At 54.0% G+C, this 57,671-nt stretch carries 56 protein-coding genes (2 of these 56 running past the window's edge); 40 read left to right on the top strand and 16 right to left on the bottom strand.

The features are described 5' to 3' along the window. The 3 genes in view from tauB to tauD are tightly spaced (each overlapping or abutting the next) and all read left to right on the top strand, a layout consistent with a single transcriptional unit that may run on beyond the window. On the top strand, positions 1 to 490 hold the 3' portion of the coding sequence (gene tauB, locus WB237_RS12410) for a taurine ABC transporter ATP-binding subunit (protein WP_336213336.1). 278 nt of this gene lie to the left of the window's left edge; only the last 490 of its 768 coding nucleotides appear in the window; its start codon lies beyond the left edge, outside the window; its stop codon occupies positions 488 to 490. Continuing rightward, a complete protein-coding gene (tauC, locus tag WB237_RS12405; RefSeq protein ID WP_336213333.1) occupies positions 487 to 1,314 on the top strand; it encodes a taurine ABC transporter permease TauC in 828 nt (275 codons plus the stop codon). The genes tauB and tauC overlap by 4 nt, the downstream gene beginning before the upstream one ends. Further along, entirely contained in the window at positions 1,311 to 2,159 is an 849-nt protein-coding gene (tauD, locus tag WB237_RS12400; RefSeq protein ID WP_336213331.1) for a taurine dioxygenase, read from the top strand. Before tauC ends, tauD begins: the two co-directional genes overlap by 4 nt. 105 nt (positions 2,160 to 2,264) lie before the next feature. Here the strand turns inward: tauD and WB237_RS12395 are convergent, their stop codons facing one another. Then, positions 2,265 to 3,965, bottom strand: coding sequence for a lysophospholipid acyltransferase family protein (locus WB237_RS12395; RefSeq protein ID WP_336213329.1), 1,701 nt, complete (start codon positions 3,963 to 3,965; stop codon positions 2,265 to 2,267). Between the two features lie 72 nt (positions 3,966 to 4,037). Continuing rightward, on the bottom strand, positions 4,038 to 5,012 hold the full coding sequence (hemB, locus tag WB237_RS12390) for a porphobilinogen synthase (RefSeq protein WP_028017695.1): 975 nt from the start codon (positions 5,010 to 5,012) through the stop codon (positions 4,038 to 4,040). A gap of 395 nt (positions 5,013 to 5,407) precedes the next feature. On the opposite strand from hemB, the gene WB237_RS12385 reads away from it, so the two are divergent. Next, on the top strand, positions 5,408 to 8,182 hold the full coding sequence (locus WB237_RS12385) for an autotransporter outer membrane beta-barrel domain-containing protein (RefSeq protein WP_336213327.1): 2,775 nt from the start codon (positions 5,408 to 5,410) through the stop codon (positions 8,180 to 8,182). Positions 8,183 to 8,270: 88 nt separating this feature from the next. Then, a complete protein-coding gene (locus tag WB237_RS12380) occupies positions 8,271 to 8,894 on the top strand; it encodes a helix-turn-helix domain-containing protein (protein WP_336213324.1) in 624 nt (207 codons plus the stop codon). Positions 8,895 to 8,896: 2 nt separating this feature from the next. Here the strand turns inward: WB237_RS12380 and ampH are convergent, their stop codons facing one another. Next, entirely contained in the window at positions 8,897 to 10,057 is a 1,161-nt protein-coding gene (ampH, locus tag WB237_RS12375; protein WP_336213322.1) for a D-alanyl-D-alanine-carboxypeptidase/endopeptidase AmpH, read from the bottom strand. Positions 10,058 to 10,261: 204 nt separating this feature from the next. Between ampH and WB237_RS12370 the strand changes: the two genes are divergently transcribed. The 3 genes from WB237_RS12370 (at position 10,262) to WB237_RS12360 (ending at position 13,243) form a co-directional block, all read left to right on the top strand. Beyond that, complete coding sequence (locus tag WB237_RS12370) at positions 10,262 to 10,795, top strand: isochorismatase family protein (protein WP_336213320.1); 534 nt, start codon at positions 10,262 to 10,264, stop codon at positions 10,793 to 10,795. A gap of 115 nt (positions 10,796 to 10,910) precedes the next feature. Continuing rightward, entirely contained in the window at positions 10,911 to 12,131 is a 1,221-nt protein-coding gene (gene sbmA, locus WB237_RS12365; protein ID WP_336213318.1) for a peptide antibiotic transporter SbmA, read from the top strand. 14 nt (positions 12,132 to 12,145) lie between these two features. After that, the gene (locus tag WB237_RS12360) at positions 12,146 to 13,243 is read left to right on the top strand and encodes a DUF1615 domain-containing protein (RefSeq protein WP_336213317.1); all 1,098 of its coding nucleotides are present in this window, start codon (positions 12,146 to 12,148) and stop codon (positions 13,241 to 13,243) included. Here the strand turns inward: WB237_RS12360 and WB237_RS12355 are convergent. Then, positions 13,240 to 13,539, bottom strand: a complete 300-nt coding sequence (locus tag WB237_RS12355) for a DUF2755 family protein (RefSeq protein WP_114977899.1) — start codon at positions 13,537 to 13,539, stop codon at positions 13,240 to 13,242. The genes WB237_RS12360 and WB237_RS12355 overlap by 4 nt on opposite strands. 249 nt (positions 13,540 to 13,788) lie before the next feature. Here WB237_RS12355 and WB237_RS12350 point away from each other — a divergent pair, with 249 nt between their 5' ends. Further along, a complete protein-coding gene (locus tag WB237_RS12350) occupies positions 13,789 to 14,025 on the top strand; it encodes a DUF2754 family protein (protein ID WP_025756225.1) in 237 nt (78 codons plus the stop codon). Here WB237_RS12350 and ddlA read toward each other — a convergent pair. Continuing rightward, positions 14,022 to 15,122, bottom strand: a complete 1,101-nt coding sequence (gene ddlA, locus WB237_RS12345; protein ID WP_336213314.1) for a D-alanine--D-alanine ligase — start codon at positions 15,120 to 15,122, stop codon at positions 14,022 to 14,024. The two genes, WB237_RS12350 and ddlA, sit on opposite strands and share 4 nt — an antisense overlap. A gap of 293 nt (positions 15,123 to 15,415) precedes the next feature. On the opposite strand from ddlA, the gene WB237_RS12340 reads away from it, so the two are divergent. From WB237_RS12340 to adrA, 5 genes are all read left to right on the top strand, one after another. Further along, positions 15,416 to 16,630 carry a multidrug efflux MFS transporter gene (locus tag WB237_RS12340; protein WP_028017687.1) on the top strand — a complete coding sequence of 405 codons (1,215 nt, stop codon included), beginning with the start codon at positions 15,416 to 15,418 and terminating at the stop codon, positions 16,628 to 16,630. Between the two features lie 210 nt (positions 16,631 to 16,840). Beyond that, complete coding sequence (gene iraP, locus WB237_RS12335; RefSeq protein WP_129996595.1) at positions 16,841 to 17,101, top strand: anti-adapter protein IraP; 261 nt, start codon at positions 16,841 to 16,843, stop codon at positions 17,099 to 17,101. 99 nt (positions 17,102 to 17,200) lie between these two features. Then, positions 17,201 to 18,616, top strand: coding sequence for an alkaline phosphatase (phoA, locus tag WB237_RS12330; protein WP_336213310.1), 1,416 nt, complete (start codon positions 17,201 to 17,203; stop codon positions 18,614 to 18,616). 89 nt (positions 18,617 to 18,705) lie between these two features. After that, complete coding sequence (gene psiF / locus WB237_RS12325; RefSeq protein WP_028017684.1) at positions 18,706 to 19,026, top strand: phosphate starvation-inducible protein PsiF; 321 nt, start codon at positions 18,706 to 18,708, stop codon at positions 19,024 to 19,026. A gap of 102 nt (positions 19,027 to 19,128) precedes the next feature. After that, the gene (gene adrA, locus WB237_RS12320; protein ID WP_336213308.1) at positions 19,129 to 20,232 is read left to right on the top strand and encodes a diguanylate cyclase AdrA; all 1,104 of its coding nucleotides are present in this window, start codon (positions 19,129 to 19,131) and stop codon (positions 20,230 to 20,232) included. 16 nt (positions 20,233 to 20,248) lie between these two features. On the opposite strand, the gene proC is transcribed toward adrA, so the two are convergent. Continuing rightward, a complete protein-coding gene (gene proC, locus WB237_RS12315; RefSeq protein ID WP_028017682.1) occupies positions 20,249 to 21,058 on the bottom strand; it encodes a pyrroline-5-carboxylate reductase in 810 nt (269 codons plus the stop codon). A gap of 97 nt (positions 21,059 to 21,155) precedes the next feature. On the opposite strand from proC, the gene WB237_RS12310 reads away from it, so the two are divergent. The 5 genes from WB237_RS12310 (at position 21,156) to ppnP (ending at position 23,793) form a co-directional block, all read left to right on the top strand. Further along, positions 21,156 to 21,614 (top strand): YaiI/YqxD family protein, encoded by a 459-nt coding sequence (locus tag WB237_RS12310; RefSeq protein WP_014830847.1) that lies wholly within the window; start codon positions 21,156 to 21,158, stop codon positions 21,612 to 21,614. Positions 21,615 to 21,758: 144 nt separating this feature from the next. Further along, positions 21,759 to 22,283 (top strand): shikimate kinase AroL, encoded by a 525-nt coding sequence (gene aroL / locus WB237_RS12305; protein ID WP_336213305.1) that lies wholly within the window; start codon positions 21,759 to 21,761, stop codon positions 22,281 to 22,283. Between the two features lie 44 nt (positions 22,284 to 22,327). Continuing rightward, positions 22,328 to 22,519: a protein YaiA gene (yaiA, locus tag WB237_RS12300; protein ID WP_114977906.1), complete on the top strand. Its 192-nt coding sequence runs from the start codon at positions 22,328 to 22,330 to the stop codon at positions 22,517 to 22,519. Positions 22,520 to 22,756: 237 nt separating this feature from the next. Beyond that, the gene (locus WB237_RS12295; protein WP_336213303.1) at positions 22,757 to 23,434 is read left to right on the top strand and encodes an AroM family protein; all 678 of its coding nucleotides are present in this window, start codon (positions 22,757 to 22,759) and stop codon (positions 23,432 to 23,434) included. Between the two features lie 71 nt (positions 23,435 to 23,505). Beyond that, positions 23,506 to 23,793 carry a pyrimidine/purine nucleoside phosphorylase gene (gene ppnP, locus WB237_RS12290; protein ID WP_008503270.1) on the top strand — a complete coding sequence of 96 codons (288 nt, stop codon included), beginning with the start codon at positions 23,506 to 23,508 and terminating at the stop codon, positions 23,791 to 23,793. Between the two features lie 48 nt (positions 23,794 to 23,841). Here the strand turns inward: ppnP and rdgC are convergent, their stop codons facing one another. Continuing rightward, on the bottom strand, positions 23,842 to 24,756 hold the full coding sequence (rdgC, locus tag WB237_RS12285; protein ID WP_028017678.1) for a recombination-associated protein RdgC: 915 nt from the start codon (positions 24,754 to 24,756) through the stop codon (positions 23,842 to 23,844). Positions 24,757 to 24,879: 123 nt separating this feature from the next. Here rdgC and mak point away from each other — a divergent pair, with 123 nt between their 5' ends. Further along, positions 24,880 to 25,785 carry a fructokinase gene (gene mak / locus WB237_RS12280; RefSeq protein ID WP_336213301.1) on the top strand — a complete coding sequence of 302 codons (906 nt, stop codon included), beginning with the start codon at positions 24,880 to 24,882 and terminating at the stop codon, positions 25,783 to 25,785. Between the two features lie 74 nt (positions 25,786 to 25,859). Here the strand turns inward: mak and sbcC are convergent, their stop codons facing one another. Continuing rightward, a complete protein-coding gene (gene sbcC, locus WB237_RS12275; RefSeq protein WP_336213298.1) occupies positions 25,860 to 28,991 on the bottom strand; it encodes an exonuclease subunit SbcC in 3,132 nt (1,043 codons plus the stop codon). Further along, entirely contained in the window at positions 28,988 to 30,193 is a 1,206-nt protein-coding gene (gene sbcD / locus WB237_RS12270; protein ID WP_336213296.1) for an exonuclease subunit SbcD, read from the bottom strand. Before sbcD ends, sbcC begins: the two co-directional genes overlap by 4 nt. A gap of 187 nt (positions 30,194 to 30,380) precedes the next feature. Between sbcD and phoB the strand changes: the two genes are divergently transcribed. From phoB to WB237_RS12230, 8 genes are all read left to right on the top strand, one after another. After that, complete coding sequence (gene phoB / locus WB237_RS12265) at positions 30,381 to 31,070, top strand: phosphate response regulator transcription factor PhoB (RefSeq protein ID WP_003859122.1); 690 nt, start codon at positions 30,381 to 30,383, stop codon at positions 31,068 to 31,070. Between the two features lie 21 nt (positions 31,071 to 31,091). Then, the gene (phoR, locus tag WB237_RS12260) at positions 31,092 to 32,387 is read left to right on the top strand and encodes a phosphate regulon sensor histidine kinase PhoR (RefSeq protein WP_336213294.1); all 1,296 of its coding nucleotides are present in this window, start codon (positions 31,092 to 31,094) and stop codon (positions 32,385 to 32,387) included. Positions 32,388 to 32,796: 409 nt separating this feature from the next. Continuing rightward, entirely contained in the window at positions 32,797 to 34,116 is a 1,320-nt protein-coding gene (gene brnQ / locus WB237_RS12255) for a branched-chain amino acid transporter carrier protein BrnQ (protein WP_114977912.1), read from the top strand. A gap of 81 nt (positions 34,117 to 34,197) precedes the next feature. After that, positions 34,198 to 35,571, top strand: a complete 1,374-nt coding sequence (proY, locus tag WB237_RS12250; protein ID WP_316942389.1) for a proline-specific permease ProY — start codon at positions 34,198 to 34,200, stop codon at positions 35,569 to 35,571. A 131-nt stretch (positions 35,572 to 35,702) separates the two neighbouring features. Continuing rightward, positions 35,703 to 37,520, top strand: coding sequence for a maltodextrin glucosidase (gene malZ, locus WB237_RS12245; RefSeq protein ID WP_336213289.1), 1,818 nt, complete (start codon positions 35,703 to 35,705; stop codon positions 37,518 to 37,520). 200 nt (positions 37,521 to 37,720) lie between these two features. Next, positions 37,721 to 38,362 carry a hydrolase gene (locus WB237_RS12240; protein ID WP_014069092.1) on the top strand — a complete coding sequence of 214 codons (642 nt, stop codon included), beginning with the start codon at positions 37,721 to 37,723 and terminating at the stop codon, positions 38,360 to 38,362. A gap of 48 nt (positions 38,363 to 38,410) precedes the next feature. Beyond that, entirely contained in the window at positions 38,411 to 38,956 is a 546-nt protein-coding gene (locus WB237_RS12235; protein WP_028017671.1) for an antibiotic biosynthesis monooxygenase, read from the top strand. Between the two features lie 21 nt (positions 38,957 to 38,977). Continuing rightward, entirely contained in the window at positions 38,978 to 40,846 is a 1,869-nt protein-coding gene (locus WB237_RS12230; protein ID WP_336213285.1) for an amidohydrolase, read from the top strand. Between the two features lie 45 nt (positions 40,847 to 40,891). Here WB237_RS12230 and WB237_RS12225 read toward each other — a convergent pair whose 3' ends face one another. Together WB237_RS12225 and acpH are read right to left on the bottom strand one after the other, a co-directional pair. Continuing rightward, positions 40,892 to 41,494 carry a peroxiredoxin gene (locus WB237_RS12225; protein ID WP_008503347.1) on the bottom strand — a complete coding sequence of 201 codons (603 nt, stop codon included), beginning with the start codon at positions 41,492 to 41,494 and terminating at the stop codon, positions 40,892 to 40,894. 127 nt (positions 41,495 to 41,621) lie between these two features. Beyond that, positions 41,622 to 42,203, bottom strand: a complete 582-nt coding sequence (gene acpH, locus WB237_RS12220; protein ID WP_336213283.1) for an ACP phosphodiesterase — start codon at positions 42,201 to 42,203, stop codon at positions 41,622 to 41,624. Positions 42,204 to 42,295: 92 nt separating this feature from the next. Between acpH and queA the strand changes: the two genes are divergently transcribed. From queA to WB237_RS12185, 7 genes are all read left to right on the top strand, one after another. After that, positions 42,296 to 43,366 carry a tRNA preQ1(34) S-adenosylmethionine ribosyltransferase-isomerase QueA gene (gene queA / locus WB237_RS12215; RefSeq protein ID WP_336213281.1) on the top strand — a complete coding sequence of 357 codons (1,071 nt, stop codon included), beginning with the start codon at positions 42,296 to 42,298 and terminating at the stop codon, positions 43,364 to 43,366. A 53-nt stretch (positions 43,367 to 43,419) separates the two neighbouring features. Continuing rightward, positions 43,420 to 44,547, top strand: coding sequence for a tRNA guanosine(34) transglycosylase Tgt (gene tgt / locus WB237_RS12210; protein WP_028017667.1), 1,128 nt, complete (start codon positions 43,420 to 43,422; stop codon positions 44,545 to 44,547). Positions 44,548 to 44,569: 22 nt separating this feature from the next. Next, on the top strand, positions 44,570 to 44,902 hold the full coding sequence (gene yajC, locus WB237_RS12205) for a preprotein translocase subunit YajC (protein WP_000007630.1): 333 nt from the start codon (positions 44,570 to 44,572) through the stop codon (positions 44,900 to 44,902). Positions 44,903 to 44,929: 27 nt separating this feature from the next. Next, positions 44,930 to 46,777 (top strand): protein translocase subunit SecD, encoded by a 1,848-nt coding sequence (gene secD, locus WB237_RS12200; RefSeq protein ID WP_336213278.1) that lies wholly within the window; start codon positions 44,930 to 44,932, stop codon positions 46,775 to 46,777. 10 nt (positions 46,778 to 46,787) lie between these two features. Then, positions 46,788 to 47,759 carry a protein translocase subunit SecF gene (gene secF / locus WB237_RS12195; RefSeq protein WP_336213276.1) on the top strand — a complete coding sequence of 324 codons (972 nt, stop codon included), beginning with the start codon at positions 46,788 to 46,790 and terminating at the stop codon, positions 47,757 to 47,759. A 139-nt stretch (positions 47,760 to 47,898) separates the two neighbouring features. Beyond that, positions 47,899 to 48,264, top strand: coding sequence for a VOC family protein (locus WB237_RS12190; protein WP_108090709.1), 366 nt, complete (start codon positions 47,899 to 47,901; stop codon positions 48,262 to 48,264). Between the two features lie 14 nt (positions 48,265 to 48,278). After that, on the top strand, positions 48,279 to 48,959 hold the full coding sequence (locus WB237_RS12185; protein WP_114977919.1) for a helix-turn-helix transcriptional regulator: 681 nt from the start codon (positions 48,279 to 48,281) through the stop codon (positions 48,957 to 48,959). A 47-nt stretch (positions 48,960 to 49,006) separates the two neighbouring features. On the opposite strand, the gene WB237_RS12180 is transcribed toward WB237_RS12185, so the two are convergent. Together WB237_RS12180 and WB237_RS12175 are read right to left on the bottom strand one after the other, a co-directional pair. Next, on the bottom strand, positions 49,007 to 49,891 hold the full coding sequence (locus WB237_RS12180; protein ID WP_114978091.1) for a nucleoside-specific channel-forming protein Tsx: 885 nt from the start codon (positions 49,889 to 49,891) through the stop codon (positions 49,007 to 49,009). 267 nt (positions 49,892 to 50,158) lie between these two features. Further along, the gene (locus WB237_RS12175) at positions 50,159 to 50,698 is read right to left on the bottom strand and encodes a DUF3251 domain-containing protein (RefSeq protein ID WP_336213273.1); all 540 of its coding nucleotides are present in this window, start codon (positions 50,696 to 50,698) and stop codon (positions 50,159 to 50,161) included. Positions 50,699 to 50,849: 151 nt separating this feature from the next. Here WB237_RS12175 and nrdR point away from each other — a divergent pair, with 151 nt between their 5' ends. The 5 genes from nrdR (at position 50,850) to thiL (ending at position 54,455) form a co-directional block, all read left to right on the top strand. Next, positions 50,850 to 51,299, top strand: coding sequence for a transcriptional regulator NrdR (nrdR, locus tag WB237_RS12170; RefSeq protein ID WP_008503337.1), 450 nt, complete (start codon positions 50,850 to 50,852; stop codon positions 51,297 to 51,299). Between the two features lie 4 nt (positions 51,300 to 51,303). Beyond that, the gene (ribD, locus tag WB237_RS12165; RefSeq protein ID WP_336213270.1) at positions 51,304 to 52,407 is read left to right on the top strand and encodes a bifunctional diaminohydroxyphosphoribosylaminopyrimidine deaminase/5-amino-6-(5-phosphoribosylamino)uracil reductase RibD; all 1,104 of its coding nucleotides are present in this window, start codon (positions 51,304 to 51,306) and stop codon (positions 52,405 to 52,407) included. A gap of 87 nt (positions 52,408 to 52,494) precedes the next feature. After that, positions 52,495 to 52,965: a 6,7-dimethyl-8-ribityllumazine synthase gene (ribH, locus tag WB237_RS12160; protein ID WP_006176874.1), complete on the top strand. Its 471-nt coding sequence runs from the start codon at positions 52,495 to 52,497 to the stop codon at positions 52,963 to 52,965. Positions 52,966 to 52,986: 21 nt separating this feature from the next. Next, positions 52,987 to 53,406, top strand: a complete 420-nt coding sequence (gene nusB / locus WB237_RS12155) for a transcription antitermination factor NusB (RefSeq protein WP_006809908.1) — start codon at positions 52,987 to 52,989, stop codon at positions 53,404 to 53,406. 77 nt (positions 53,407 to 53,483) lie between these two features. After that, on the top strand, positions 53,484 to 54,455 hold the full coding sequence (thiL, locus tag WB237_RS12150) for a thiamine-phosphate kinase (protein ID WP_336213267.1): 972 nt from the start codon (positions 53,484 to 53,486) through the stop codon (positions 54,453 to 54,455). 68 nt (positions 54,456 to 54,523) lie between these two features. Here thiL and WB237_RS12145 read toward each other — a convergent pair whose 3' ends face one another. From WB237_RS12145 to ispA, 3 genes are all read right to left on the bottom strand, one after another. Beyond that, positions 54,524 to 55,498 (bottom strand): aldo/keto reductase, encoded by a 975-nt coding sequence (locus WB237_RS12145; protein WP_336213265.1) that lies wholly within the window; start codon positions 55,496 to 55,498, stop codon positions 54,524 to 54,526. Between the two features lie 62 nt (positions 55,499 to 55,560). Further along, positions 55,561 to 57,423, bottom strand: a complete 1,863-nt coding sequence (gene dxs, locus WB237_RS12140) for a 1-deoxy-D-xylulose-5-phosphate synthase (protein ID WP_336213263.1) — start codon at positions 57,421 to 57,423, stop codon at positions 55,561 to 55,563. A 24-nt stretch (positions 57,424 to 57,447) separates the two neighbouring features. Continuing rightward, positions 57,448 to 57,671 carry the 3' end of a (2E,6E)-farnesyl diphosphate synthase gene (gene ispA / locus WB237_RS12135; protein ID WP_028017656.1) on the bottom strand. 676 nt of this gene lie beyond the right edge of the window, so the window shows 224 of its 900 coding nt (coding positions 677–900); the start codon falls outside the window, past its right edge; its stop codon occupies positions 57,448 to 57,450.

Here is a 57,671-nt window from a genome sequence, read left to right as displayed (position 1 = left end):
TGGGCTACAGCTTGCGGGCATCAGTCGCGAACAGCGGCTGGAAACGGCACGGACGATGTTGAAAAAAGTGGGGCTGGAAGGGGCGGAAAAACGCTTTATCTGGCAGCTTTCCGGCGGTCAGCGGCAGCGCGTAGGTATTGCCCGCGCGTTGGCAGCGAATCCACAGCTATTGCTGCTGGACGAGCCGTTCGGGGCGCTGGATGCCTTCACCCGCGAGCAGATGCAAACTCTGCTACTGCGCCTGTGGCATGAGACGGGCAAGCAGGTGCTGTTGATTACCCACGATATCGAAGAGGCGGTGTTTATGGCGACGGAGCTGGTGCTGCTTTCGCCGGGGCCGGGCCGCGTGCTGGAGCGTTTGCCGCTGGATTTTGCCCGCCGCTACGTCACAGGAGAACCCGTGCGCAGCATTAAATCCGACCCGCTGTTTATCGAACAGCGTGAATACGTCTTAAGCCGCGTGTTTGAACAACGGGAGGCGTTCTCATGAGCATCGTTTTCAGTGAAAAAACGCGCCGCACGCGTCTGGTGCTGCGCTGGCCTTTCTCGCACCAAATCACACTGAGCGTCGGCACGCTACTGGCATTACTGGCGGTGTGGTGGCTGGTGGCCGCCCAGCAGTGGATTAGTCCGCTGTTCCTGCCGCCGCCGGGACAGGTGTTGGCGAAACTCATCACTATCGCCGGGCCACAGGGCTTTATGGATGCCACACTCTGGCAGCATCTTGGGGCAAGTCTGGCCCGTATTCTGGTGGCGCTGCTGGCGGCGGTCATCATTGGTATTCCGGTGGGAATTGCGATGGGGTTGAGCCCGACGGTGCGCGGCATTCTCGACCCGCTGATTGAACTTTACCGCCCGGTGCCGCCGCTGGCGTACCTGCCGCTGATGGTTATCTGGTTTGGTATTGGTGAAACGTCAAAAATTCTACTGATTTATCTGGCGATTTTCGCCCCGGTCGCCATGTCGGCGCTGGCGGGGGTGAAGAGCGCCCAGCAGGTGCGGATCCGCGCGGCGCAGTCGCTGGGGGCAAGCCGCACGCAGGTACTGCTGTTCGTGATTTTACCGGGGGCGTTACCGGAAATTTTAACCGGACTGCGCATCGGCCTCGGCGTGGGCTGGTCAACGCTGGTGGCGGCAGAGCTGATTGCGGCGACGCGCGGTCTTGGATTTATGGTGCAGTCTGCCGGAGAGTTTCTGGCGACTGATGTGGTACTGGCTGGGATTGCGGTGATCGCCGTGATTGCCTTTGGATTAGAACTGGGGCTGCGCGCGTTTCAGCGCCGCCTGACGCCCTGGCATGGAGAAATACAATGAGTGAACGTCTGACCATTACCCCGCTGGGGCCGTATATTGGCGCGCAGGTGTCGGGGCTGGATGTGACCCGTCCTCTGAGCGATAACCAGTTCGAGCAGTTGTACCACGCAGTACTGCGCCATCAGGTGGTGTTCCTGCGCGAACAGGCGATAACCCCGCAGCAGCAGCGCGCCCTGGCGCTGCGTTTTGGTGACCTGCATATCCACCCCGTCTATCCGCATGCGGAAGGCGTGGAGGAGATTATCGTTCTGGATACCCACAACGATAATCCACCGGATAACGACAACTGGCACACTGATGTGACCTTTATCGAGACGCCGCCTGCCGGGGCGATTCTGGCGGCGAAGCTGTTACCGGAAACCGGCGGCGATACGCTGTTGGCTAGCGGTATTGCGGCCTTTGAAGCGTTGTCCGCGCCGTTCCGGACGCTGCTGAGCGGCTTGCGGGCGGAGCATGACTTCAAAAAATCGTTCCAGGAGTATAAGTACCGTAAGAGCGAAGAAGAACATCAGCGCTGGCAGGAAGCGGTTGCAAAGCATCCACCGTTGCTGCATCCGGTCGTGCGTACTCACCCGGTGACGGGTAAGCAGGCGCTGTTCGTCAACGAAGGGTTTACCACGCGCATTGTGGACGTGACGGAAAAAGAGAGCGAGGCGTTGTTGAGTTTCCTGTTTGCGCATATCACTAAACCGGAGTTTCAGGTGCGCTGGCGCTGGCAGGAGAACGATCTGGCGATCTGGGATAACCGCGTGACGCAGCATTATGCCAATGCGGATTACCTGCCGCAGCGCCGGATTATGCAGAGGGCAACGATTTTGGGGGATAAGCCGTTTTACCGTCCTTAACCCGCCGCACCCGTAGGCCGGGTAAGGCGTAGCCGCCACCCGGCAATGGTGCACCGTTCTTGCCGGGTGGCGCTGCGCTTACCCGGCCTACAAAAAAACGCACATTTAAAGGTGCGCCTCAATATACCGCTGATAGCGGTTCGCCTTCAGGTAACACAAATCCACCAGCACCAGCCCGTCGACGCAGTCGTTAAATGTCGGGTCGCTGCCGAAATCAATAAACTGCACGCCGCCGGGCTCGCAAAGCTCGGAATACTGTTTGTAGAGCGGGGGAATGCCGCAACCGAGGTTTCCGAGCAGCGATTTAAGCTTCGTCAGGTCATCCACATAATCCACGCCGCTAAACTGTGCCAGAACATCCGGCAGCGATGCCGGGTACGGCTGACGTGAGGCGGCTAATGGATGTGTCGCCGGGAACCAGAGACGGTAAAATGCCACCAGCAAATCCCGTGCGGCAGGCGGTAAGCCACCGGAAATGGAGACCGGGCCAAACAGGTAGCGATAGTGCGGATAACGGGCAAGGTACGCCCCAATGCCGGACCACAAATAATCCAGTCCACGACGTCCCCAGTAGCGTGGCTGAATAAAGCTGCGCCCCAGCTCAATACCGTGCTCCAGCACATCCTGCATTTTGTCGTCGTAGTGGAACAAGCTATAGCTGTACAACCCTTCCAGACCGCGACGCTCAACCTGTCTGGCGGTAGGTATAAAGCGGTACGCGCCGACGATCTCCAGATCCTCATCATCCCACAAGATCAGGTGCAGATAATCGTCATCGTAACGGTCGGTATCCCGGCGTTTACCGCTCCCTTCTTCCACCGCGCGAAAGGCAATTTCGCGCAGGCGGCCCAGCTCGCGCAACAGCGGGGCATCTTCCTGACCGTTACGTTGCCAAAGATAGATGGTTTTACCGTCGCTGGTTTTGCCCAGACATTCGGCCTGCGCCAGCGCGCGCTTCAGGGTGGCCCGGTCTTCCGGGCGAGCGATAGCGCACTGGGTTTTAAAGACGCCAGGTACTCCCTTGCCAAGACGCATCATGTGCTGTCGGCACTGCTCGGCCATCTCACGCGACGAAAGGGGGGCGCTATGCCAGTGATGCCACGCAATCTGCTGGCCGATTTTAATCGGCAGTTGGCTATGACGGCGGCGGAACATCTGCTGCATCAGCAACAGCATCGACAGCGTCGGGGAGACCAGCGTGCTGGCATAAAAGAGCAGGCTGTTATGTGCCTGAATATGCACCGGCAGCAGCGGGGCGCGCAGTTTACTGGCGAGTTTGATAAAGCCAGAGTGCCATTTTTTATCGCGAATGCCTTTGCGCGTGGGCCGCGAAACTTCTCCCGCCGGGAAGAAAATCAGCACGCCTGCGTTTTGCAGATGCTGTTCCATCTGGACCAGGGACGTTTTCGCCGTCCTGCCACCCATATTGTCCACAGGAATAAACAGCGAACTGAGGGGCTCAAGGTGAGTCAGCATCCGGTTGGTCACGACTTTGACATCGCGTCGTACCCTGGAGACGGCGTACAACAGTGCCAGCCCGTCAAGTGTACCCGTCGGGTGGTTGGCAATAATGACCAGTGGGCCATGTTCGGGGATTTGTTCGAGATCGCGGGCGGAAACGGTGCAGAGAATATCAAGGTGCTCCAGAACTTGCTCCACCATATCCAGTCCTTTCAGGTGGCGGTGTGCTGCGGCAAATTGCTGGAATTCGTCTTCGTAAAACAGTCTTTTTAACAGACTTTTTTGCCAGGGTGCTGGCCTCGCCTGAGGCCAAAGATCGTCGAGAACGCTATCGAGGCTAAACATGATTACTCCTCCTGCCGTCTTGCGAAGACAGTAGAAGGAGCAGATGTCGGTTGTATTGCAGTTTGGTGAAGATTAGCGCAGGATTTTTTTCTCGGCCAAATCCAGGGCAAAGTAGCTGAAGATCAGATCCGCGCCCGCGCGTTTGATCGCGCCGAGGCTTTCGAGAACCACTTTCTCTTCATCAATCGCACCTGCCAGGGCGGCGAATTTGATCATCGCGTACTCACCGCTTACCTGATAAGCGCCCAGTGGCAGCTCGGTACGCTCGCGAATGTCGCGCAGGATATCGAGATAAGCACCGGCCGGTTTCACCATCAGACAATCTGCGCCCTGGGCTTCATCAAGCAGGGATTCACGAATCGCTTCCCGGCGGTTCAGCGGGTTCATCTGATAGGTTTTACGGTCGCCTTTTAGCGCTGTACCCGCTGCTTCACGGAACGGGCCGTAGAACGAGGAGGCAAATTTGGTGGAGTAGGACATGATGGCAGTGTCAGTAAAACCGGCAGCATCCAGAGCCTGACGAATCGCCTGAACCTGCCCGTCCATCGCGGCGGATGGCGCGATGAAATCCGCACCGGCAGCGGCAGCGACGACCGCTTGCTTGCCGAGATTAAGCAAGGTGGCATCGTTGTCCACGCCGTGATCGCACAGCACACCGCAGTGGCCATGAGAGGTGTATTCGCAGAAGCAGGTGTCGGACATCACTACCATTTCCGGCACGGTCTCTTTGCAGATGCGGGACATGCGTGCGACGAGGCCATCTTCTTTCCAGGCATCGCTACCGGTAGCGTCGGTATGGTGAGAGATGCCGAAGGTCATCACCGAGCGGATCCCCGCATTGGCGATACGTTCGATCTCACGTGCCAGATATTTTTCCGGAATGCGCATCACGCCAGGCATGGCTTCGATGGCCTTATAGTCATCAATCTCTTCTTCGACAAAAATCGGCAACACCAGATCGTTTAAGGTCAGTGTTGTCTCTTCAAACATAGCGCGCAGTGCAGGTGACTTGCGCAGGCGGCGGGGGCGTGCAATTAAATCGGTCATGGTATGCCTGATGTTTGTGGAACAAAGAGGGCTAGTGTACATCAAAGTGAAGACGGGTGTTTTACTAAAGTGGGCATTTTGTTTTTTGCGATATTCGCTAATGAAATATTTGTGCTACTTCTATATTAATGGTCATGCATAGTTGAAAGTGATTTATTATTTTTGATTATATATTTCGTATCTGCTGGTAAGTATTTTAACGTTATGTTTTTATAATATTTATCTATTGTGACCCTATTCTTTCCATGTATCTTAAGGTCAATTGTCTGGATACGGACTTAATGGAAACATTCATTGAACCTTTTCGAATTGAAAATGCATAATTCCCTCCGCAATAAATATTGCCAAATGATTGATGGACAAACTTGCTTACGTCCCTGAGGAGGGATGACCCAATGCAAACATGGAAAAAGAAACTGGTTGTATCTCAACTTGCATTAGCCTGCACCCTGGCTATCGCTTCTCAGGCCAATGCGAAGGATATTTCCGGTACGACATATAATACTTTTGGATACGATAATACAGCATCCTCGCCATGGTATTATGGTTATATTGACTGGAATGACTCGGACGTTGCTCACGACGGTGATATTTATCCAGTGATGAATAAATCCACCGTGAATGGTGTTATTTCAACATATTATCTGGATGAGGGTGTTAATGGTCGGGCGAATGCATTGAGCATTTCCAACAGCACCATTAATGGCATGATCACCTCTCAATGTATGACTGCTTCGTGTTCTGATGGCCTGGATACTGACGGTACGATCCATTCTCAGTACGATCGTTTTAGCCTGACCGTCGACAATTCCACCATTAACGACACTTACGAGCACTATGCGTATGATGTTGTTAACGGGGAAAATACGGAAACACATTATCTTGATACTTATGGTCTGGGTAATGCGATTACCCTGGATGTGGAATCGGATATTGTTATCCAGAATAATTCTCACGTTGCCGGTATTACTCTGACGCAGGGTTATCAGGAACTGGATAACACCCCATACGATGGCGTTGAAGGCGTGGCTAACAGCAGCAATGTGTTTACCGACACACTTCTGGTGAAAGATTCTGTACTGACTTCTGGCGCGTATAGCGATTTAGGTACCAGCGGGTTCTATGGTCAAACCGCGAAGCCGAGCGACTATGGTGAAACCAATGCGACAGCTGCAGATGATGCGGCGCTGATTGTGGCAGCCAGCGAATCTGACAATGCGATGCAGACCTCTGCTACGTTCGATCATTCCACCATCACTGGCGATATTCTGTTCTCCAGTACCTTCGATAATAACTTCTATCCGAATGGCGATCCGGCAACCGATGCCACCGAGGATGGCATCTATAACCCCACTACTAATGGTTGGGACGGTACCGATAAGCTGGATGTGACTCTCACTAACGGCAGCAAATGGGTCGGCGCGGCACAGTCCAGTGTCGAGGCTATCGGCACGGCTCAGATGTACGGCCTGGGCTATAGCAACGTAGACTGGAGCACGCTGTCCCCTAACAGCATTTGGCCCGACTCCACCTATGACAGCAACGGACACGTTGCGGGAGAAGAGGTATATCAGAGCGGTCTTTTCAACGTTACGCTGGATAATGGCTCTGAGTGGGATACCCGCAAGATTTCTAACATCGACACGCTGACGGTAAACAATCAGTCGCAGGTCAATGTTGAAAACTCAGGCCTGTTGGCTGATTCCATTACTCTGACTAATGCTTCATCGCTGAATATCGGCGACAGCGGCGGCGTAGCCACCGACCATCTGTATCTGGACAGCGATAGCCGCGCGGCACTGACGGAAGAAACGGCCGATCTCTATGCCAACACCATTACCGTGGATAACGGTGCAGAGCTGGCGCTGGGGCTGGGTCAGGTTGATACGCACAATATGGTGCTGAGCGATGGTGGTGTGCTGAACGTTGCCAGCCGTGACTACGTGCTGAACAGCGATCTGAACAACGCGCGCTATATCACCAACGATAAGCACAATGCCGATTATGACTACGGCGTTGTGGCGATTAACTCTGACGGTCATCTGGCGGTGAACGGTGACGTTGCGGGCAATTACAAAGTACGCATCGACGATGCGACCGGTGCCGGTTCCGTAGCCGATTACAAAAACAAAGAGATCGTTCGCGTCTATGACAATAACGCGGATACTGCCGCCAGCTTTACTGCCGCAAATAAAGCCGATTTAGGTGCTTACACCTATCAGGCGCAGCAGCAGGGTGACTCCGTTATCCTCCAGCAGAAAGCGCTGACCGACTACGCGAATATGGCGCTGAGCATCCCTTCTGCCAATACCAATATCTGGAACCTGCAGCAGGATACCGTAGGAGCACGTCTGACCAACAGCCGTCACGGCCTGGCGGATAACGGCGGAGCGTGGGTGAGCTATTTCGGTGGCAACTTCGACGGTGACAATGGTGTAATCAGCTACGATCAGGACGTGAGCGGTATTATGGTAGGTCTGGATACCCAGATTGACGGTAATGACGCGAAGTGGATCGTCGGCGGAGCGGCGGGTTTCGCGAAGGGGGATATCAGCGATCGTACCGGTCAAGTCGATCAGGACAGCCAGACGGCGATGATCTACGCGTCGGCGAAGTTCATGAGCGATCTGTTCCTCGACAGTTCCCTGAGCTACACCCGCTTCAACAGCGATCTCTCTGCTAACATGAGCAACGGTCAGTATGTTGACGGTAACACCACCAATGACGCAGTGGGTTTTGGGCTGAAACTGGGCTATGACTGGAAGCCAAACCTCTCCGGCTACGTTACGCCATACGCAGCGGTGTCTGGCCTCTTCCAGTCCGGTGATGACTATCGTCTCAGCAATGACATGCGCATGGATGGGCAATCTTACGATAGCCTGCGTTATGAACTCGGTGTTGATGCGGGTTACACCTTCAACTACGGTGGCGATCAGGCTCTGACCCCTTACTTCAAACTGGCCTACGTGTATGATGATGCCGATAACAATACTGATATTAACGGTGACAGCATTGATAACGGCGTGAAAGGCTCAGCTGTGCGGGTAGGGCTGGGCACCCAGTTCAGTTTCACGAAGAACTTCAGTGCTTACACTGATGCCACTTATCTGGGCGGCGGCGACGTTGACCAGAACTGGGGCGCAAATCTGGGTGTGAAATATACCTGGTAATGAATAAAGCGGGGGATATCCCCCCGCTTTTTATATACAGAAATAAAAATAATATTGAACCGACAAATACGGATTCCTTGAGGTCTGCATGAACGTTAATGCGAAACCACTTTCTGAATTACGCCGGCTCGAACAGTGTTTGAAATCAGCCAGTACCCCTTTTAAATGTGCCCCACAACAGTTAATTACCTCTGGCGAGTGTGGTGAGTCCCGAACGATCGTGTTACAAACCGGTATCATCGAAATCTATCGTCATTCTGATGAACTGCTTGTAGGCATCGCAACAGCGCCTTTTATTTTTGGTTTGTCTACAGTGATGATTAATCACTGTCGGGAATATAGAGTACAGGCCAAAACATCCTGCACAGGCTTTTATTTGCCCACTGAAACTACCCGCCAACTGATACAACAGAACTCTTTGTGGCAAGACGCTTTCGGCTGGTTATCCTGGATAAATTACATTCTGGGAAAACGCGATATGCAGCTGGTGGGAAATAACTCCTATCACCAGATCCGCGCCATGCTGCTGAATATGGCGGAGTGGGATGAAACACTGCGATCAAAAATTGGTGTGATGAATCATATTCAACAAAGTACGCGTATTTCGCGCTCGGTTGTTGCCGAGGTTCTCGCTGCTCTACGGCAAGGAAACTATATCAATATGAGCCGGGGCAAACTGGTTAGTATCAACCGCTTGCCCTCGGAATATTAAGGTCAGTTAGACGCAGTGAGCACCTGGGCTTTATTGGCACTCAGTTCAGCCACTAAGTTATTAAGACCGTCACTCATATTGACGAAACGCGTATGTGGAGAGCGGGTGACCACCACAAATGCACCTACGTTAGACTGCGGGATCATCGCCATATACGTAATAAATCCACCGCCGCCGCCAGTTTTCTGAATAATACCTGGACGACCATTTTTCGGTGCCAGATAGACCCAGCCCAGGCCGAGCGCATCGGCTTTACCCGGCACGTCCATCCCGATGACGCGGTGCAGTTGAGTGCGCTGATAAATCAGGGTCTGCATGCGATCGGCCTGGTTGCTGCGAGAATAGAAATCCGATGAAAGGAACTGCTGCATCCAGCGCATCATGTCGCCAGGAGTGGAATACACCCCGCCGCTACCCACGGCCGCCAGCGTGTTATTACAGGGGCTGGCGCCTTTCTCTGCCACCATCAGACGACGGCACTGATCCGGGGAAGGGGTAAATGTGGTGTCTTTCATGCCCAGTGGGCGGGTTATCTGTTCTTCAAACAGCTGCGTGTAGGGTTTTCCAGCCGCCGTCGAGAGAGCATCCGCCAGCAGGTCAAACGCCAGGTTTGAATACGAGGCCTGCGAACCCGGAGCCGCCTTCAGCGTGGCAGTGCTCAGGTAGTTCCAGCGCTGGTCGCGCGTTGGCCAGACAAATACGTCGCGATGCGCTGCCCCACCAGGCTGCTCACGCGGCAGGGCGCTGGTATGGGTGGCAAGGTTCACAAGCCGGATTGGTGTGCCCTGGTAGGTTGGAACACGTGCGCCAGGCGGGGCGTACTTGCTGAGCGGGTCGTCGAGCTTAACCACGCCCTGATCGAGCAGTTTCACCAGCATTTCACTGGTCATCAGCTTGGTTAAGGACGCGATACGGATAACGGAATCCAGTTGCGGGTGAACATTATTTCCTGGGCGTGTTTCGCCAAAGCTGCGGAACACGCGTTGGTTGCCGTCGATCACGACCATCGCCATCCCGGTTGCGCCGCTACCGTAATAGATAAGGTTCGCGTAGCGATCGGCAATATCTGAAGCCAGAACGGGCGCCGTCAGCGGTTGGGCTGCCTGGGCGGTAGAAAAGCTCACCGCACACAGCGCGGCAAAAGAGAGCAGACAACGTTTCAACGAAAAGCATCCATGAAGTGAATGAGGAAAGTAATGGGTATTTATACTACTAATCGGAACCGCGCAATGCCCCGAATTGCATAACGATAGCGAGAAAAACGTAACCATGGGTAAATATGAACAATTTACTTGCAAGCCATCTCCCATTTTGTGACATCGGGCTTATGATAGGCACCTGTGTCACTCAATCTTACGGAGAACGGTATGTCTGAAAAGCGTGTGGTTATGGTTGTCGATATGCAGAACGGGGTATTTGAAACCCCTCGTCATCAGCGTGAAAAATGTGTCTCTCTGATCAACCAGCTTACGCAGGCAGCCGACAAGGTGATTTTTATCCAGCATACCGAGGCCGGGGGTCTCGAAGAGGGAAGTGATGGGTTTGCATTGCTGCCTGAACTGCACCAGCCTGCTGATGCGTTCTATGTTACCAAGACGGCCTGCGATGCGTTTTATAACACCTCGCTTGAGGCGCTATTACGCGAGCAGGGTATTCAAGAGTTTGTCATCTGTGGTTGTGCCACGGATTACTGTGTCGATGCCACGATCAAGAACGGCGTCAGCCGGGGTTATCACATCACCGTGGCGGAAGATGCCCATACTACCGCCAATCGCCCGGCGGCAGAAGCGCAGATCCTGATTAACCACCACAACGACGTCTGGCGTAACTTCATCGCGCCGGCGAATCCTCTCGCAGTGAAACGGACCGAAACAATTCTCGAAAACTGGAAAGCGAACTAATAATTAACCCTCGGGTCTGACCTTTTTGCCTGAGCCTGAAGACGGGCTCAGGCACGATTTTCGTGTGGTGATGTGTTGAGCATAGCAACAGCCATAACAACAAGAAGGAAGCATTATGTTTAAGTCTTTTTTCCCAAAGCCGGGGCCTTTTTTCCTGTCGGCATTTATTTGGGCACTCATCGCTGTCATTTTCTGGCAGGCGGGCGGCGGCGCATGGCTGACGCAAATCACGGGCGCGACAGGCGAGGTGCCGATTAGCGCGGCGCGCTTCTGGTCGCTGAGCTATCTGCTATTTTACGCCTACTACACGGTGTGCGTAGGGGCGTTTGCGCTGTTCTGGTTTGTGTATTCTCCGCACCGTTGGCAGTACTGGTCGATCCTCGGCACATCGCTGATTATCTTTGTGACCTGGTTCCTTGTAGAAGTGGGTGTAGCAGTTAACGCCTGGTATGCACCGTTCTATGATCTGATCCAGACCGCGCTGAGTTCACCGCATAAAGTGACCATTAATCAGTTCTACCATGAGGTAGGTATTTTCCTTGGTATCGCTCTTATTGCTGTGGTCATTGGCGTGATGAACAACTTCTTCGTCAGCCACTATGTTTTCCGCTGGCGTACTGCGATGAACGAACACTATATGGCGCACTGGCAACACCTGCGCCATATCGAAGGTGCGGCGCAGCGTGTGCAGGAAGACACCATGCGTTTTGCCTCCACCCTTGAAGATATGGGCGTAAGCTTTATCAATGCCATTATGACGCTTATTGCCTTCCTGCCCGTGTTGGTTACACTCTCGGCGCATGTGCCGGATCTGCCTATTGTCGGCCATCTACCGTATGGTCTGGTGATTGCCGCGATCGTCTGGTCGCTGATGGGTACGGGCCTGCTGGCGGTAGTGGGGATCAAACTGCCGGGCCTGGAGTTTAAAAATCAACGCGTGGAAGCCGCTTACCGTAAAGAACTGGTGTACGGTGAAGATGACGCCAACCGCGCCTCGCCGCCGACCGTCCGCGAGCTGTTTGGCGCCGTGCGTCGTAACTACTTCCGACTCTACTTCCACTATATGTATTTCAACATTGCCCGTATTTTGTATCTGCAGGTGGATAATGTTTTCGGTTTGTTCCTGCTGTTCCCGTCGATTGTTGCGGGTACGATTACGCTCGGTCTGATGACGCAGATCACCAACGTTTTCGGTCAGGTTCGCGGGTCGTTCCAGTACCTGATCAGCTCCTGGACCACCCTGGTAGAACTGATGTCCATCTACAAACGTCTGCGCAGCTTTGAACGTGAGCTGGACGATCGTGATCTGCAGGAAGTGACCAATACTTTTAGCTAATACAGGGAGTTGCTATGTCTTTTGCCGTACCGCGTGCGTTACCGTTGTCCTTACTAGCTGCTCTCGTCCTGGTAGGATGCGCCGAAAAAGGGGCCGCTCCGCTCAAGAAGGGTGAAAAGCCGGTTGATGTGGCAAGCGTTGTGCGGCAGAAAATGCCCGCCAGCGTGAAGGATCGCAATGCCTGGGCAGACGCGCTGGCAAAAACCTTTGAAAGCCAAAAGATCGCGCCAACCGAGGAGAATATCTGCTCGGTGCTGGCGGTGGCGCAGCAGGAGTCGATGTACCAGTCAGACCCGGTGGTGCCGGGTCTGAACAAAATTGCCTGGAAAGAGATCGATCGCCGCGCGGAAACCATGCATATCCCGGTGTTCCTTGTTCACACCGCCCTTAAAATTACCTCGCCAAACGGCAAAAGCTACAGCGAACGGCTGGATACGGTGAAAACTGAAAAACAGCTCAGCGCCATCTTTGATGATTTCATCAGTATGGTCCCAATGGGGCAGAAACTGTTTGGCTCACTTAACCCGGTTCACACAGGCGGGCCGATGCAGGTGAGCATTGCGTTTGCCGAAAAGCACACCGACGGCTATCCGTGGAAAATCGACGGTACGGTACGCCAGGAGGTCTTCTCCCTGCGCGGCGGGCTGTGGTTTGGCACATACCATCTGCTGAACTATCCGGCGAACTATAACGAACCGCTGTACCGCTTTGCCGACTTCAACGCGGGCTGGTATGCCAGCCGTAATGCGGCATTTCAGAGTGCGGTCAGCCGCGCAAGTGGTGTGAAGCTGGCGTTGGACGGCGATCTTATCGCTTATGGTAGCAGCGAGGCGGGCAGCACCGAGCTGGCAGTACGGAAATTATCGACAAAGCTTGGCCTGAGCAACAGCGACATTCGCCGTCAGCTTGAGAAAGGTGATAGCCTGGCCTTTGAGAAAACGGACCTCTACAAGAAAGTCTTTGCACTTGCTGAGCAGAAGAGCGGGAAAACGTTACCGAGAGCTATTCTGCCGGGTATTCAACTGGAAAGCCCGAAGATCACGCGTAACCTGACAACGGCATGGTTCGCAAAACGGGTGGACGATCGTCGGGCGCGTTGTATGGGGCTTTAATGGCGGCGGCGAATACGCAGAACTAACGCCACGACACCTAAAATCATACAACCCGCGAGGAAGGGAACCAGGCCAAACAGGGTACTGACACCAAACCCAATCTCAACTCGCGGGCGTCCGTTATCCTGTACCTGCATCAGGTGTTCATATACCCCAGGTGCATGAACCAGCATATTGAGCAACTGTGAGCCTGCCCAGAAGCAGAACAGAACAAACAGGGCATAAGCAATATTACCTGCCGTGGAGGTTTTTGGTTTGCCGGCAAAAATCGGTTTCGACAATGTAAAATCAGCCATGATGACCTCCTGAAATATCACTCTGCTCAATACGCGTTTTACAGGGGGAAGTTTGACAGGTCATCGCATTTGTCAATATCAGAATCGTGGTAATTTACCCTCAGGAATTCTCCTGGATTGTCGATTTCTGCAGCACATCACAATTTCATTACTTAAGTGAAATTGCGTCGCGTTTCAGAATTTCCGTATCTGCCACAGACCTGGCCGTAAAACTGTGAGAGGATGTCTTTTTTTCCTGCCGGAGTTGTTATGAAGCTCACGTCCAAACTACGCCGTGACTGGCACTACTACGCCTTTGCTATCGGGCTGATCTTTATTCTTAACGGCGTCGTGGGGCTGCTGGGATTTGAAGCAAAAGGATGGCAAACCTATGCTGTCGGGCTGGTGACCTGGGTGATCAGTTTCTGGCTGGCAGGATTGATTATCCGCCGTCGTCCTGAAGAAACGACAGCGGATGAGACGGAGACGGCGAAGAGAGCCGATTAACCGTTTACGGAGCTTTTAAGGGCGCTGTCGGCGGCATGACGCTCCAGCGCCAGCTCGATCAGGCGGGTGATAAGTTCAGAGTAGCCCAGCCCGCTCGCCTGCCACAGTTTCGGATACATACTGATATTCGTGAAACCCGGCAGCGTGTTGATTTCATTGATGACCACCTCGTTTTCCGGTGTCAGGAACACATCCACACGTGCCATGCCACTGCAGCCGAGTGTCTGATAGGCGTTAATGGCGATCGCCCGGATCGTATCGTTGACCGCCGGATCGATATTTGCTGGCACGACTACCTGAGCGCCTTTGTCATCAATGTATTTGGTGTCGTAAGAGTAGAAATCGCTGTTTAAGACTACTTCACCGCAGGTGCTCGCCTGTGGGAAATCGTTGCCCAGCACGGCGCACTCAATTTCACGACCTTTAATACCCTGCTCAACCACCACTTTATGGTCGAATTCAAACGCCAGACGGACAGCCTGCGTGAATTCAGCTTCGCAGGTGACTTTGCTGACGCCTACGGAAGAGCCCTGGTTTGCCGGTTTCACAAACAGCGGCAGGCCCAGTTGGTCAGCAATTTGCGCGAAGCTGTGTTTGTCGCGGTTGGCGCGGGTGAGCGTGACGAAAGGCGCAATATTCAGCCCGGCATCACGCAGCAGGCGTTTGGTGACGTCTTTATCCATGCAGGCGGCAGAACCCAGCACATCGGAACCTACGAACGGCAGGTTGGCCATGCGCAACATCCCCTGGAGGGAACCATCTTCACCCAGAGTACCGTGAACGATGGGGAACACGACGTCAATCTGAGCGAGAGCCTGTGCATTGCCTGCGTCGATGAGTTGCCCTTTCACGACGCCGGGCACAGTGGCAACGCTAATTTCCGAAGGATTAAGGGCGATATGTGCTGGATCGTTGGCATTAAGCAGATAATGGCTGGCATCGTTAACATGCCACTGACCCTGTTTATCAATACCCAGCAGCACCACCTCGAAACGGCTTTTATCAATCGCATCAACGATATTTTTGGCCGATTGCAATGAAACCTCGTGCTCTGCTGATTTTCCCCCAAAGACAATACCTACGCGCTGCTTTGCCATCTCACTCTCTTCCAGTATGACGAAAAGCCAATAACATACCACGATGCCCTGCGGGTTTCGCGGCCTTCCGCCATAATGTTTTGGGGAATGTTGATGGGGGAGTGGGAGAGGGAAAATTCTTCTGAAGCATAAAATCTCGACTGGAAATGGATGATTTGTGACTTGTTTCACAAATATGATGACTGGGAAGATAAAACACCAAAGTCATCAAGGCCGCATCTCTGGTGCGACGTCAGTATGCGTAGCTTGCTAATCTGTAGGCGAATTCGCCTAAAAATGAAGACTGTTTCTTTATGGAATCATGGAAAGTTAATCTTATCTCGGTCTGGTTCGGTTGCTTTTTTACCGGGCTCGCCATCAGCCAGATCCTGCCGTTCCTGCCGTTGTACGTTTCTCAGCTGGGGGTAACCTCGCATGAAGCACTCTCCATGTGGTCCGGTCTGACGTTCAGTGTGACTTTTCTGGTCTCTGCGATTGTGTCACCAATGTGGGGCAGCCTGGCGGATCGGAAAGGCCGAAAGCTGATGCTGCTGCGCGCCTCGCTCGGGATGGCCATTGCCATTCTGCTGCAGGCCTTCGCCACCAACGTCTGGCAACTGTTTTTCCTGCGGGCGGTGATGGGGCTGACTTCCGGGTATATTCCGAATGCCATGGCGCTGGTCGCCTCTCAGGTGCCACGCGAACGTAGCGGCTGGGCGCTGAGTACGCTTTCCACCGCACAGATTAGCGGTGTAATTGGCGGCCCGCTGCTGGGGGGCTTTCTGGCGGACCACGTCGGGCTGCGCGCCGTATTTATCATTACCGCGATCCTGCTGGTGGTCAGTTTTCTGGTCACGCTTTTTCTTATCAAAGAGGGCGGTCGCCCCGTTATCAGCAAATCTGAACGTCTGAGTGGCAAGGCTGTCTTCGCCTCACTGCCTTACCCTGGGCTCATGATCAGCCTGTTTGTTACCACCATGGTGATCCAGCTCTGTAACGGTTCGGTCGGGCCGATTCTGGCGTTGTTTATTAAGTCGATGGAGCCAGACAGCAATAATATCGCCTTTCTCAGTGGCATGATTGCCGCCGTGCCAGGCGTATCCGCACTGATTTCTGCACCACGGTTGGGAAAATTGGGAGATCGGATCGGTACTGCGCGTATTCTGATGGCCACGCTGATTTTTGCCGTAGTGCTCTTTTTCGCCATGTCGTTTGTGACCTCTCCGCTTCAGCTTGGCGTGCTGCGATTTTTGCTCGGCTTTGCCGATGGCGCAATGCTGCCTGCGGTACAGACCTTACTGGTCAAATATTCCAGCGACCAGGTGACAGGGCGTATTTTTGGATATAACCAGTCGTTTATGTATTTGGGGAATGTTGCCGGTCCGCTTATTGGTGCATCTGTTTCCGCGATGGCCGGTTTTCGTTGGGTATTTGCCGCGACGGCAATTGTTGTTTTGATCAACATTATCCAGTTGGCTATTGCTCTGCGTCGCCGCAGACACATGGCGGAGGTAAAATCGGCAAGATAATACTTTTGTCGATGTATTATATATTCTTATTGTTGCCGCATTTTTCTATAACCAAATGCGGCATTTTTTATAGAAAAACGTTTCGCTGATAATCCCTCCGCACTATTTTTGCGGCGCTTTCACTTTTGCATAAGGTAATACCTTTCTCCGCTTTGCATATTTGACTCTTGATGTTAATTTCAGGAATAAATCACATAAGGAAATAACACGATGAAAAATCTCATTGCTGAGTTGCTGGTCAAGCTTGCACAAAAGGAAGAGGAGTCAAAAGAACTGGTCGCCCAGGTCGAAGCCCTGGAAATTGTTGTCACTGCGCTATTACGACAGATGACTCAATCTGACCAACAGGCATTGATAGAGAGCGTTGAAGGTGCGCTGGATAAGGCGCAACCTGATACTCAGGTTCCTGTGCAGGATGCAGAGTTGCTCCAGCAATATGTAAAGAAGCTCTTGAGGCATCCGCGCAGCTAAACCGTCGCCGGACATAACGACGTGTCATAGAATTGTCATGCAGGATGCCTATAGTCGCTCTGTTTTTATTTTTATGTATTTGTACATGGAGAAAATAAATTGAAACAGAGCGCACTTTTCATCGCATTACTTCCCCTGTTAATTACCCCTGCCATTTATGCTGATATGTCCAATACCCACGTGCTGGATAATCGCGCAGCGAAAGGGGATATCACCCAGCCAGGCGGCGCGCGTCGATTATCAGAGGATCAAACCGCAGCCATTCGCGCTTCGCTGAATGAGAAACCGGCGAAAAATATTATTCTGCTCATTGGCGATGGAATGGGTGACTCCGAAATCACGGCGGCGCGAAATTATGCCGAGGGGGCAGGTGGATTTTTTAAAGGTATCGACGCATTACCGCTTACCGGACAATATACCCATTACTCACTGGATAAAAAAACCGGTAAACCGGATTACGTAACGGATTCGGCTGCCTCTGCTACGGCGTGGTCTACGGGGGTAAAAACCTATAATGGCGCGCTGGGTGTCGATATTCACGAAAAAGATCATCAAACCATTCTGGAAATGGCAAAAGCCGCAGGGCTGGCCACCGGTAATGTCTCTACCGCTGAACTCCAGGACGCGACGCCGGCGGCGCTGGTATCCCATGTGACTTCACGTAAGTGCTACGGCCCGTCGGTGACCAGTGAAAAATGTCCAACGAATGCCCTGGAAAAAGGCGGTAAAGGTTCAATTACTGAACAACTGCTGAATGCACGCGCTGACGTCACGCTGGGCGGTGGGGCGAAAACCTTTGCAGAAACCGCGACGGCGGGTGAATGGCAGGGTAAAACGCTGCGTGAGCAGGCACAGGCTCGTGGCTATCAACTGGTGAGCGATGCTAGCGCTCTGGCAGCAATCACTGAGGCGAATCAGGACAAACCGCTGCTGGGACTGTTCTCTGATGGCAATATGCCTGTGCGCTGGGAAGGTCCAAAAGCCTCTTATCACGGCAATATTGATAAGCCTGCCGTGACCTGTACACCTAACCCGAAACGCACTGACAGCGTGCCGACGTTGGCGACGATGACCGACAAAGCGATCTCTCTGCTGAGCAAGAGCGAAAAAGGGTTCTTCCTGCAGGTGGAAGGCGCGTCGATCGACAAGCAGGATCATGCGGCGAATCCGTGTGGCCAGATTGGCGAAACCGTCGACCTGGACGAAGCGGTGCAGAAGGCACTCGAATTCGCGAAGAAAGACGGAAACACCCTTGTGGTGGTCACCGCGGACCATGCGCACGCCAGCCAGATCATCCCGGCAGATACCAAAGCGCCAGGCCTGACGCAGGCGCTGAATACGAAAGATGGTGCCGTAATGGTGCTGAGCTATGGCAACTCTGAAGAAGAGTCCATGGAACACACGGGCACGCAGCTGCGTATTGCCGCCTACGGACCGCATGCGGCAAATGTGGTAGGGCTGACCGATCAAACCGATCTGTTCTACACGATGAAAGCAGCGTTGGGTCTTAAATGATAAAAGCCCGGCGGAATTTGTCTCTGCCGGGTGACTTTTTTCCTGTCACGGACCAGACTTACAGGGAATGTTCACAAAAGGATGGTGCAATGAAAACAACATTACTGGTTACTCTGCTCTCTGGCCTGTTCCTGATTTCATCGGCGAACGCGGAAGAAAAAACATTAACGCCTCAACAGCAACGCATGACCACCTGTAACCAACAGGCCACGTCCCAGAGTCTGAAAGGGGATGCCCGTAAGACCTATATGAGCGACTGCCTGAAAAATGGCGCGTCAAAACCTGCTGAAAAAAGCCTGACGCCACAGCAGCAGAAAATGCGCGACTGTAATGCGAAGGCTACTGAGCAGTCTCTGAAAGGTGACGATCGCAGTAAATTTATGAGCACTTGCCTGAAGAAAAAAGCGTAGTTCTAACGGGTGAGTGGCTCTGGCGACTCACCCGAAATTTCATACTTTCCTCGCACCCCCCCTCTCTATAATTTGGGAAAATGTTTCAGAATATTCCCAAAAATGATGAATGATGAATCCTATTACGACAAAAAATGCATTCGCGAAGAGTTGGATTTAACCCTTTCTCTGGATGCCCCTCACCGTGCTGGCATTCAGTTTGCCCGGCGAGTTCGCCTGGCGCGCGTTATCGGGCTGGCGGCGATGTTTTTCCCTGTCGCGGGGATACTGGTCACCCATTTTCTAGCTGGTGGCTGGTGGCTTTTACTGGTGGGATGGGCGTTCATCTGGCCTCACCTCGCCTGGCAGTTATCCTGTCGTGCTTCATCACCTCATCATCAGGAAATCTTCAATCTCAAGATGGATGCGATTATCGCCGGGCTGTGGATTGGCGTGATGGGGATTAATGCGTTACCCACGACCGCGCTGGTGATGATGGTGGGGATGAATATGATGGGCTCCGGCGGCTGTCGTCTCTTCATTCCGGGGATAATGTTGACCTTTCTCTCCGCGCTATTGACGCTGTCCCCGGTCGGGAGAGTGGTGGTCATCAATCCTGATCCTGTGGAGTGGGGCTTAACACTTCCTGTGTTTGTGCTTTATCCCATGCTGTTTGCCTGGCTCAGTCATCGCACAGCCGTCAGGCTGGCTGAGCATAAGCGGCGGCTGGAAATGATGAGCACTCGCGATGGAATGACCGGGGTCTTTAATCGTCGACACTGGGAAATGCTGCTGCGAAACGAATTTGAGCAGTGCCGGCGTCATAATGGTACGGCCACGATCCTGCTCATTGATATCGACCACTTTAAAAACATCAATGACACCTGGGGGCATGATGTGGGCGATGAGGCGATCATTGCGATTACACGTCAGTTGCAGATTTCGGTACGTTCAGGTGATGCAATAGGCCGTTTTGGCGGGGATGAGTTTGCAGTGATTATGTCGCGGACAACCGCTGACAGCGCAATCGCCGTCATGTCCCGGGTTCATGAACGGCTGGAAAAACTGTCGTTACCCTGCGCGCCTAAAGAAACGCTGCGCATAAGCGTAGGTGTTGCCACCTGGGGGCCGCAGTTTGGTCACTATCGGGAATGGTTGAAGGCAGCTGATGTAGCGCTGTACAAGGCAAAAAATACCGGGCGCGGCCGCACCGAAGTGGCTGCATGACACCCGGTTGAGACGATCAGGATTTACTCAGTTTCTCTGATTTTTCCATACATTTTGCCATCGCTTCGATGACGGCAGCACGGAATCCGCGTTCTTCCAGTACCCGCACCGCTTCGATGGTGGTACCACCAGGGGAGCAAACCATATCTTTCAGCTCACCAGGATGTTTACCGGTTTCCAGCACCATTTTGGCAGAACCCATAACTGCCTGTGCTGCGAATTTATACGCCTGCGCACGCGGCATGCCGCCCAATACCGCGGCGTCGGCCATCGCTTCTAAGAACATGAAGACATACGCAGGGGCTGAACCGCTCACGCCGACAACCGGATGGATCATGGATTCGGCAATGACTTCCGCTTCACCGAAGCAGCGGAAAATGTTCAGGACATCTGCCACGTCTTCCGTGGTCACCAGTGCGTTTGGCGTGACGGAAGTCATGCCAGCGTTGACCAGTGAAGGGGTATTAGGCATCGCCCGGACGATTTTACGATCGTGCCCCAGCGCACGCGCCAGTTGATCCAGCGTGACGCCAGCAGCGATGGAGACGACCAGCGTCTCTTTATTCAGGCTGGAGGTGATGTCGCTCAGCACTTTGATCATGATGTTCGGCTTAACGGCGCCAAAGACGATATCGGCGACCTGGGCGACTTCCTGAGCGCTTTCGGCGGCGTTAATCCCGTATTGATCGCGCAACGCGGCGACTTTATCAGGTGACGGGGTATAGACCCAAATCTGACCCGGCAGAACCTGCCCGCTGGCGATCAGGCCGCCCAGGATGGCTTTGCCCATGTTACCGCAGCCGATAAACCCGATTTTCTTATCCATCACGACTCTCCGTCATTATGCGTTGTTTTCTCTGATTGATAGCTTAACAACGAAATGCAGGCGACAATAGTCGGCAGAGTCATTAAGGGGAGACAATATGGCGATTTGGGTTGATGCGGACGCGTGTCCGAATGTGATTAAAGAGATTTTGTTCCGCGCCGCCGAGCGTGTTCAGATGCCGCTAACGCTGGTGGCGAACCAGAATATTCGCGTCCCTCCTTCCAGATTCATTCGCGCGTTGCGAGTTCCGGCCGGGTTTGACGTGGCGGATAACGAAATTGTCCGTCTGTGTAGCGCGGAAGATCTGGTGATCACGGCGGATATCCCTCTGGCTGCAGAAGTGCTGGAGAAAGGGGCTGCGGCGCTGAACCCTCGGGGGGAGCGTTATTCACCTGCGACCATTCGGGAAAAACTCACCATGCGTGATTTTATGGATACGTTACGCGCCAGTGGTGTACAGACGGGTGGGCCAGACAGCTTATCCCAGCGCGATCGTCAGCAGTTTGCCGCAGAGCTGGATAAATGGTTACTGGAAGTGAAGCGTCGCACCGCGTAATGATAACCATTGTCAATTTGTGGTACAGTATGGCCTCCACAGGGTTGTCATCCCGTACCGCTTTGCAGTAAAGTAATCGAAACATCTTCTGCAATTATTTCTTTACACTCTTCGGCCATCCGGCATCAAGGGGAACACCTGGTTATGACCCAACCCATCTTTTTAGTTGGCCCCCGAGGCTGTGGGAAAACCACCGTTGGCCTGGAACTGGCACGCGCATGCGATCGTCAGTTTGTGGATACTGACCACTGGCTACAAACAGAGGCCGGAAGAACGATCGCGGATATTGTCGAACAGGAAGGATGGGACAGCTTCCGCACACGTGAAACGGCTGCGCTGAAAGCGGTAACTACACCGTCTGCCGTTATCGCAACAGGAGGGGGCATTGTTCTGGCTGAATGTAATCGCCACTTTATGCGCGAAAAAGGTATTGTGATCTATCTCTGTGCACCTGTTTCAGCTCTGGTAGGGCGTCTGGAAGCCTTTCCGGAAGAGGGGCAACGTCCTGCACTGACATCCAGACCACTTAGCGAAGAGGTGAGAGAAGTGCTGGCCGAACGTGATGCGCTATACCGTGAAGCAGCACATCACGTGGTGGATGCTACTGCGTCCCCTGAAGATGTGGTTACCCAGATTATCACTGCCCTGCGTTTGGCTTGTGCCAGCTAACCGGCGTCTATACTTATAGCTCTGACATAAAAAAAGGATGAGCTATGCCAACCAGACCTCCCTATCCTCGTGAAGCGCGTATTGTTACCGTTGAAAAAGGCCATACGGGTCATACCGTGACCTGGTATCAACTGCGTGCCGATCACCCCAAACCGGATTCGCTGATCAGTGAACACGAGACTGAACAGGAAGCGCTGGATGCCAAACGGCGCTACGAAGATCCCGATATGTCCTGAATGTTTTCCGTAATACTCCAATACCGTGCCTGAATCACACTTTTTACTCATCGTGAATGTTAAGCAGGAGTTAATATTTAGTTATTACAGGTGACTCCGTAATCGACAGGTGATCTTTACATTTCGATGTGAAGATCACCTGCTACGCTTGGTGCTGTTTTGTTGAAAAAATGAACTGTGCAGCGTAGTGAGCCTGTACCTGTATGCACGATGTTGTAGTAATGGAAGGCGATAAAGATGAAGGCGACGTTGGCGATCCTCACTATTGGTGTGGTCCCTGTAAGCGAAGTGTTACCGCTCTTAACCGAGCATGTCTCTGAACAACAGATAACGCATCTTAGCCTGCTGGGGAAGATGAGTCGGGAAGAGGTCATGGAAGACTACGCTGTAGAGGCGGGGGAGGATCCCCTGGCGACGTTATTAAGTGACGGTAAACTGGCGCATGTTTCGCGTCAGAAAATCGAGCGCTCGCTGCAAGGGGTGATAGAAGTGCTCGATAATCAAGGTTATGACGTTATTTTGCTGATGAGTACCGCACCCATTAAAGGTCTCACGGCGCGTAATGCAATTCTGCTGGAGCCGATGCGCATCATCCCGCCGCTGGTGGCCTCAATTGTTGATGGTCATCAGGTGGGGGTCATCGTCCCGCTCGAAGAGTTGATGAATAACCAGGAGGTGAAGTGGCATGTGCTTGAAAAAGTGCCCTTATATGCGCTGGCAAATCCGTTCTGGGATAGCGATGCCGCACTGATTGAGGCCGGACGTGAGTTGCTGGAGAGAGGGGCGGATGTGTTGATCCTGGACTGTCTTGGCTTCCACCAGCATCATCGCGATTTACTGCAAAAGGCGCTGGATGTGCCGGTGCTGTTATCCAATGTTCTGATGGCTCGCCTGGCTTCAGAGCTTCTGACGTAATGATTTTGCGTGACAGGTGATGAGCATGGCCCCTATAGTGAATTTTTATCTAAAAATATAAGGGCCAGTTCATGCTTCAAAGTAACGAATACTTTTCCGGTAAAGTGAAATCCATTGGTTTTACCAGCAGCAGCACTGGCCGCGCCAGTGTCGGTGTCATGGCCGAAGGGGAATACACGTTTGGTACGGCCGAAGCGGAAGAGATGACGGTCGTTAGCGGTGCGCTCAACGTCTTACTGCCGGGTGAAACGGAATGGAAAGTTTACGCAGCCGGGCAGGTTTTCAACGTTCCTGGCCACAGCGAGTTCCATCTGCAGGTTGCTGAACCGACCTCTTATCTGTGCCGCTATCTGAAATAAAAAATAAGCCGGGTGGCGCTAACGCTTACCCGGCCTACGCTTTGCCTGTTATCTCTGCGCTTCGCCGCCGAGACCTTCCACCAGATTCTGAATCAAGGCGGCCAGTTCCCCGGTCATCAGGATGAAGTCCGCGTCAAAACGCTGGGCGTAATCTTCCCGGTCGATGTCTTCATTCTGATCGCGCAGTTCATCGCAGAACTTCAAACGTTTCACTGAACCGTCATCGCACATCATGAACTGAATCCGCTGCTGCCAGTCGAGCGCCAGTTTGGTCACCACTTTGCCCGCTTCGATATGTACGGCAATCTCGTCGCTCACCAGATCCTGTTTCTTCGCGCGGATCACACCGCCATCTTCCAGCAGGGCTTTCAGCTCGGCCTCATCGAGGATCTGGAAACCTTGCGCGGCAGCACCGCTACGCACCCACTCGGTCAGGGTCAGCTCGATTGGCGTTTCCAGCGCCAACGGCACGACCGGAAGGGAGCCGATACTTTTGCGCAGCAGAGCCAGCGTATCTTCTGCTTTTTTGGCGCTGGCGCAGTCCACCATAATCAACCCGTTAACGGTATCGATCCACATCATGGTCTGGCTGAAGCGGCTAAAGGCGCGCGGCAGCAGGGAGTGCAGAACTTCGTCTTTCAGCGAATCTTTTTCGGTTTTCTTCAGCTTGCGACCCTGCTCGGCTTCCAGCTTGAAGATCTTCGCTTCGAGCGCCTGTTTAACCACCGGCGTTGGCAGAATTTTCTCTTCTTTACGGGCGCAGACGATGATTTGACCCGTGCTGCTGGCGTGGGTCAGTGCATCGCTTTGTGAACCCATTGGCGGAACCCAACCGGTTTTTGCCATATCCTGGCTACCGCAAGGGGAAAAGGTGTAAGCGGCTAACTGTTTTTCCATCTCTTCTGCACGCAGCGAAACGTCGCGGCTGAGACGGTAAACCATCAAATTTTTGAACCACAGCATGATAATTTCCACGGCCTTGTCGTTAAATCAGCGGGCATGATAACGAATTGTCGCATCGCTTGCATTGCTAATCGGGAAGCGTGCTTCTACTCTGTTGATAATCAAAATAATGAGGAGAGTCTTGTGCGTATTGGGATTGATTTGGGCGGCACCAAAACAGAAGTCATCGCACTGAGCGAGCAGGGGGAACAGCTGTTCCGCCACCGTCTGCCTACGCCGCGCGATGATTATCACCAGACTATCGAGACGATTGCCCGGCTGGTCGAGATGGCAGAGCAGGCGACAGGGCAAACGGGCAGCGTCGGGATGGGGATCCCGGGGTCGATCTCGCCTTATACCGGGGTGGTTAAAAATGCTAACTCGACCTGGCTCAACGGTCAGCCTTTTGATAAAGATTTGAGCGCGCGTCTGAACCGGGAAGTGCGTCTGGCCAACGACGCCAACTGTCTGGCGGTTTCAGAAGCGATTGACGGCGCGGCTGCCGGTGCCCATACCGTTTTTGCCGTCATCATCGGTACCGGCTGCGGTGCAGGCGTGGCCTTTGGCGGGCGTGCCCATATCGGGGGGAACGGTACGGCGGGCGAGTGGGGACACAACCCGCTGCCGTGGATGGATGAAGATGAGCTTAAATACCGCGCTGAAGTTCCGTGTTATTGCGGTAAACAAGGTTGTATTGAGACGTTTATCTCCGGTACCGGTTTTGCGACCGACTACCACCGTCTGAGTGGTCAGCCGCTTAAGGGTAATGAGATCATGCGTCTGGTTGAAGAACAGGACCCGGTAGCTGAACTGGCGCTCCGCCGCTACGAAATGCGTCTGGCGAAATCGCTGGCGCATGTGGTGAATATTCTCGATCCGGACGTGATTGTGCTCGGCGGCGGCATGAGCAACGTCGACCGCCTGTACAGCACGGTCCCGAATCTGGTGAAACAGTGGGTCTTCGGCGGCGAGTGTGAAACCCCGATCCGTAAAGCACTACACGGAGACTCCAGCGGCGTGCGAGGCGCGGCGTGGTTGTGGCCGGAATAAAAGCAAAGAGTGTTTATTCCCTCTCCCACCGGAAGAGGGCCAGGGTGAGGGCACCAGACCGCACCTCCCCCCATTCACTCCACCGCATACTCTTTATCCAGCCTGCTGTATCCCAGCCCGTTGATCTTTTTCACTTTGATCTGCACCGGTATACGCTCTTTCATCGCCTCGACGTGGCTGATCACACCGATCGTTTTCCCGGTGGCGTTCAGCGCGTCGAGAGCATCCAGCGCGGTATCCAGCGTTTCGCTGTCGAGCGTGCCGAACCCTTCGTCCAGGAACAGCGAGTCGATCCGTGTTTTGTGACTCACCAGATCAGAAAGTGCCAGCGCCAGAGCCAGACTGACCAGGAAACTTTCGCCGCCAGAGAGCGTACGGGTGTCGCGCACGGCATCCGCCTGCCAGGTATCGACCACTTCCAGTTCCAGAGCATCGCTGGCTTTGCGCTGGAGCAGATAACGCCCGTGCAGGCGGTTAAGTTGCTGGTTAGCAAGCCAGACAAGATTATCCAGCGTCAGCCCCTGGGCGAACTTACGGAACTTGTCGCCGGTACTGGAGCCGATAAGCGCATTCAGGTACCCCCAGTCGTCTGCCAGACGGCTGGCCTCTTCAATTTGCTGCATTAAAGCCAGTTGGTGCAGGCGGCTATCGCTATCCTGCTTAAGCTGCTGGCGGATTTCTCCCTGCCGCGTGGTGTTCTCACGAAGCTGCTGCGTCAGGTGTTGTAGCTGGATTTGCAGGCCTGGTGCATCGGTGTCGAGTCCTTCTGGCTGAAGTGCCTGGTGCGCCTGCAACTGTTGGTTTGCCTGTCCGGACAGGGCGGCGGCCTGCTGTATCTGGTTTTCCAGCGAGTGTTTCAGTTGTTCGAGGTGGCGGAGGGTGCTCTCCTCCAGTAGCGCTGCAAGGAACGCGTCCTGATCGGCAAAGCAGCTTGCCGACAGTGCCTGGGCGAACTGCGCCTGTGAGTGCTGCAGGCGCTCACGCTCCAGTGTTTCCTGCTGCTGTTGTGCCGCCAGTTGGCTCTGCAGAGACACGCATTCGTCGTGGATTGCGCGCCAGTCGTCAGGAATGGCGGGTTCGGTCTCTTCGCTGTTGGTAACCGGAAGTGCGTCAAGCAGTGGTTTCAGGGCGTTTATACGTTCCTGAATCGCACCCTGGTGTGTCTGTTTCTCCTGCCACTGCGCGAATTCCGTTTCACGGACGTTCAGCCAGGTGGCCTCAGTACCTTCTTCAGGTACGCTGAGTGAAAGAGCGACGAGGGCGCTTTCCAGCCCCTGACGCGTTGTCGCCAGTTGCTGCTGATACTGGCGTTCCTGCACTTCCAGTTCGTTGAGCTGGTTTTGCAGTGTCAGACGCTGGCTGAGCTGATAAAGCTGGCGTTCATAGTGCTCCTGTTCGCTCATCCAGACGGCAATATCTTCCTGAATATTCAGCGAAATATTTAATACCGCGCAAACCTCCAGCCACTCTTTAGTGAGTGCTTGCTCTTCCTGGGAGAGTGTCTGCGCTTCGCCTGTCTCGCGCTGGATCTGTTGAGTCAGGGCATTAACCTGGCCCAGGACCAGCAGTCCTTCCTCTTTTAGCGAGGCGACTTCTTTTTCCAGGGCATCACGACGGCGCTGATTGTCAGTCAGTTCAAGCGCTTGATATTTCTCCACGGCGGGATGTTCGCTGGAGCCGCACAGTGGACAGGGTTTACCTGCCTCAAGCTGAGAACGATAGCTTTCCAGATCTTTAATCGTCGCTTCGCGTTCACACAGGGACTTCAGGTCCAGGTAGTGCTGGTTTTTCTCTTTGTATTGCTGGCGACGTAGCGTCAGTGTTTCATTGAGTTTTACCTGCTCAGCCTGTGCTTTCTGCACGCTTTCACCGTTCTGATGCAGGCGTTTTTGTAGCGGCTGATAGCGGGCATGGAGCGAGGTCAGACGTTGACGCATCGTTCGTGACTGCGCTTGTTGTTCCATCGCTACTGCAACCTCATCCGCCGTCAGCGTCAGGGTTGTTTCCGGCAGGGAGGCCCGTTTATGGCGTAATTCAGTGAGGCGGACGGTCAGGGCAGTAAGCTGATTTTTATCACGGCCAAGCTGAGCGAAGTGCGCTCGCCAGCCTGCCATTTCCTGTCCCCATAAGCGGAATCGATCATGTTCTGCCTGCCACTGCGTCAGAACCGTTAATTCAGTCTGCAACTGCTCATGGGTACGAATGGCGGTATTACGGATACGCGAGCGCAGCGCGGTTTTATCTTGTAAGCGAGTATTTACTTCGATAATTCGCTGCTGGGTTTGAGCCAGACGCGAGGCTTGCTCTTGCTGGTGCTCCCAAAGCGGTCGAAGCTGAGCGGCGGGTTGAGCAAGCTGGAGCTTTGCCAGGTCAGGCGCGGCGTCGGTCAGCGCCTGCTGTGCCTGCTGTTGTAACACGCTTACGCGCTGTTGCTCGCGAAGAAGCTCATCATGGCGCGTAAGCCACTGATAATCTTTCTGCTGGCGCTGTTGCTGTGCCAGCAGTGTTTTCTCTTCGTCAGTAAGTGCCTGCAAACTTTGCTGTAACTGCTGCTGTTGCTCTTCGCTCAACAGCACCACACCCGCTGCCTGTGCCTCCCGCATTTCAAGTACGTTTCGGGCGGCTTTGTGTTTCTCAAATATCCTGGCGGAAATCTGGCCATAGATCTCGGTTCCGGTCAGTTCTTCCAGAAGCTCTGCGCGATCGCTCGGTTTGGCATTGAGGAAAGCGGCAAACTGCCCCTGAGAGAGCAGCATTGAACGGGTAAATCGGCCATAGTCCAGCCCGGTGAGCGCGGCGGTTTGCTCCAGTTTATCTGTCACTTTGTCGGCGAGAATCTTGCCATCTTCGCAGCGAGCCAGTTCCACTCGCGGTGCTTGTAGGTTCCCGTCTGGCTGATTACGCGCCCGGTTCTGGCTCCAGAAGGCGCGGTAGGCGGTACCTTTTACTTCAAACTCAACCTCGGCAAGACACTCGGCGGTATCACGCGTCATCAGATCGTTTTGCGCCTGAGACACTTTTTGCAGACGCGGCGTTTCGTGATAGAGCGCCAGACAGATGGCGTCGAGCAGGGTGGTCTTGCCTGCACCGGTCGCACCGGTAATGGCAAACAGCCCGTTGCTGGCAAAGGGCTCAGCGGTAAAGTCAATTTTCCACTCGCCCTTGAGTGAGTTGAGGTTTTTCAGGCGCAGGCTCAGGATTTTCATGCGTTCTCCTCCTCGTTATTCAGCGCGTGGAGCGTATGGGCGAACAGCTCGTTCAGCCGGGCGCGTTTTGCATCATCCATCTCTTCCTGGGCCAGTCGGCGTTCAAAAACCTCTTCGACCTTAAGTTCACTCAGCGTTTCGCGCTGAGCACTCAGCAGGATTTTTTCGCGCTGCTCGCGACTACGGCGTACCAGTAAAACCTCGACAGGAAGCTCTTCCGTCAGCGCCTGAATTTTTCGCTGCATATCATGCAGATAGTCGTCTGTCGTGATTTCGATATCCAGCCAGACGGGGGGATTAAGCGCAGTACCACGCCACTGTTCAAGCTGGGAGGTGATGGCATCAAGGTCACCCTTCAGCACCGCCAGCGGCTGGGTGACAGGGACCTCCAGCGTTTCGACGGCGCTGAGTTTACCTCCGTTAAAACTCACCAGATGCACAGATTTGGCTTTACCTGTCTCATCAAAACTCAGCGAAATGGGCGAGCCACAATAGCGAATGTGTTCGCAGCCACCGATCATCTGCGCGCGGTGAATATGCCCAAGCGCAATGTAGTCGGCAGGCGGGAAATTTTGCGCCGGGAACGCATCCAGCGTACCAATATAGATGTCACGTACGGCGTCACTTTTACTGGCCCCGACGGTGGTGAGATGCCCGGTCGCAATCACCGGAATGAGCTGTTCGCCGCGCAAGGTACAGGCATCGGTATATTGTTGGTGATAATAGTCAGTGATGCTCTGCAACAGATGCTGCTGTTTTTCTCCGCCGGACATCCCGGCCTGGCTCTGCACGATATCGCGTGGGCGCAGGAAGGGAACCGGGCACAACACCGCCCCCGGCGTACCGTCACGTTTTTTCAGGATCTGCGGCGCATGCCCGGCACTGGCCACCACGGTAGTGTTCAGGAAGGCCAGGATGTCGCGGGATTCATTCAGCGTGGCGACGGAGTCGTGATTACCGGCGACAATCACCAGATGGCAGCCTGTTTGCTGCAGATTTACCACGAAGCGGTTGTACAGCTCACGCGCATAGCTTGGCGGCGAGCCGGTGTCGAAAATGTCACCCGCGACAATAATCGCATCCACTTCGCGCGATCGGGCAGTATCCAGCAGCCAGTTCAGGAACGCTTCATGCTCCGCTGCCCTGCTTTTGCTGTAAAAGTTTTGACCCAGATGCCAGTCCGAAGTGTGAAGTATGCGCATAGGAGATCCGTGGCGAAAAAAGATGTTGGCGATTATAAACATTCAGGGGGCGGAAAATAACCGCTGTAATAAAACAACAGTTTGCCATTTATGGTGGTAAGGTTTTTCATAAATCTGTCATAAATCTGACGCATAATGACGCCGCATTACAAACTTGTAACTTAAATAAGATAAGACAGGGCAAAGTATGGCGAGACGTATTCTGGTCGTAGAAGATGAAGCTCCAATTCGTGAAATGGTGTGCTTCGTGCTCGAACAAAATGGCTTCCAGCCGGTTGAAGCGGAAGATTATGACAGCGCGGTGAACCAGTTGAATGAGCCCTGGCCCGATCTGATTCTGCTCGACTGGATGTTGCCCGGCGGCTCTGGACTGCAGTTTATCAAACACATTAAACGTGAAGCGATGACCCGCGATATCCCCGTTGTCATGCTGACGGCGCGTGGTGAAGAAGAAGATCGCGTGCGTGGGCTTGAAACGGGTGCCGATGATTACATTACTAAGCCGTTCTCCCCGAAAGAGCTGGTTGCTCGTATCAAAGCCGTAATGCGCCGCATTTCACCGATGGCGGTGGAAGAGGTGATTGAGATGCAAGGTCTGAGCCTTGACCCGACCTCACACCGTGTCATGACGGGCGAAAATCCGCTCGACATGGGGCCTACCGAATTTAAACTTCTGCACTTCTTTATGACTCACCCGGAACGCGTGTACAGCCGCGAACAGTTGCTGAATAACGTCTGGGGAACTAACGTATATGTCGAAGACCGGACGGTTGACGTCCATATCCGCCGCCTGCGAAAAGCGCTGGAACTGAGCGGCCACGATCGCATGGTGCAGACGGTCCGCGGCACGGGTTATCGTTTTTCTACCCGTTTCTGAACAATGACAGGAGTGTGACGCGTGCTGGAACGTCTGTCATGGAAAAGGCTCGTCTTTGAACTGATCTTATGTTGTATTCCGGCCTTCATTCTGGGGGCCTTTCTTGGATATCTGCCGTGGTTTCTGCTGGCCTCGGTCACCGGACTGCTGATCTGGCATTTCTGGAACCTGTTACGCCTCTCCTGGTGGCTATGGGTTGACCGAAGTATGACACCGCCGCCGGGAAGCGGCAGTTGGGAACCGCTGCTTTACGGTTTGCATCAGATGCAGATGCGTAATAAAAAGCGCCGCCGCGAACTGGGAAGCCTGATCAAGCGTTTTCGCAGCGGGGCGGAGTCGCTCCCGGATGCGGTCATTCTGACGACCGAAGAAGGGACTATCTTCTGGTGTAATGGTCTTGCGCAACAGTTGCTGGGGTTGCGCTGGCCGGATGATAATGGCCAGAATATCCTCAACCTTCTGCGTTATCCTGAATTTGCGCAGTATCTGAAAAAGCGTGATTTTACCGGTCCACATAATCTGAAACTCAATAATGGTCGCCATCTGGAAATCCGCGTGATGCCATACAGCGATCAGCAGTGGCTGATGGTGGCGCGCGATGTCACCCAGATGCACCAGCTGGAAGGCGCGCGACGCAACTTCTTCGCGAACGTGAGCCACGAATTACGTACCCCATTGACCGTACTTCAGGGTTACCTGGAGATGATGCAGGAGCAAACGCTTGAAGGTGCGCCACGTGAAAAAGCGCTGCACACCATGCGCGAGCAAACGCACCGTATGGAAGGTCTGGTGAAACAGCTGTTGACGCTATCGAAGATCGAAGCGGCGCCAACGCTTGCGCTGAATGACACCATTGATGTCCCCATGATGCTGCGGGTGGTGGAGCGTGAAGCACAAACGTTAAGCCATAAGAAGCACCACCTGATCTTTGAGGTCGACAATACGCTGAAGGTTTTGGGCAGTGAAGATGAGCTGCGCAGCGCCATTTCCAACCTGGTGTATAACGCGGTGAATCATACGCCGGAAGGGACGGAGATCGTGGTGCGCTGGCAGCATACCCCTACGGGCGCTGAATTTAGCGTCGAGGATAATGGTCCGGGGATTGCTCCGGAGCACATCCCGCGTCTGACCGAACGCTTCTATCGCGTGGATAAGGCGCGATCGCGACAGACAGGGGGAAGCGGTCTGGGGCTGGCGATTGTAAAACATGCCGTCAATCACCATGAAAGCCGCCTCGATATTCAGAGTACCCTGGGTAAGGGAACCCGCTTTAGTTTCGTGATCCCGGAACGATTAATTGCCAAAAAGATCGCCTGATAACGGGTGTGTCATTTTACCTTTCCACGGGTCAGCGTTTGCTGGCCCGTTTGCTTTGCAGTCAAACGAAACGCGAATGAATTTTATACGGCTGGCTGTTTTTTGTTCGCATGATTAGCCATGGGTTTTTCTGATAATTAGCGTATTGTGCTGGTGTGTATTTTCATGCTGGCATATTGTTCTGGTTTTACGATCCCACCTTGCCTTTAAACGTTATAAGCGTTTAAATTGCGCCCCAGATACTGTCAGACCGACTGTATTTGCGTGGTAAATCGAAAAACTATTCTTCTCCACGCCAGGACGGGAGCATTTCCCGCTGAAATTGAGCAATTTTTCGGCTGTATCTTCCCACCAGGGAAATCGAAAAACTCAATGTTTTCAACACCACATCCACAGGCAGTAAGGTTTTATGACCCATCACTTAAAATCGCGTGACATCATCGCGCTGGGCTTTATGACATTTGCGCTGTTCGTTGGCGCAGGCAACATCATTTTCCCTCCAATGGTTGGCTTACAGGCGGGTGAACACGTCTGGACTGCCGCATTTGGTTTCCTGATTACTGCTGTGGGTTTGCCGGTACTGACCGTTATCGCCCTGGCGAAAGTGGGTGGCGGTGTTGATAGCCTCAGCACCCCGATCGGCAAAGTGGCGGGTGTTCTGCTGGCAACCGTCTGCTATCTGGCTGTTGGGCCACTGTTTGCGACCCCCCGCACGGCAACCGTTTCCTTCGAAGTGGGTATTGCTCCTCTGACGGGTGACGGCGCGATGCCGCTGTTTATCTACAGCCTGATCTACTTCGCGATTGTGATTCTGGTTTCCCTCTATCCGGGCAAGCTGCTGGATACCGTCGGTAACTTCCTGGCTCCGCTGAAAATTGTGGCGCTGATTGTGCTGGCGGTTGCGGCGATTGTCTGGCCGGCAGGCCCGATTAGTGATGCCATGGATGCCTACAAAAACGCCGCGTTCTCCAACGGTTTCGTGAACGGCTACCTGACGATGGATACGCTGGGCGCAATGGTGTTTGGTATCGTCATCGTTAACGCCGCGCGTTCCCGTGGTGTGACCGAAGCACGTCTGCTGACCCGCTACACCATCTGGGCTGGCCTGATGGCCGGTGTGGGCCTGACGCTGCTCTATCTGGCGTTGTTCCGTCTGGGTTCCGATAGCGCTATGCTGGTTGATCAAAACGCGAATGGCGCGGCTATTCTGCATGCTTATGTTCAGCACACCTTCGGCGGTGCAGGCAGTATGCTGCTGGCGGCGCTCATCTTCCTGGCATGTCTGGTGACGGCCGTTGGCCTGACCTGCGCCTGTGCGGAGTTCTTTGCGCAGTATCTGCCGCTCTCTTACCGCGCACTGGTATTTATTCTCGGCATCTTCTCCATGGCGGTGTCAAACCTCGGTCTGAGCCACCTGATTCAGGTCTCTATTCCGGTGCTGACGGCTATCTACCCGCCATGTATCGTGCTGGTGGTATTGAGCTTTACTCGTCCGTGGTGGAACAACTCCTCACGAATTATTGCGCCAGCCATGTTTATCAGCCTGATTTTTGGTATCCTTGACGGGATTAAAGCATCAGCTTTCGCAGAAATTTTGCCAGCCTGGACACAGCGTCTGCCGCTGTCCGAACAAGGCCTGGCCTGGCTGATGCCTACCGTTGTTGCACTGGTTCTGGCGGTTATCTGGGATCGTGCTGCAGGGCGTCAGGTCGCATCGAACGCTCATTAATCAACGGCAACAAACTGTTTAACCACGGGGCTTAAGGCCCCGTGGTTTTTTGTTTTTTTCGTGTTGAATGGCAAGATTTAAATGGAAAGCACTAACAAACTTAAACGTGGGCTGAGCACGCGCCACATCCGCTTTATGGCGCTGGGCTCCGCTATCGGTACCGGTCTTTTTTATGGCTCGGCAGATGCCATTAAAATGGCCGGTCCAAGCGTGCTGTTGGCCTACATCATCGGCGGTGTGGCAGCCTATATCATCATGCGTGCCCTCGGGGAGATGTCGGTTCACAATCCCTCAGCCAGTTCGTTCTCCCGTTACGCGCAGGAAAACTTAGGTCCGCTGGCCGGGTTTATTACCGGCTGGACCTATTGCTTTGAAATCCTGATTGTGGCGATTGCCGATGTGACCGCGTTTGGTATCTATATGGGGGTCTGGTTCCCGGCAGTACCGCACTGGATTTGGGTGCTGAGCGTGGTGCTGATCATCTGCGCGGTTAACCTGATGAGCGTGAAAGTCTTTGGTGAACTGGAGTTCTGGTTCTCTTTCTTTAAGGTCGCCACCATTATCATCATGATTGTCGCCGGTTTTGGGATCATCATCTGGGGGATTGGTAACGGCGGTCAGCCGACCGGTATCCATAACCTCTGGAGCAACGGCGGCTTCTTCAGTAATGGCTGGCTCGGCATGGTGATGTCGCTACAGATGGTGATGTTTGCCTACGGCGGTATTGAGATTATCGGTATTACCGCCGGGGAAGCGAAAGATCCTGAGAAGTCGATTCCGCGCGCCATCAACTCGGTGCCGATGCGTATTCTGGTGTTCTATGTGGGTACGCTGTTCGTGATCATGTCCATCTACCCGTGGAACCAGGTGGGCACTAACGGTAGCCCGTTTGTACTGACCTTCCAGCATATGGGCATTGCGTTTGCTGCCAGTATTCTGAACTTTGTGGTGCTGACTGCGTCGCTTTCCGCGATCAACAGTGACGTCTTTGGCGTGGGGCGTATGCTGCACGGCATGGCGGAGCAGGGCAGTGCGCCAAAGGTATTTGCCAAAACATCACGTCGCGGTACGCCGTGGGTCACCGTGGTGGTGATGACCGTCGCACTGCTGTTCTCGGTTTACCTGAACTACATCATGCCGGAAAACGTCTTCCTGGTGATTGCGTCGCTGGCAACCTTCGCGACGGTGTGGGTGTGGATTATGATCCTGCTGTCACAGGTTGCATTCCGCCGTCGTCTGTCTCCGGATGAGGTGAAAGCGCTGAAGTTCAAAGTGCCGGGCGGTGTGGCAACGACCGTGGTTGGCCTGCTCTTCCTGGTCTTTATCATCGCCCTGATTGGCTACCATCCGGATACCCGTATTTCCTTATACGTCGGCTTCGCGTGGATCGTCCTGCTACTGGTGGGCTGGATGTTTAAATGCCGCCGTGACCGTCAGCTGGCGGAAGCACAGTAAAGTTAATGCCCGACGATGTCGGGCATTTTTTCTCCTCCCCCATCCTCCTCCCCCAATAAACCGCATCATGATGAGCTAACCTTAATCACCCTGTGGCAAGGTGACGTCAATTTCATCAAAGGGGATTCGTGATGTTAAACGCCTGGCACCTTCCGGTTGCCCCATTTGTTAAGCAAAACAAAGACAACCTTGTGATTACGCTCTGGCTGACGGGGGAAAATCAGCCTGAACGCGTGACGCTACGCGCCGAAGTGGATAACGAAGAGACCGCGCTGAAAATGCACAAACAGCGTAGCCAGCCGCAGCCGGGGATCACGGCCTGGCGGGCAAATATCGACTTGCGCAGCGGGCAGCCACGCCGTCGCTACAGTTTCAAACTGCTGTGGAACAACCGTCAGCTGTGGTTTACCCCGCAGGGGTTTAGCCGTTTCCCTCCGGCTCGTCTTGAGCAGTTTGCCGTTGATTACCCGGATAACGGACCGCAATGGGTTAACGATCAGGTCTTTTACCAGATTTTCCCGGACCGCTTTGCCCGCAGTGAAAAACGCACTGCTGACCAGGATAAGATCTATCACCACCATGCTGCGGGCCATGACATTATCCTGAAAGCGTGGGATGAACCCCTGACCGCGCAGGCGGGCGGTTCGACGTTCTACGGCGGCGATCTCGACGGTATCAGCGAAAAGCTGCCGTACCTGAAAAAGCTCGGCGTGACGGCGCTGTATCTCAACCCGGTGTTTAAAGCTCCGAGCGTACACAAATACGATACCGAAGATTATCGCCACGTTGACGCGCAGTTTGGCGGCGATGAGGCGTTATTGCGCCTGCGGCAGAACACCAGAAATGAAGGCATGCGCCTGATTCTGGACGGTGTGTTTAATCACAGCGGAGATTCACACGCGTGGTTTGACCGTCATAATCAGTCAATGAGCGGAGCATGCCATAACCCGGATTCACCGCAGAGAAGCTGGTATAGCTTTAATGAGGAGGGACGTGCGCTGGACTGGCTGGGTTATCCGAGCCTGCCGAAGCTGGATTTCCAGTCACCTTCTCTGATCGATGAAATCTACGGTGGTGAAGACAGCATTGTGCGCCACTGGCTGAAAGCACCGTGGAATATGGATGGCTGGCGCCTGGATGTGGTGCACATGCTGGGCGAAGCGGGCGGGGCGCGGAACAATATTCAACACGTCGCGGGTATTACCCGCTCTGCAAAAGTGGCTCAGCCAGAGGCATTTGTATTTGGCGAACATTTTGGCGATGCGCGCCAGTGGCTGCAGGCCGATGCGGAAGATTCGGCGATGAACTATCGAGGCTTTACCTTCCCGCTATGGGGATTCCTGGCGAATACCGATATTTCCTACGATCCGAATCACATTGATGCCGAAACCTGTATGGCGTGGATGGATAATTACCGCGCCGGTCTGTCGCATCAGCAGCAACTGAGAATGTTTAATCAGCTGGATAGCCACGATACGGCGCGCTTTAAATCCCTGCTTGGCAAGGATGTGGCACGTCTGCCGCTGGCCGTTACCTGGCTCTTCACATGGCCTGGCGTACCCTGTATTTACTACGGTGATGAAGTGGGGCTGGATGGTAACAACGATCCATTCTGCCGCAAAACCTTCCCGTGGCAGCCAGCGAAACAGGACAAGGTGCTGTTCGGCCTTTATCAGCGAATGGCGAAGTTACGTAAACAGAACCTGGCATTACGCTATGGCGGCTGCCTGGTGGTGTACGCCCACGATAACGTAGTGGTGTTTGTCCGTGTTTATAACCAGCAGCGTGTGCTGGTGGCGATTAACCGGGGTGAGGCCTGTGAAGTGGTGCTGGATGACTCCCCATTGCTGCACGTGAAGGCGTGGCAATGTAAGGAGGGTAAAGGGACTCTCCAGGAAGGCATACTCTCATTACCTGCAATTTCAGCTTCCATCTGGTTCGGTAATTAATCACTGTCTGCAACCGGTACGGTGTACGGGTTGCAGAATATTTCCCTGTGTTGTTCGGTTTTATTCAACAGAGGGGACAAATATCTTTACTATCCGCTCAGTCAATTCTCGCTATACTCAATTTGCTTTATCAGTCAGGGCCCTTTCTCATATAGCACACCGAATGTTTACTTTTAACCCATTGTTTAAAAGGTACTTTTATGTCTATTCGTGAACTGATTGATCCATCCAATTCCGCACTGATTTTTATCGATCACCAACCGCAAATGTCCTTTGGTGTCGCTAATATTGACCGTCAATTGCTGAAGAATAATACGGTAGCACTGGCGAAAGCCGGCAAAATTTTTGATGTTCCTGTTATTTACACGTCGGTCGAAACGAAAAGCTTCAGCGGCTATATCTGGCCAGAATTGCTGGCGGTTCATCCGGATGTTAAACCCATTGAACGTACCTCGATGAACTCCTGGGAAGACGATGCGTTTGTTGCGGCAGTTAAAGCAACGGGCCGTAAGAAACTTATCATCTCAGCCCTGTGGACCGAGGTTTGCCTGACTTTCCCGGCGCTGATGGCGCTCGACGAAGGCTTCGAAGTGTACGTGGTAACCGATACGTCCGGCGGTACATCCGTTGATGCGCACGAACGAGCGATTGACCGTATGGTTCAGGCCGGGGCCGTACCGGTGACCTGGCAGCAGGTGTTGCTTGAGTACCAGCGCGACTGGTCACGCAAAGGCACTTACGACGCGGTAATGGACCTGGTTCGCGAGCACAGCGGGGCTTATGGCATGGGCGTTGATTATGCCTACACCCTCGTTCATGGCGCGCCAGAACGTAAAGCGTAAACCTTTCAGGGCGGGGTTCTCCCGCCCATCAATGACCAGGGAGCTTTTATGGCGCAAACATCACATGTGACGCTGGTGATTACTCACACGTTACTTCCGGGACAGGCTGAGCACTACGAACAGTGGCTTGGCAGGATCATGCCCATCGCGGCGGAATTTCCCGGCCATCTGGGCGCAAACGTAATCCGCCCGTCCGAAGGGCAAAACCTGTGGACGGTGATCATCCGCTTCGACACCCTCGAACACCTCTATGAGTGGACTCAGTCTGATACCCGCAATGCGCTGGTGAAAGAGATTGAACCGCTGCTGGCGGAAGGCGACAAAACCGAAGTGCGTACGGAACCTGCATTCTGGTTTACGCCACCGGAGACACACGTACGTAAGCCAAAACAGTGGAAACAGTTTCTGATCACGCTCCTGGTGATCTTTCCCAGCACCAATCTGGTACCACAGGTGACTGGCGCGCTGCTTCCTGGCCTGAAAGGCTCATTGCTGCTGCATTTGATTAACGATGCCTGTGTGGTCGCGCTGGTGGTCTGGCTGTGGATGCCCATCGTGACCCGTCTGTTTGCCGGATGGCTAAAAAAAGCCTGATTCGGCTGAAAGGAGTACGTTATGTCTCAAACTGCCACACTGATCTTAACTAAGGGTAAGATCCATACACTCGATCGTGAAAATCCGCTTACCGAGGCGGTAGCGATCGCCAACGGCAAGATCCTTGCTACGGGTAATCACGATCGCATCATGAGTTATGCGACGCAGGGAACGCAGATCGTCGATTTACAGGGAAGCACGGTAATCCCCGGCCTGAACGATTCTCACCTGCACCTGATCCGCGGCGGGCTCAATTACAACCTGGAGCTGCGCTGGGAAGGTGTTCCTTCACTGGTGGATGCGTTGCGCATGCTTAAAGTTCAGGCCGACCGCACACCGTCACCACAGTGGGTGCGTGTTGTCGGCGGCTGGAGCGAATTTCAGTTTGCTGAACGTCGGATGCCAACCATCGAAGAACTCAATGAGGCGGCACCGGATACCCCGGTATTTGTCCTGCATCTCTACGATCGCGCGCTGCTCAACCGTGCAGCGTTGAAAGCTGTCGGGTATACCAAAGAGACTCCGAACCCACCGGGCGGCGAGATTGTGCGCGATAACAACGGTAACCCGACCGGGATGCTGATCGCCAAACCCAATGCAATGATCCTCTACGCCACACTGGCAAAAGGGCCGAAACTGCCGATTGAGCAGCAGGTGAACTCTACGCGCCAGTTTATGCGCGAGCTGAACCGCCTGGGATTGACCAGCGCAATTGATGCAGGGGGCGGTTTCCAGAACTACCCGGAAGATTACGAGGTAATTGCTGAGCTGCACGCCAAAGAGCAGATGACTGTGCGCATTGCTTACAACCTCTTTACCCAGCGCCCGAAACAGGAACTGGACGATTTTGAGCGCTGGACAGATATGCTCAAACCGGGTCAGGGAACGGATTTCTATCGCGCGAACGGGGCCGGTGAGATGCTGGTCTTCTCGGCGGCGGATTTCGAGGATTTCCTTCAGCCGCGTCCGGATCTGCCGGAAGGAATGGAAGACGAACTGGAGCGTGTGGTGCGTCATCTGGTGGAAAACCGCTGGCCGTTCCGCCTGCACGCGACTTACGACGAATCCATCAGTCGGATGCTGGATGTGTTCGAGAAAGTGAACCGCGATATCCCGTTCAACGGGCTGCACTGGTTCTTCGACCATGCAGAAACCATTACCGAGCGCAATATCGAACGCGTTAAGGCGTTGGGCGGTGGGATTGCGGTCCAGCACCGCATGGCATTCCAGGGCGAGTACTTTGTCGACCGCTATGGCAAAGAGGCGGTGAAGCACACGCCACCAGTGGCGAAAATGCTGGAACTGGAGGTGCCGGTTGGGTTAGGTACGGACGCGACCCGCGTGGCGAGCTATAACCCGTGGACGGCGCTCTACTGGCTGGTATCCGGGCGTACCGTGGGTGGGCTTGCGATGTATGACGATAATAACCGTCTGCCGCGTGACGTAGCTCTTGAGCTGTGGACGGCAGGCAGTGCGTGGTTTTCCAGCGAGCAGGGTAAAAAAGGTCGCCTGGTCGAAGGGCAACTGGCGGACCTGGTGGTGCTGTCGAAAGACTACTTCAGCGTGCCGGAAGAGGAGATCAAAGGTATTGAATCGGTACTGACCGTGGTGGATGGCAAGGTGGTGTATGCCGCCGGACATTTCAGCCCACTGTCGCCACCGCCAATTCCGGTTGTGCCAGAGTGGTCGCCTGTGGTGAAGGTACCCGGACATTATCGCTCCGCACCGCCAGCCGCAAGTAAAGTGGGCGCGGTGGTACAGATGCACCAGTGCATCGGGAGTTGTGGCGTGCATGGGCATGCGCACGGTATTGCGCGCCAGTCGGATATTCCTGTCTCCGATGAGCAGGCATTCTGGGGCGTGTTAGGGTGTTCGTGCTTCGCGTTCTAAAACAAAAGGCCCGCATAAGCGGGCCTTTTTCGTAAACCGTGCCGATTACAGGCTGGATACGTTCTCAGACAGGTATTTCGCTACGCCGTCTGGAGAGGCAGCCATACCTTCTTTACCTTTTTCCCACTGAGCCGGGCACACTTCACCGTGCTCTTCGTGGAACTGCAGCGCGTCAACCATACGCAGCATTTCGTCGATGTTACGACCCAGTGGCAGATCGTTCACAACCTGGTGACGAACGATGCCGTTTGCGTCGATCAGGAAAGAACCACGCAGTGCAACGCCAGCGTCCGGATGTTCGATACCGTAAGCCTGCTGGATTTCGCGTTTGATGTCCGCAACCATTGCGTATTTCACCGCACCGATGCCGCCTTTGTCGACAGGGGTGTTACGCCATGCGTTGTGTACAAATTCAGAGTCGAAGGAGACGCCAACAACTTCTACGCCACGCTTCTGGAATTCTTCATAACGTTTGTCGAACGCGATCAGCTCAGATGGGCAAACGAAAGTGAAGTCCATTGGCCAGAAGAACAGAACGGTCGCTTTACCGTTGGTGTGCTGTTTGAAGTTGAAGTTTTCAACGATTTCACCGTTGCCCAGAACTGCTGCAGCTGTAAAATCCGGAGCCGGACGAGTTACCAGAACCATATGATTCTCCTGTAGATACTAAGGTTATTTGGAACGCAACGCGAGCCAGTATAGAGAGTGTTCATGGATAAGACAAAGAGGTGGTGACAATCGTTCCGCCAGCTTTTACCTATCAATGCGAATTCTGTCAGAGCTGTTTGTTTTTCGCCTGCGCCATCATGCGCGGATAGAATTGCCAGAACCGGGTCTCCAGCGCATCGTAATGTTCATCCAGGTCATACCAGGAGTCGCGCAGCGCATCCAGGCGCGGTCGGCGACTGGCCATCCCATTTAACACATTCTGAATGAAATCCATCTCGCGATAGCGCTCCAGCCAGCGTTCTGACCACAGGTAGTTATTCAGATTCACAAAGCGCGGCGGCGAGTCGGGCAAAATGATTGACACCTGCTGGTGGGCATAGCGCACAAAATCCGGTAATGGCAACTCCGGCGAGAGTAGTGCCCAGTGGCGCGACAGGAAATGATCCCACATCACATCAAGCGTGATCGGCGCAACGCGGCGTGTTTCGGGGCGAAACCACGCTTTAGCTTCCGTTACTTCTGGCAAGTTATCTGTCAGTACGTCGATACGGCGATGCATAAAAATACCGTCGACGATCTCAGGGGAATAGTTTTCAGCGGGGTTACCGCGCACGAAATCGGCCAGCAAATTACCGGAAAGGGAGCTGTCAGCGAGGTGGGCGAGATGCAGGTGAGCGAGAAAATTCATGCGTTTTATTTGTCCGGGGGTGGCTAGTTGTTGCAGCAAAAGGGTGTGAGCACTAGACTATGCCGCCTGTTTTTAAGTCACGAGTATACGTCATGCGCGTCGCCGATTTCTCCTTTGAACTACCTGAATCCCTGATTGCTCACTATCCAATGCCTGAGCGCAGTAGCTGTCGTTTGCTGTCACTGGATGGGCCAACGGGCGATCTGACGCACGGTACTTTCACCGATTTGCTCGACAAGCTCAACCCAGGCGATCTGCTGGTCTTTAACAATACCCGCGTGATCCCGGCGCGCCTGTTCGGGCGTAAAGCCAGCGGCGGCAAGATTGAAGTGCTGGTCGAACGTATGCTCGATGATAAACGTATTCTGGCACATATTCGCGCCTCTAAGGCACCCAAGCCGGGTGCAGAACTGCTGCTCGGTGATGACGAGAGCATCAAAGCGACCATGATCGCGCGCCACGATGCGCTGTTCGAGGTGGAATTCGATGACGAGCGTTCTGTGCTCGACATTCTGAATGCTATCGGCCACATGCCGTTGCCGCCGTACATTGAGCGTCCGGACGAAGAGGCCGACCGCGAGCTGTACCAGACTGTCTATAGCCAGAAACCTGGCGCAGTTGCCGCGCCGACCGCGGGTCTGCACTTTGATGAACCGCTGCTGGAAAAACTGCGTGCAAAAGGTGTTGAGATGGCGTTCGTGACGCTGCACGTTGGCGCGGGTACCTTCCAGCCGGTGCGCGTGGACAGCATCGAAGATCACATCATGCACTCCGAGTATGCCGAAGTACCGCAGGACGTGGTGGATGCTGTTCTGGCGGCGAAAGGCCGGGGGAGCCGCGTGATTGCCGTCGGTACTACCTCTGTGCGTTCGCTTGAGAGCGCCGCACAGGCCGCGAAGAACGATCTTATCGAACCGTTCTTTGGCGATACGCAGATCTTTATCTACCCGGGCTACCAGTACAAAGTGATTGACGCGCTGGTGACCAACTTCCATCTGCCTGAATCCACTCTGATTATGCTGGTGTCTGCATTTGCGGGTTATCAGCATACGATGAATGCCTACAAGTCTGCGGTAGAACAAAAATATCGCTTTTTTAGCTACGGGGACGCGATGTTTATCACGTACAATCCGCAGGCTTTGAATGAGCGTGTCGGGGAATAAGTCCGCGGCACCGTTTTACAACGTTGGACTGTTTTTCTGACGTCGGAGAAAAAATGAAATTTGAACTCGATACCACCGATGGCCGCGCGCGTCGCGGTCGCCTGGTGTTTGATCGCGGTGTGGTGGAAACCCCCGCGTTTATGCCTGTGGGCACCTACGGCACCGTAAAAGGGATGACGCCGGAAGAAGTGGAAGCCACTGGCGCACAGATTATCCTCGGCAACACCTTCCACCTGTGGCTGCGTCCGGGTCAGGAGATCATGAAGCTCCACGGTGATCTGCACGACTTCATGCAGTGGAAAGGCCCAATCCTGACCGACTCCGGCGGTTTCCAGGTCTTCAGCCTGGGTGATATTCGCAAGATCACCGAGCAGGGCGTACACTTCCGTAACCCGATCAACGGCGATCCTATTTTCCTCGATCCAGAAAAATCGATGGAGATTCAGTACGATCTCGGTTCTGACATCGTCATGATCTTCGACGAATGTACACCGTATCCGGCCGACTGGGATTACGCTAAACGCTCTATGGAGATGTCTTTGCGTTGGGCGAAGCGTAGCCGCGACCGTTTTGACTCCCTGGAGAACAAAAATGCGCTGTTCGGCATTATTCAGGGCAGTGTTTACGAAGATTTACGTGATATCTCTGTTAAAGGTCTGGTAGAGATAGGTTTTGATGGCTACGCTGTCGGCGGTTTGGCTGTGGGTGAGCCGAAGGAAGACATGCATCGCATTCTTGAGCATGTCTGCCCGCAAATCCCGGCAGATAAACCCCGTTACCTGATGGGTGTGGGTAAACCAGAAGATCTGGTTGAAGGTGTACGTCGCGGCATTGATATGTTCGACTGCGTGATGCCAACCCGTAACGCGCGTAATGGTCATCTGTTTGTTACCGATGGCGTGGTGAAAATCCGTAACGCGAAGCATAAGAGTGACACCAGTCCGCTCGATGCCGAGTGCGATTGCTATACCTGTCGCAATTATTCTCGCGCGTATCTGCATCATCTCGATCGTTGTAATGAGATTTTGGGTGCGCGTCTCAATACCATTCATAACCTTCGCTATTATCAGCGCTTAATGGCTGGTTTACGCAAGGCTATCGAAGAGGGTAAATTAGAGAGCTTCGTGACCGATTTCTACCAACGTCAGGGTCGAACCGTTCCACCTTTGAACGTTGATTAATTTTAATAATGAGGGAATTTGAATGAGCTTTTTTATTTCTGATGCGGTAGCGGCAACAGGTGCTCCGGCGCAGGGCAGCCCGATGTCTCTGATTCTGATGCTGGTTGTGTTCGGTCTGATCTTCTACTTCATGATCCTGCGCCCACAGCAAAAGCGTACCAAAGAGCACAAAAAGCTGATGGACTCCATCGCGAAAGGCGATGAAGTGCTGACCAACGGTGGTCTGGTGGGTCGCGTAACCAAAGTGGCTGAAAGCGGCTACATTGCTATCGCGCTGAACGACACCACTGAAGTGGTTATCAAACGTGACTTCGTAGCTGCCGTTCTGCCGAAAGGCACTATGAAGGCGCTGTAATCCCAACTTTTCCCAAAGGGAACTGCCGTGTTAAACCGTTATCCTTTGTGGAAGTACATCATGCTGGTCGTCGTGATTCTCGTCGGCCTGCTGTACGCGCTTCCCAACCTGTATGGTGAGGATCCGGCTGTTCAAATCACTGGCGCGCGCGGTGTCGCCGCCAGTGAGCAAACGCTGATCCAGGTCCAGAAAACGTTACAAGAAGAAAAAATTACCGCTAAGTCTGTGGCTCTGGAAGAGGGTGCAATTCTTGCTCGCTTCGACACCACCGACACGCAGCTCCGCGCCCGTGAAGCGCTGATGGGCGTGCTGGGTGATAAATATGTCGTGGCGCTTAACCTTGCTCCTGCAACCCCTCGTTGGCTGGCTGCACTGAACGCAGAGCCAATGAAGCTCGGTCTTGACCTGCGTGGTGGCGTTCACTTCCTGATGGAAGTGGATATGGATACCGCGCTGGGCAAACTGCAGGAACAGAATATCGACAGCCTGCGTAGCGATCTGCGTGAAAAAGGCATCGCGTACACTACCGTGCGTAAAGAAGATAACTACGGTATGAGCATCACGTTCCGCGACAGCGCGGCGCGCGATCAGGCTGTAACTTACCTGTCTCAGCGTCACCGCGATCTGGTGATCACCTCTTCAGGCAGCAACCAGCTGCGCGCGGTGATGACCGATGCGCGTCTGAGTGAAGCGCGTGAATACGCCGTTCAGCAGAACATCAACATTCTGCGTAACCGTGTAAACCAACTGGGTGTGGCTGAGCCTCTGGTACAGCGCCAGGGTGCTGACCGTATCGTGGTCGAACTGCCAGGTATCCAGGATACCGCACGTGCGAAAGAGATTCTGGGTGCGACCGCAACGCTGGAATTCCGTCTGGTTAACTCCAACGTTGATCAGTCCGCTGCCGCCGCAGGACGTATTCCGGGTGACTCCGAAGTGAAACAGACCCGCGAAGGTCAGCCTGTTGTGCTGTACAAACGCGTGATCCTGACCGGTGACCACATCACTGACTCCACTTCCAGCCAGGACGAATACAACCAGCCGCAGGTTAACATCTCGCTGGATAGCGCGGGTGGTAACATCATGTCTAACTTCACCAAGGACAACATCGGCAAACCGATGGCGACCCTGTTCGTGGAGTACAAAGACAGCGGTAAGAAAGATGCCAATGGCCGTGCAGTGCTGGTGAAAGAGGAAGAGGTGATTAACATCGCCAACATCCAGTCTCGTCTGGGTAACAGCTTCCGTATTACCGGTATTAGCAACCCGAACGAAGCGCGTCAGCTCTCCCTGCTGCTGCGTGCCGGTGCGCTGATTGCACCAATCCAGATTGTTGAAGAACGTACCATTGGTCCAACCCTGGGTATGCAGAACATCAAACAGGGTCTGGAAGCATGTCTGGCCGGTCTGGTGGTTTCTATCCTGTTCATGATCTTCTTCTATAAGAAGTTTGGTCTGATCGCGACGTCCGCGCTGCTGGCGAACCTGGTGATGATCATCGGCATTATGTCCCTGCTGCCGGGGGCGACGCTGACCATGCCGGGTATTGCGGGGATCGTTCTGACCCTTGCGGTGGCGGTCGACGCCAACGTACTGATCAACGAACGTATCAAAGAAGAGTTGAGCAACGGTCGCTCTGTGCAGCAGGCGATTGAAGAAGGCTATAAAGGGGCGTTCAGCTCCATCTTCGATGCGAACGTAACAACACTGATTAAGGTTCTTATCCTGTATGCAGTGGGTACTGGCGCGATCAAAGGCTTTGCGATTACTACCGGTATCGGTGTTGCAACGTCGATGTTTACCGCTATTGTCGGCACCCGTGCCATCGTGAACCTGCTGTACGGCGGCAAGCGCGTCAAAAAGCTGTCTATCTGAGGAGTGCGTTGTGGCACAGGAATATACTGTTGAACAATTGAACCACGGCCGTAAAGTCTGGGACTTTATGCGCTGGGACTACTGGGCCTTCGGCATTTCAGGTTTTCTGCTGATTCTGTCCATCGTCATTATGGGCGTGAAAGGCTTTAACTGGGGACTCGATTTTACCGGTGGTACGGTAATTGAAATCTCCCTGGAAAAACCGGTCGATATGGACCAGATGCGCGAATCGCTGCAGAAGGCGGGCTTTGAAGAGCCACTGCTGCAGAACTTCGGCAGCAGCCGCGACATCATGGTGCGTATGCCGCCAGTGCATGATGCCAACGGCAGCCAGGAGCTGGGCAGCAAGGTTGTTAGCGTGATTAACGAAACAACCAGCCAGAATGCGACGGTTAAGCGTATTGAGTTCGTCGGCCCAAGCGTGGGTGCAGACCTTGCCCAAACGGGTGCAATGGCCCTGCTGGTGGCGCTGATCTCCATCCTGATTTACGTTGGATTCCGCTTCGAGTGGCGACTGGCAGCAGGTGTGGTTATCGCGCTGGCGCACGACGTGGTGATCACCATGGGTGTACTGTCTCTGTTCCACATTGAGATTGACCTGACGATCGTGGCATCGCTGATGTCCGTTATCGGTTACTCACTGAACGACAGTATCGTGGTATCTGACCGTATTCGTGAAAACTTCCGTAAGATCCGTCGCGGTACGCCGTACGAAATCTTTAACGTGTCGTTGACCCAGACGTTGCACCGTACCTTGATCACATCCGGTACCACCTTGATGGTGATCCTGATGTTGTATCTCTTCGGTGGTCCGGTGCTGGAAGGCTTCTCGCTGACCATGTTGATCGGTGTGTCTATCGGTACGGCGTCATCTATTTACGTCGCATCCGCACTGGCACTGAAACTCGGCATGAAGCGCGAGCACTTGCTCCAGCAGAAAGTCGAGAAAGAAGGGGCGGATCAGCCGTCAATTCTGCCGTAAGACGTTTATCGCGTTATCGAAATCCCGGTCTGATGACCGGGATTTTTTTTATCTGCTCCTGACAAACACTCCTGACAGTATGCTGTCAGGAGCCCTGTCGTAGACTCTTTTCGAACCCAAACAACAGTCAGGAGGATGTATGAAAAGTGTAATTAACTGGTTTGAAATCCCGGTCACGGATATGGATCGCGCGATTACGTTTTATGAGCCAGTGATGCAGGTTTCGTTAAAACGCGAGAAAATGGACTGCGCTGAGCTGGCCGTTTTCCCGCATGAGGATCCGGGTACCGGCGGAGCGCTGGCAAAATTTGAGGGCATTGTACCGTCTCACGAAGGCGCTATTATCTACCTGCATACTGACAATCTGCCAGCCACGCTCGATCGTATCGTTACCGCAGGCGGTGAGTGTGTATTCGGCCCACTGGAATTACCTCGTGGGATTGGCACTATCGCATTGTTTACCGACAGCGAAGGTAATCGCGTCGGTCTCCACCAACCTGCCTGAGAGTTAACGAAGATATGACCCGACGCGCTGACCGTTTGTTTCAGATTGTGCAGATCCTGCGGGGCAGGCGTCTGACAACGGCAGCGCATCTGGCGGACAGGCTTGGCGTGTCTGAGCGGACGGTCTACCGCGACATCCGCGACTTGTCACTTTCCGGCGTGCCGGTGGAGGGCGAGGCGGGAAGCGGCTATCGGCTGATGTCGGGTTTTGATTTACCGCCGCTGATGCTGACAAACAAGGAGTCAGAGGCGTTAATGGTGGCGATTCGCCTGCTCAAAACCTGGGGAGGAGAATCGCTGTCGCGCGAGCTGGAGTCGGCTCAGGAGAAGGTGTTAGCAATTCTGCCTGAGGAGAGTCGTCGAAAGGCGGAGCAGACGCGGATCTACGCCCCGGATTTTTGCATGCAAAGCCACTCCCGCAGCGATTTTGACATGATTCATCAGGCAATTTCCGCTCAGCGCGTGTTGGCGTTGCATTACCGCGACGAAGTTGGGCAGCTCTCACAGCGTGACGTTCAGCCGTTAGGATTGTTCTTCTGGGGTGAGCGCTGGCTGCTGGCGGCGTGGTGTGAGCGGCGCGATGACTATCGCTGTTTCCGGCTCGACAGATGTCTCAACATTGTGATGACGGAGAGGCGATTTAGCGAGAGTGCTGACAAGTCTTTGGCCGATTTTTTGCGGAAGGTTAAGCAGTAAAAAAGCCAGCTCCTGAGCTGGCTTTTTGCCTGGCGACTACCACAAGGTTAGAAGTTGTAACCCACGACCAGGTAACCACCCCAACCGGTAGAACGAACGCTGAAGTCACCCTTACCGAAGTTCAGGCTGGCATCGTCGTTCCACTGACCACCGTTGTGCCAGTAACGAGCAACAACAGAGTAGTGCCAGTGATCGTAGTTCAGGGCCAGGATGTGGCTGGAAGCGATAGAGTTGCTGGTGCGAGCGTGCTTCCCATTGTTGTCATAGAAGTTGTCGTCACCCAGATCTGAACCCCAGTCGAAGTTAGTGAAACCGATGTAGCTCAGGTTACCGCCCCACAGCTGCGTCAGCGGTACAAAGTATTTCACTTTGAAACGGTATCCATCCCACTCGTTTTCGTTGGACGCACCGTAGTTCTGCCACTGGTATTTCGCGTAAATGTTCATGGACAGGCTCATCGGCAGGCCAGTGTCGATGTCGGTACCCAGACCCATATACCAGGTGCTTTGTTCCTGAGAATCGTTGCGACCCATGTCATAGATGTAGTTGTTCGCGAAGTACCACTCTTTGAACGGACCGAAGCTCAGATCGGTGCCGGTCAGTTTATCGATAGAGAAGCGTGGTTCGATTTCCATGAACAGCGGGGAACCGTTGTTCCAGATACCTTTCGCATCGGTATTACCACCGAAGAATACCGGCAGATCCACGTAACCGTAGAAATCAAACCAGTCTTTCTTGGCGAACGCTTCGTACTCCAGGTAGGTATCGTTGCGGATCTGTGGTCCGAAACGGGTGTGGTAGCTACCCACGACGTTAACACTCTGGTGCCACCAGTCGGAGAGGTATTGTGGTTTATCGTTTTCCGCTGCGTTAACAGTGAAAGAGGAGGAAAGTGCCAGCACAGCGCCGGCTGCAAGTAATGTTTTTTTCATAATCATGCCACTGATTGAAATTCCCTTCCGGGAGTGAAAAATGCGCGAATTGCGTTTCTAAATATTTCGTGTTTCTGCGGTGCCTATTATAGGAATCCCTGCTCACAAAAATATGTGTTGTTTCACATATCTCTCACACGCGTAATCGATTGCGTTCACGTTTGCGTACTTTAAACGGCCGGGATTGTAGCGACAATCATTTATGTTGCCAATCCATACGAAATGTAAATGTTAGCGGAGTGACATTGCACTCCGCTGAAGGAGGGGTTACTGCGCGGCGGGCTGGATATCGTGGATGCGGATAAAACCTAACTGATCTGGCGTGAGTCCACTCAGTTGAAGCGGGATATCAACATCGCTGGGCGCCAGTATACTCGCGGGAGCAGTGAACAACTGGTTCTTCACATTCACTTCCTGATAGCTCTCGGTAGTGCCCTGGATCTGGCCCCACTCGACGGTGCCACTGAAGGCCGGAAGTGGCTCGTTGGATTCACCCTGGATGCGTAATGTTGCGCGAGTACCATCTGCATTCGCCGCAACGTTCACCAGTGACATTTTCAGCGTGCCAATCTGGCTATTGAGCCGCGCAGGCGTATTGGCACCAGGCAGCAGATACACCCCGCTGCTGGATTTTGCGTTCAGCGCGTTTTGTTGGGTGATCTTCACCGTTTCTTTATTCAGTTTGTCCATCGCCGTATTGAGCGTGTTGACACTTTGTTTCATCTGGCGAACTTCGGTTTGCTGTGCACAGGCGCTAAGGGTGAAGAGGCTCCCCACCAGCAAAATCTTCAGGTAACGTCTTGTCATTGCGTTTATTTCCTTGAAATAACGGATCCTCATTATGGTAGCCAGCATCCACCTGTCAGACATAGATCCTTTGTCTCAAAAAGCTCTTCCTTTGTTGTCAGGCCAGATCAGGGTAAAATGAAATGAGTTAACCAGATAACAGGGATACCGTATGCATTGCCCATTCTGCTCCGCTGTGGATACCAAAGTCATCGACTCTCGTCTTGTGGGCGAAGGGTCTTCTGTACGCCGTCGTCGGCAGTGTCTGGTGTGTAATGAGCGTTTTACGACCTTCGAGGTTGCAGAGCTGGTTATGCCGCGCGTGGTAAAAAGTAACGACGTGCGAGAGCCGTTTAACGAAGAGAAGTTGCGCAGCGGAATGCTGAAGGCTCTGGAAAAACGCCCCGTCAGCGCGGATGACGTTGAAATGGCGTTAAATCACATTAAATCTTATCTTCGTGGTCTGGGGGAACGTGAAGTGCCAAGCAAGATGATTGGCAACCTGGTGATGGAGCAGTTGAAAAAGCTCGATAAGGTCGCCTATATCCGCTTCGCCTCGGTCTACCGGAGTTTCGAAGATATCAAAGAGTTTGGCGAAGAGATCGCCCGCTTACAGGATTAAGCTCATGCAGGATGAGATTTACATGGCGCGAGCCATGAAGCTGGCGCAGCGCGGTCGTTTTACCACCCATCCTAACCCGAACGTCGGGTGCGTTATCGTCAAAGATGGCGAGATTGTGGGCGAAGGTTTTCACTATCGTGCGGGCGAGCCGCATGCTGAGGTTCACGCGTTGCGCATGGCTGGTGAGAAGGCGCGCGGTGCTACGGCCTACGTCACGCTGGAGCCCTGCAGTCATCACGGCCGTACGCCACCGTGCTGCGAAGCACTGATTGCGGCGGGTGTTTCACGCGTCGTCGCGTCAATGCAGGACCCGAACCCGCAGGTTGCCGGTCGCGGTTTGTATCGTCTGCAGCAGGAAGGGATTGACGTCAGCCATGGGCTGATGATGCAAGACGCGGAAGCGATCAATAAAGGCTTCCTCAAGCGCATGCGCACCGGGTTCCCATACATCCAACTTAAGCTGGGCGCCTCTCTGGACGGTCGCACGGCAATGGCGAAAGGTGAGAGCCAGTGGATCACCTCGCCGCAGGCAAGGCGCGATGTGCAACGTCTGCGTGCGCAAAGCCATGCTATCCTCACCAGCAGTGAAACCGTTCTGGCTGACGATCCGGCCATGACCGTGCGCTGGAACGAACTGAATGCCGATACCCAGGCGCTTTATCCGCAGGAGAACCTGCGTCAGCCGCTGCGTATTGTCATAGATAGCCAGAACCGCGTCACACCTGAACACCGTATTGTGCAGCAGCCTGGTGAAACCTGGATTGCGCGCACTAAAGAAGATTCACGTGACTGGCCGGAAGGTGTTCGCAGCATCATGGTGCCGGAGCATAACGGGCATCTGGATCTCGTGGTGCTGATGATGTTACTCGGCAAACAACAGGTGAACAGCATCTGGGTAGAAGCGGGGCCAACGCTCGCCGGTGCGCTCTTACAGGCTGGGCTGGTGGATGAACTGATTGTTTACGTTGCACCTAAACTGTTGGGTAGCGACGCGCGTGGCCTGTTTGTGCTGCCCGGCCTTGAAAAACTGGCCGATGCACCACAACTCAAATTTAGCGAGATTCGTCCGGTGGGTCCGGATGTCTGCCTCCATTTAACGACAGCGTAATTGCTCCTGAAATAGGGAAGCAGTACGCAAAGTATTATGATAAAATCCGCCCCCCTGCGGGGCCAAATGAACCCGTAAAGGAAGAGTATGAACATTATTGAAGCTGCTGTAGCTACCCCGGACGCTCGCGTCGCCATCACCATTGCGCGTTTCAACAACTTCATCAACGACAGCCTGCTGGAAGGTGCCATTGACGCCCTGAAACGTATCGGCCAGGTTAAAGATGACAACATTACCGTTGTTTGGGTTCCAGGTGCTTACGAACTGCCACTGGCAGCAGGCGCGCTGGCAAAAACCGGTAAATACGACGCGGTGATTGCTCTGGGTACTGTTATTCGTGGCGGCACTGCGCACTTCGAATACGTTGCGGGCGGTGCAAGCAATGGTCTGGCACACGTTGCACAGGATGCTGAAATTCCTGTCGCGTTTGGCGTGCTGACCACCGAAAGTATTGAACAAGCCATCGAACGTGCTGGCACTAAAGCCGGTAACAAAGGTGCAGAAGCTGCACTGACCGCGCTTGAAATGATCAATGTATTGAAAGCCATCAAGGCCTGATTTTTTTGTAAGGGGAATTCCGTGAAACCTGCTGCTCGTCGCCGCGCCCGTGAATGTGCCGTCCAGGCACTTTACTCCTGGCAGTTGTCCCAGAACGACATCGCTGATGTTGAATACCAGTTCCTGTCAGAACAGGACGTGAAAGACGTTGACGTTCTGTACTTCCGTGAACTGCTGTCGGGAGTGGCGACTAATAGCGCGTATCTCGATGGTCTGATGAAGCCATACCTGTCTCGTCTGCTCGAAGAGCTGGGTCAGGTTGAAAAAGCAGTGCTGCGCATTGCGCTGTTTGAGCTGTCTAAACGTGATGATGTGCCGTATAAAGTGGCCATCAACGAAGCGATCGAACTGGCGAAAACCTTCGGCGCTGAAGACAGCCACAAGTTTGTAAACGGCGTACTTGATAAAGCAGCACCTGCGATCCGTCCCCACAAAAAGTGATCCGCAAACCGGAGTTCTGCATTGCCTGATGGGCAGTGCGGCTCCGGTTTTTTCTTTTATTTGCTGAGGCATAACGTATGGCATGCGGCGAATTCTCCCTGATTGCCCGTTATTTCGACCGTGTCAGAACCTCTCGTCTTGATGTTGAAACCGGCATTGGCGATGACTGCGCACTTCTCAATGTTCCCGAAAAACAGACGCTGGCAATCAGCACCGACACCTTAGTGTGCGGACGTCATTTTTTACCGGATATCGGTCCTGCCGATCTGGCGTATAAAGCGCTGGCCGTCAACGTGAGCGATCTGGCGGCGATGGGCGCCGATCCTGCATGGCTGACGCTGGCTCTGACGCTGCCAGAGGTAGATGAAGTCTGGCTGGAAGCCTTTAGCGATGCGTTGTTTGAGCAGCTCAACTACTACGATATGCAGTTGATTGGCGGTGATACCACTGCCGGGCCGCTGTCGATGACGCTGGCGATCCACGGCTATGTGCCACTCGGTCGCGCGCTGAAACGATCGGGTGCAAAACCCGGCGACTGGATCTACGTGACCGGTACGCCGGGCGACAGCGCCGCGGGGCTGGCGATCCTCCAGGACCGCTTAACCGTGAAGGATGCTGACGACGCGGCATATCTGGTGAAACGCCATTTGCGGCCAACACCGCGTATTCTGCACGGTCAGGCACTGCGCGAACGGGCTAGTTCGGCTATCGATCTCTCTGACGGGCTGATTTCAGATCTCGGCCATATTCTGAAGGCCAGCGGCGTGGGTGCGCGTGTTGACCTGGATCACTTCCCGCTGTCAGAGCAACTGCTTCGCCATGTAGAACCTGAGCAGGCGCTGCGCTGGGCACTCTCCGGTGGAGAAGATTACGAGCTGTGCTTCACGGTGCCTGAGCTCAACCGTGGAACGCTGGACGTGGCGTTAGCCCATCTCGGCGCGAAATTTACCTGCATCGGGCAGATCATGCCGGAGAGCGAAGGGCTGAAGTTTGTGAGAGATGGTGCGCCCATTACGCTGGAATGGAAAGGATACGATCACTTCGCGTAAGTTTGTGCGCTCAGTATTGCCGGGTGGCGGCTTCGCCTTACCCGGCCTACGGATTAGAGGGTGAGGGCTTACTTAAACCCTACCACCGGATGCTGTTGATATGGTGTCTCCAGCTCGGCAATCTGCTCCGGCGTCAGCGTGATATCCACCGCATTCAGCAGTTCATCCAGTTGCTCTTCTCGCGATGTACCAATAATCGGTGCCGCAACCCCACGTTTACCCAGCAGCCACGCCAGCGCCACCTGGGCCCGGGTTGCACCGGTTTCGTCAGCAATCCCGGCTAAACGTTCGGCAATCAACGCATCGCTGGCCTCTGTGCCTTCATACAGATTTTTTCCCACTTCATCCGATACCAGGCGGGCCGTGGTTTCCCCCCACGGACGGGTCAGGCGACCGCGCGCCAGTGGGCTCCACGGGATCACCGCCACGCCCTCCTGATGGCACAGCGGCAGCATCTCACGTTCTTCTTCGCGATAGATCAGATTGTAGTGATCCTGCATGCTGACGAAGCGCGTCCAGCCATGCTGTGCCTGGAGATCGAGCGCCTGTGCAAACTGCGACGCGTGCATTGATGAGGCGCCGATGTAGCGTGCTTTACCCGCTTTTACCACGTCGTTGAGCGCTTCAAGCGTCTCCTCGATCGGCGTGTTGTAATCCCAGCGGTGAATTTGCAGCAGATCGACATAATCCATGTTCAGACGTCTGAGACTGTCATCAATGGAACGCAGGATCTGCGCGCGAGAAAGTCCCTGAGCCAGATCGCCCACCGGGTAATACACCTTGGTGGCGACCACAATTTCATCACGACGGGCAAAATCGCGCAGGGCACGGCCGACAATCTCCTCGCTGCTGCCGTCGGAGTAGCTGTTGGCGGTGTCAAAGAAGTTAATGCCACCTTCGATGGCGCGTTTGATGATAGGGCGGCTACTCTCTTCCGGCAGCGTCCAGGCGTGATTACCCCGGTCAGGCTCGCCAAAAGTCATGCACCCCAGGCAAAGTCGGGAAACGTTAAGATCTGTTTTTCCTAATGTCGTGTATTGCATGGTTCCACTCCTGCTTTTTAAACAATACGTTTAAGCATAGCAGGAGCGGAAAAGGGGAGGGATCAGGCAAGCCAGGTACGAATTTTGGCTTCAATGCCTGCAGCATCCAGGCCAATCGCCGTGCGGGCTTCGTCCTGAGTACCTTGCGGAATGAAGTGATCCGGCAGACCGAGGTTCAGCACCGGAACGGCTTTACGATTCGCCATCAGCACTTCGTTCACGCCGCTGCCCGCGCCGCCCATGATGGCGTTTTCTTCCAGCGTCACCAGCAGGTCATGGGTTTCCGCCATGTTCAGGATCAGGGATTCATCGAGCGGTTTCACAAAGCGCATATCCACCAGAGTGGCATTCAGCGTTTCAGCCACTTTCGCGGCCTCTGGCATCAATGTGCCGAAGTTCAGGATCGCCACTTTCTCACCGCGACGCTTCACCAGACCTTTACCTATCGTCAGCTTCTCCAGCGGTTGCAGCTCAACGCCTACCGCATTACCGCGTGGGTAGCGAACCGCGCTTGGGCCGTCCTGATAGTGGTAGCCGGTAAACAGCATCTGACGACATTCGTTCTCGTCGGATGGCGCCATGATGACCATATCCGGGATACAGCGCAGGAACGACAGGTCAAAAGCCCCCTGGTGTGTCTGTCCGTCCGCACCGACGATGCCTGCACGATCGATAGCAAACAGCACAGGCAGCTTCTGAATGGCAACGTCATGGATCACCTGATCGTAAGCGCGCTGCAGGAAGGTGGAGTAAATCGCGACAACCGGTTTATAGCCGCCAATTGCCAGGCCTGCTGCAAACGTCACCGCGTGCTGCTCGGCAATGGCAACGTCAAAATACTGGTCAGGGTATTTTCTGGAGAACTCCACCATGCCGGAGCCTTCACGCATGGCCGGGGTGATCGCCATCAGCTTGTTGTCTTTTGCCGCGGTTTCGCACAGCCAGTCGCCGAAGATTTTTGAATAGCTCGGCATGCCGCCGCTGCTTTTTGGCAGACAACCACTGGACGGGTCGAATTTCGGCACCGCGTGGAAGGTGATCGGATCTTTTTCCGCCGGCTCGTAGCCACGCCCTTTTTTGGTCATGATGTGCAGGAACTGCGGGCCTTTCAGGTCGCGCATGTTCTTGAGCGTCGACACCAGCCCCAACACGTCGTGTCCATCAACCGGGCCAATATAGTTAAAGCCCAGCTCTTCAAAGAGGGTACCCGGCACGACCATGCCTTTGATGTGTTCTTCGGTACGCTTGAGCAGCTCTTTGATCGGCGGTACGCCGGAGAAGACTTTCTTCCCGCCTTCACGCAGCGAGGAGTAAAGCTTACCGGAGAGCAACTGCGCCAGATGGTTGTTCAACGCGCCGACGTTCTCGGAAATCGACATTTCGTTATCGTTAAGAATAACCAGCATGTCCGGCTTGATATCACCCGCGTGGTTCATGGCCTCAAAGGCCATGCCAGCAGTGATGGCTCCGTCGCCAATCACGCAGACGGTGCGACGCTGCTTGTTCTCTTTTTCGGCGGCAACGGCAATACCGATACCCGCTGAAATAGAGGTGGACGAGTGGCCGACGCTCAGCACGTCATACTCGCTCTCACCGCGCCACGGGAACGGGTGCAGGCCGCCTTTCTGACGAATGGTGCCAATTTTATCGCGACGCCCGGTCAGAATTTTGTGTGGATAGGCCTGGTGACCCACGTCCCAGATGAGCTGATCGAACGGCGTGTTATAGACATAGTGCAGCGCCACGGTCAGCTCTACCGTGCCAAGCCCGGAGGCGAAATGGCCGCTGGAGCGGCTTACGCTGTCGAGCAGGTAACGACGCAGCTCGTCGCACAGCTTCGGCAGGCTCTCTTTCGGCAACAGACGTAACTCCTGGGTGGAGTCAACTAACGCCAGTGTCGGGTATTTGGCAATATCAAAACTCATCAAAGGCTCATCGAGATAGTGTGTTTATTTATCACGCTGGATTATATAGTCCGCTAGCGCTTCCAGTGCCGAAGTATCCAGTGATTGCGCGGCCAGTTGATTCAGCGACTGGCGGGCATCCTCTATCAAATCCCGGGCTTTACGTTGGGCTTGCTCAAGACCCAGCAGGGCGGGGTAGGTACTTTTGCCAAGCTGCTGGTCCGCACCCTGACGTTTACCCAATGTTGCAGTATCGCCCACCACATCCA

This window comes from Enterobacter sp. P82 (assembly GCF_037053385.1).
Taxonomy (GTDB): domain Bacteria; phylum Pseudomonadota; class Gammaproteobacteria; order Enterobacterales; family Enterobacteriaceae; genus Enterobacter.
Note: the sequence above shows the minus strand (reverse complement) of the source record. Positions and strands in the feature narration are given on the sequence as shown.

Coding starts and splice junctions, on each gene's coding strand:
- WB237_RS12350 (WP_025756225.1), top strand. CDS start 13,789: ATGAAGCTCACGTCCAAACTACGCCGTGACTGGCACTACTACGCCTTT.
- queA (WP_336213281.1), top strand. CDS start 42,296: ATGCGCGTCGCCGATTTCTCCTTTGAACTACCTGAATCCCTGATTGCT.
- sbcD (WP_336213296.1), bottom strand. CDS start 30,193: ATGCGCATACTTCACACTTCGGACTGGCATCTGGGTCAAAACTTTTAC.
- acpH (WP_336213283.1), bottom strand. CDS start 42,203: ATGAATTTTCTCGCTCACCTGCATCTCGCCCACCTCGCTGACAGCTCC.
- WB237_RS12355 (WP_114977899.1), bottom strand. CDS start 13,539: ATGGCTGATTTTACATTGTCGAAACCGATTTTTGCCGGCAAACCAAAA.
- ribD (WP_336213270.1), top strand. CDS start 51,304: ATGCAGGATGAGATTTACATGGCGCGAGCCATGAAGCTGGCGCAGCGC.
- WB237_RS12190 (WP_108090709.1), top strand. CDS start 47,899: ATGAAAAGTGTAATTAACTGGTTTGAAATCCCGGTCACGGATATGGAT.
- tauD (WP_336213331.1), top strand. CDS start 1,311: ATGAGTGAACGTCTGACCATTACCCCGCTGGGGCCGTATATTGGCGCG.
- proY (WP_316942389.1), top strand. CDS start 34,198: ATGGAAAGCACTAACAAACTTAAACGTGGGCTGAGCACGCGCCACATC.
- WB237_RS12295 (WP_336213303.1), top strand. CDS start 22,757: ATGAAGGCGACGTTGGCGATCCTCACTATTGGTGTGGTCCCTGTAAGC.
- WB237_RS12225 (WP_008503347.1), bottom strand. CDS start 41,494: ATGGTTCTGGTAACTCGTCCGGCTCCGGATTTTACAGCTGCAGCAGTT.
- WB237_RS12395 (WP_336213329.1), bottom strand. CDS start 3,965: ATGTTTAGCCTCGATAGCGTTCTCGACGATCTTTGGCCTCAGGCGAGG.
- tgt (WP_028017667.1), top strand. CDS start 43,420: ATGAAATTTGAACTCGATACCACCGATGGCCGCGCGCGTCGCGGTCGC.
- rdgC (WP_028017678.1), bottom strand. CDS start 24,756: ATGCTGTGGTTCAAAAATTTGATGGTTTACCGTCTCAGCCGCGACGTT.
- tauC (WP_336213333.1), top strand. CDS start 487: ATGAGCATCGTTTTCAGTGAAAAAACGCGCCGCACGCGTCTGGTGCTG.
- ppnP (WP_008503270.1), top strand. CDS start 23,506: ATGCTTCAAAGTAACGAATACTTTTCCGGTAAAGTGAAATCCATTGGT.
- iraP (WP_129996595.1), top strand. CDS start 16,841: ATGAAAAATCTCATTGCTGAGTTGCTGGTCAAGCTTGCACAAAAGGAA.
- WB237_RS12175 (WP_336213273.1), bottom strand. CDS start 50,698: ATGACAAGACGTTACCTGAAGATTTTGCTGGTGGGGAGCCTCTTCACC.
- ribH (WP_006176874.1), top strand. CDS start 52,495: ATGAACATTATTGAAGCTGCTGTAGCTACCCCGGACGCTCGCGTCGCC.
- yaiA (WP_114977906.1), top strand. CDS start 22,328: ATGCCAACCAGACCTCCCTATCCTCGTGAAGCGCGTATTGTTACCGTT.
- WB237_RS12340 (WP_028017687.1), top strand. CDS start 15,416: ATGGAATCATGGAAAGTTAATCTTATCTCGGTCTGGTTCGGTTGCTTT.
- WB237_RS12240 (WP_014069092.1), top strand. CDS start 37,721: ATGTCTATTCGTGAACTGATTGATCCATCCAATTCCGCACTGATTTTT.
- WB237_RS12370 (WP_336213320.1), top strand. CDS start 10,262: ATGTCTGAAAAGCGTGTGGTTATGGTTGTCGATATGCAGAACGGGGTA.
- WB237_RS12235 (WP_028017671.1), top strand. CDS start 38,411: ATGGCGCAAACATCACATGTGACGCTGGTGATTACTCACACGTTACTT.
- WB237_RS12360 (WP_336213317.1), top strand. CDS start 12,146: ATGTCTTTTGCCGTACCGCGTGCGTTACCGTTGTCCTTACTAGCTGCT.
- WB237_RS12180 (WP_114978091.1), bottom strand. CDS start 49,891: ATGAAAAAAACATTACTTGCAGCCGGCGCTGTGCTGGCACTTTCCTCC.
- WB237_RS12385 (WP_336213327.1), top strand. CDS start 5,408: ATGCAAACATGGAAAAAGAAACTGGTTGTATCTCAACTTGCATTAGCC.
- dxs (WP_336213263.1), bottom strand. CDS start 57,423: ATGAGTTTTGATATTGCCAAATACCCGACACTGGCGTTAGTTGACTCC.
- adrA (WP_336213308.1), top strand. CDS start 19,129: ATGATGAATGATGAATCCTATTACGACAAAAAATGCATTCGCGAAGAG.
- brnQ (WP_114977912.1), top strand. CDS start 32,797: ATGACCCATCACTTAAAATCGCGTGACATCATCGCGCTGGGCTTTATG.
- proC (WP_028017682.1), bottom strand. CDS start 21,058: ATGGATAAGAAAATCGGGTTTATCGGCTGCGGTAACATGGGCAAAGCC.
- nrdR (WP_008503337.1), top strand. CDS start 50,850: ATGCATTGCCCATTCTGCTCCGCTGTGGATACCAAAGTCATCGACTCT.
- sbcC (WP_336213298.1), bottom strand. CDS start 28,991: ATGAAAATCCTGAGCCTGCGCCTGAAAAACCTCAACTCACTCAAGGGC.
- WB237_RS12145 (WP_336213265.1), bottom strand. CDS start 55,498: ATGCAATACACGACATTAGGAAAAACAGATCTTAACGTTTCCCGACTT.
- WB237_RS12310 (WP_014830847.1), top strand. CDS start 21,156: ATGGCGATTTGGGTTGATGCGGACGCGTGTCCGAATGTGATTAAAGAG.
- psiF (WP_028017684.1), top strand. CDS start 18,706: ATGAAAACAACATTACTGGTTACTCTGCTCTCTGGCCTGTTCCTGATT.
- WB237_RS12380 (WP_336213324.1), top strand. CDS start 8,271: ATGAACGTTAATGCGAAACCACTTTCTGAATTACGCCGGCTCGAACAG.
- WB237_RS12185 (WP_114977919.1), top strand. CDS start 48,279: ATGACCCGACGCGCTGACCGTTTGTTTCAGATTGTGCAGATCCTGCGG.
- phoB (WP_003859122.1), top strand. CDS start 30,381: ATGGCGAGACGTATTCTGGTCGTAGAAGATGAAGCTCCAATTCGTGAA.
- WB237_RS12230 (WP_336213285.1), top strand. CDS start 38,978: ATGTCTCAAACTGCCACACTGATCTTAACTAAGGGTAAGATCCATACA.
- malZ (WP_336213289.1), top strand. CDS start 35,703: ATGTTAAACGCCTGGCACCTTCCGGTTGCCCCATTTGTTAAGCAAAAC.
- hemB (WP_028017695.1), bottom strand. CDS start 5,012: ATGACCGATTTAATTGCACGCCCCCGCCGCCTGCGCAAGTCACCTGCA.
- sbmA (WP_336213318.1), top strand. CDS start 10,911: ATGTTTAAGTCTTTTTTCCCAAAGCCGGGGCCTTTTTTCCTGTCGGCA.
- thiL (WP_336213267.1), top strand. CDS start 53,484: ATGGCATGCGGCGAATTCTCCCTGATTGCCCGTTATTTCGACCGTGTC.
- aroL (WP_336213305.1), top strand. CDS start 21,759: ATGACCCAACCCATCTTTTTAGTTGGCCCCCGAGGCTGTGGGAAAACC.
- ddlA (WP_336213314.1), bottom strand. CDS start 15,122: ATGGCAAAGCAGCGCGTAGGTATTGTCTTTGGGGGAAAATCAGCAGAG.
- yajC (WP_000007630.1), top strand. CDS start 44,570: ATGAGCTTTTTTATTTCTGATGCGGTAGCGGCAACAGGTGCTCCGGCG.